This is a genomic window from Glutamicibacter sp. NPDC087661 (assembly GCF_044743275.1).
GTDB lineage: Bacteria > Actinomycetota > Actinomycetes > Actinomycetales > Micrococcaceae > Glutamicibacter.
This window is the reverse complement of record NZ_JBIUWE010000007.1, coordinates 167,424-224,678: the sequence shown is the minus strand read 5'-3', so window position 1 is coordinate 224,678 and position 57,255 is coordinate 167,424. Positions and strand designations below refer to the sequence as shown.

At 60.9% G+C, this 57,255-nt stretch carries 52 protein-coding genes and 1 tRNA gene (2 of these 53 running past the window's edge); 32 read left to right on the top strand and 21 right to left on the bottom strand.

The window, feature by feature from the left end:
- From recN to ACIOTN_RS17570, 5 genes are all read left to right on the top strand, one after another.
- Window positions 1–1,069 carry the 3' portion of a DNA repair protein RecN gene (gene recN / locus ACIOTN_RS17590; protein ID WP_105659027.1) on the top strand. Its footprint begins 686 nt before the window's first position, so the window shows 1,069 of its 1,755 coding nt (coding positions 687–1,755); the start codon falls outside the window, past its left edge; it ends in the stop codon at window positions 1,067–1,069.
- A 107-nt stretch (window positions 1,070–1,176) separates the two neighbouring features.
- The gene (locus ACIOTN_RS17585) at window positions 1,177–2,856 is read left to right on the top strand and encodes a CTP synthase (RefSeq protein WP_105659028.1); all 1,680 of its coding nucleotides are present in this window, start codon (window positions 1,177–1,179) and stop codon (window positions 2,854–2,856) included.
- A gap of 124 nt (window positions 2,857–2,980) precedes the next feature.
- On the top strand, window positions 2,981–3,625 hold the full coding sequence (locus ACIOTN_RS17580; protein ID WP_105659029.1) for an NUDIX hydrolase: 645 nt from the start codon (window positions 2,981–2,983) through the stop codon (window positions 3,623–3,625).
- Window positions 3,622–4,545: a site-specific tyrosine recombinase XerD gene (xerD, locus tag ACIOTN_RS17575; protein WP_105659030.1), complete on the top strand. Its 924-nt coding sequence runs from the start codon at window positions 3,622–3,624 to the stop codon at window positions 4,543–4,545. Before ACIOTN_RS17580 ends, xerD begins: the two co-directional genes overlap by 4 nt.
- Complete coding sequence (locus ACIOTN_RS17570; RefSeq protein WP_402735832.1) at window positions 4,545–5,051, top strand: 8-oxo-dGTP diphosphatase; 507 nt, start codon at window positions 4,545–4,547, stop codon at window positions 5,049–5,051. The genes xerD and ACIOTN_RS17570 overlap by 1 nt, the downstream gene beginning before the upstream one ends.
- 14 nt (window positions 5,052–5,065) lie before the next feature.
- Here ACIOTN_RS17570 and ACIOTN_RS17565 read toward each other — a convergent pair whose 3' ends face one another.
- The 6 genes from ACIOTN_RS17565 to ACIOTN_RS17540 all read right to left on the bottom strand — a co-directional run bounded on the left by ACIOTN_RS17565 (window position 5,066) and on the right by ACIOTN_RS17540 (window position 10,289).
- Window positions 5,066–5,278 carry a helix-turn-helix transcriptional regulator gene (locus tag ACIOTN_RS17565; protein ID WP_105659032.1) on the bottom strand — a complete coding sequence of 71 codons (213 nt, stop codon included), beginning with the start codon at window positions 5,276–5,278 and terminating at the stop codon, window positions 5,066–5,068.
- Window positions 5,278–5,775, bottom strand: coding sequence for a DUF2975 domain-containing protein (locus ACIOTN_RS17560; RefSeq protein ID WP_105662543.1), 498 nt, complete (start codon window positions 5,773–5,775; stop codon window positions 5,278–5,280). Before ACIOTN_RS17560 ends, ACIOTN_RS17565 begins: the two co-directional genes overlap by 1 nt.
- Window positions 5,776–5,955: 180 nt before the next feature.
- Window positions 5,956–7,095, bottom strand: coding sequence for a bifunctional 2-methylcitrate synthase/citrate synthase (locus tag ACIOTN_RS17555; RefSeq protein ID WP_105659034.1), 1,140 nt, complete (start codon window positions 7,093–7,095; stop codon window positions 5,956–5,958).
- Window positions 7,096–7,190: 95 nt separating this feature from the next.
- On the bottom strand, window positions 7,191–8,120 hold the full coding sequence (gene prpB / locus ACIOTN_RS17550) for a methylisocitrate lyase (protein ID WP_332487338.1): 930 nt from the start codon (window positions 8,118–8,120) through the stop codon (window positions 7,191–7,193).
- 1 nt (window position 8,121) lies between these two features.
- Complete coding sequence (locus ACIOTN_RS17545; RefSeq protein WP_105659036.1) at window positions 8,122–9,639, bottom strand: MmgE/PrpD family protein; 1,518 nt, start codon at window positions 9,637–9,639, stop codon at window positions 8,122–8,124.
- Window positions 9,636–10,289 carry a GntR family transcriptional regulator gene (locus ACIOTN_RS17540; protein WP_105659037.1) on the bottom strand — a complete coding sequence of 218 codons (654 nt, stop codon included), beginning with the start codon at window positions 10,287–10,289 and terminating at the stop codon, window positions 9,636–9,638. Before ACIOTN_RS17540 ends, ACIOTN_RS17545 begins: the two co-directional genes overlap by 4 nt.
- A 187-nt stretch (window positions 10,290–10,476) precedes the next feature.
- Between ACIOTN_RS17540 and ACIOTN_RS17535 the strand changes: the two genes are divergently transcribed.
- Window positions 10,477–12,393 (top strand): AMP-binding protein, encoded by a 1,917-nt coding sequence (locus tag ACIOTN_RS17535; protein ID WP_402735831.1) that lies wholly within the window; start codon window positions 10,477–10,479, stop codon window positions 12,391–12,393.
- 13 nt (window positions 12,394–12,406) lie between these two features.
- Here ACIOTN_RS17535 and ACIOTN_RS17530 read toward each other — a convergent pair whose 3' ends face one another.
- Window positions 12,407–13,156 (bottom strand): response regulator, encoded by a 750-nt coding sequence (locus ACIOTN_RS17530; RefSeq protein ID WP_105659039.1) that lies wholly within the window; start codon window positions 13,154–13,156, stop codon window positions 12,407–12,409.
- Window positions 13,157–13,170: 14 nt separating this feature from the next.
- Window positions 13,171–14,868: a sensor histidine kinase gene (locus ACIOTN_RS17525; protein WP_332498099.1), complete on the bottom strand. Its 1,698-nt coding sequence runs from the start codon at window positions 14,866–14,868 to the stop codon at window positions 13,171–13,173.
- Window positions 14,869–15,044: 176 nt separating this feature from the next.
- Between ACIOTN_RS17525 and ACIOTN_RS17520 the strand changes: the two genes are divergently transcribed.
- The 3 genes from ACIOTN_RS17520 (at window position 15,045) to ACIOTN_RS17510 (ending at window position 17,523) form a co-directional block, all read left to right on the top strand.
- The gene (locus tag ACIOTN_RS17520) at window positions 15,045–16,343 is read left to right on the top strand and encodes a cation:dicarboxylate symporter family transporter (RefSeq protein ID WP_105659041.1); all 1,299 of its coding nucleotides are present in this window, start codon (window positions 15,045–15,047) and stop codon (window positions 16,341–16,343) included.
- Window positions 16,344–16,458: 115 nt separating this feature from the next.
- Complete coding sequence (locus ACIOTN_RS17515) at window positions 16,459–17,070, top strand: GDSL-type esterase/lipase family protein (protein ID WP_105659042.1); 612 nt, start codon at window positions 16,459–16,461, stop codon at window positions 17,068–17,070.
- Between the two features lie 9 nt (window positions 17,071–17,079).
- Window positions 17,080–17,523: a cytidine deaminase gene (locus tag ACIOTN_RS17510; RefSeq protein WP_105659043.1), complete on the top strand. Its 444-nt coding sequence runs from the start codon at window positions 17,080–17,082 to the stop codon at window positions 17,521–17,523.
- 16 nt (window positions 17,524–17,539) lie between these two features.
- On the opposite strand, the gene ACIOTN_RS17505 is transcribed toward ACIOTN_RS17510, so the two are convergent.
- From ACIOTN_RS17505 to ACIOTN_RS17495, 3 genes are all read right to left on the bottom strand, one after another.
- On the bottom strand, window positions 17,540–17,890 hold the full coding sequence (locus tag ACIOTN_RS17505) for a VOC family protein (RefSeq protein ID WP_105659044.1): 351 nt from the start codon (window positions 17,888–17,890) through the stop codon (window positions 17,540–17,542).
- Window positions 17,891–17,959: 69 nt separating this feature from the next.
- Window positions 17,960–18,130 carry a maleylpyruvate isomerase N-terminal domain-containing protein gene (locus tag ACIOTN_RS17500; protein ID WP_133834507.1) on the bottom strand — a complete coding sequence of 57 codons (171 nt, stop codon included), beginning with the start codon at window positions 18,128–18,130 and terminating at the stop codon, window positions 17,960–17,962.
- A gap of 44 nt (window positions 18,131–18,174) precedes the next feature.
- Window positions 18,175–18,555: a hypothetical protein gene (locus ACIOTN_RS17495; RefSeq protein ID WP_105659045.1), complete on the bottom strand. Its 381-nt coding sequence runs from the start codon at window positions 18,553–18,555 to the stop codon at window positions 18,175–18,177.
- 186 nt (window positions 18,556–18,741) lie between these two features.
- On the opposite strand from ACIOTN_RS17495, the gene ACIOTN_RS17490 reads away from it, so the two are divergent.
- The 10 genes from ACIOTN_RS17490 (at window position 18,742) to abc-f (ending at window position 28,747) form a co-directional block, all read left to right on the top strand.
- Window positions 18,742–19,638: a ParA family protein gene (locus ACIOTN_RS17490; protein WP_013348536.1), complete on the top strand. Its 897-nt coding sequence runs from the start codon at window positions 18,742–18,744 to the stop codon at window positions 19,636–19,638.
- A complete protein-coding gene (locus ACIOTN_RS17485; RefSeq protein WP_105659046.1) occupies window positions 19,638–20,540 on the top strand; it encodes a ScpA family protein in 903 nt (300 codons plus the stop codon). Before ACIOTN_RS17490 ends, ACIOTN_RS17485 begins: the two co-directional genes overlap by 1 nt.
- A complete protein-coding gene (gene scpB / locus ACIOTN_RS17480; protein ID WP_105659047.1) occupies window positions 20,533–21,123 on the top strand; it encodes an SMC-Scp complex subunit ScpB in 591 nt (196 codons plus the stop codon). The genes ACIOTN_RS17485 and scpB overlap by 8 nt, the downstream gene beginning before the upstream one ends.
- A 101-nt stretch (window positions 21,124–21,224) precedes the next feature.
- Entirely contained in the window at window positions 21,225–22,334 is a 1,110-nt protein-coding gene (locus tag ACIOTN_RS17475) for a pseudouridine synthase (protein ID WP_105659048.1), read from the top strand.
- Window positions 22,335–22,337: 3 nt separating this feature from the next.
- Window positions 22,338–23,438 (top strand): prephenate dehydrogenase, encoded by a 1,101-nt coding sequence (locus tag ACIOTN_RS17470; protein WP_105659049.1) that lies wholly within the window; start codon window positions 22,338–22,340, stop codon window positions 23,436–23,438.
- Window positions 23,420–24,115, top strand: a complete 696-nt coding sequence (cmk, locus tag ACIOTN_RS17465) for a (d)CMP kinase (RefSeq protein WP_105659050.1) — start codon at window positions 23,420–23,422, stop codon at window positions 24,113–24,115. The genes ACIOTN_RS17470 and cmk overlap by 19 nt, the downstream gene beginning before the upstream one ends.
- Window positions 24,116–24,180: 65 nt before the next feature.
- Window positions 24,181–25,713, top strand: coding sequence for a ribosome biogenesis GTPase Der (gene der, locus ACIOTN_RS17460; RefSeq protein ID WP_105659051.1), 1,533 nt, complete (start codon window positions 24,181–24,183; stop codon window positions 25,711–25,713).
- A 101-nt stretch (window positions 25,714–25,814) separates the two neighbouring features.
- Window positions 25,815–25,888, top strand: a tRNA-Pro gene (locus tag ACIOTN_RS17455).
- Between the two features lie 100 nt (window positions 25,889–25,988).
- Complete coding sequence (locus tag ACIOTN_RS17450; protein WP_105659052.1) at window positions 25,989–26,831, top strand: PhzF family phenazine biosynthesis protein; 843 nt, start codon at window positions 25,989–25,991, stop codon at window positions 26,829–26,831.
- Between the two features lie 209 nt (window positions 26,832–27,040).
- Window positions 27,041–28,747, top strand: a complete 1,707-nt coding sequence (abc-f, locus tag ACIOTN_RS17445) for a ribosomal protection-like ABC-F family protein (RefSeq protein WP_402735830.1) — start codon at window positions 27,041–27,043, stop codon at window positions 28,745–28,747.
- Here the strand turns inward: abc-f and ACIOTN_RS17440 are convergent.
- On the bottom strand, window positions 28,740–29,261 hold the full coding sequence (locus ACIOTN_RS17440; RefSeq protein WP_105659054.1) for a hypothetical protein: 522 nt from the start codon (window positions 29,259–29,261) through the stop codon (window positions 28,740–28,742). The genes abc-f and ACIOTN_RS17440 overlap by 8 nt on opposite strands.
- On the opposite strand from ACIOTN_RS17440, the gene ACIOTN_RS17435 reads away from it, so the two are divergent.
- Both ACIOTN_RS17435 and ACIOTN_RS17430 read left to right on the top strand, forming a co-directional pair.
- Window positions 29,229–29,540 carry a hypothetical protein gene (locus ACIOTN_RS17435; RefSeq protein WP_105659055.1) on the top strand — a complete coding sequence of 104 codons (312 nt, stop codon included), beginning with the start codon at window positions 29,229–29,231 and terminating at the stop codon, window positions 29,538–29,540. The two genes, ACIOTN_RS17440 and ACIOTN_RS17435, sit on opposite strands and share 33 nt — an antisense overlap.
- 211 nt (window positions 29,541–29,751) lie before the next feature.
- Window positions 29,752–31,641: an FAD-binding monooxygenase gene (locus ACIOTN_RS17430; RefSeq protein WP_105659056.1), complete on the top strand. Its 1,890-nt coding sequence runs from the start codon at window positions 29,752–29,754 to the stop codon at window positions 31,639–31,641.
- Between the two features lie 236 nt (window positions 31,642–31,877).
- Here the strand turns inward: ACIOTN_RS17430 and ACIOTN_RS17425 are convergent, their stop codons facing one another.
- Window positions 31,878–32,240, bottom strand: a complete 363-nt coding sequence (locus ACIOTN_RS17425; protein ID WP_105659057.1) for a DUF488 domain-containing protein — start codon at window positions 32,238–32,240, stop codon at window positions 31,878–31,880.
- 267 nt (window positions 32,241–32,507) lie between these two features.
- On the opposite strand from ACIOTN_RS17425, the gene ACIOTN_RS17420 reads away from it, so the two are divergent.
- The 4 genes from ACIOTN_RS17420 (at window position 32,508) to ACIOTN_RS17405 (ending at window position 35,149) form a co-directional block, all read left to right on the top strand.
- Window positions 32,508–32,960 carry an FHA domain-containing protein gene (locus ACIOTN_RS17420; RefSeq protein WP_105659058.1) on the top strand — a complete coding sequence of 151 codons (453 nt, stop codon included), beginning with the start codon at window positions 32,508–32,510 and terminating at the stop codon, window positions 32,958–32,960.
- A 74-nt stretch (window positions 32,961–33,034) separates the two neighbouring features.
- Window positions 33,035–33,790, top strand: a complete 756-nt coding sequence (locus ACIOTN_RS17415; protein WP_286134412.1) for a MerR family transcriptional regulator — start codon at window positions 33,035–33,037, stop codon at window positions 33,788–33,790.
- A 40-nt stretch (window positions 33,791–33,830) separates the two neighbouring features.
- A complete protein-coding gene (locus ACIOTN_RS17410) occupies window positions 33,831–34,310 on the top strand; it encodes a bifunctional nuclease family protein (protein ID WP_105659059.1) in 480 nt (159 codons plus the stop codon).
- Window positions 34,311–34,555: 245 nt separating this feature from the next.
- Window positions 34,556–35,149, top strand: a complete 594-nt coding sequence (locus ACIOTN_RS17405) for a MerR family transcriptional regulator (RefSeq protein ID WP_105659060.1) — start codon at window positions 34,556–34,558, stop codon at window positions 35,147–35,149.
- A 93-nt stretch (window positions 35,150–35,242) separates the two neighbouring features.
- Here the strand turns inward: ACIOTN_RS17405 and ACIOTN_RS17400 are convergent, their stop codons facing one another.
- Window positions 35,243–36,058: a ParA family protein gene (locus ACIOTN_RS17400; RefSeq protein ID WP_105659072.1), complete on the bottom strand. Its 816-nt coding sequence runs from the start codon at window positions 36,056–36,058 to the stop codon at window positions 35,243–35,245.
- A gap of 351 nt (window positions 36,059–36,409) precedes the next feature.
- Here ACIOTN_RS17400 and ACIOTN_RS17395 point away from each other — a divergent pair, with 351 nt between their 5' ends.
- Together ACIOTN_RS17395 and ACIOTN_RS17390 are read left to right on the top strand one after the other, a co-directional pair.
- Window positions 36,410–39,862, top strand: coding sequence for a pyruvate carboxylase (locus ACIOTN_RS17395; RefSeq protein WP_105659061.1), 3,453 nt, complete (start codon window positions 36,410–36,412; stop codon window positions 39,860–39,862).
- 98 nt (window positions 39,863–39,960) lie between these two features.
- Window positions 39,961–40,503 (top strand): hypothetical protein, encoded by a 543-nt coding sequence (locus tag ACIOTN_RS17390; RefSeq protein ID WP_105662560.1) that lies wholly within the window; start codon window positions 39,961–39,963, stop codon window positions 40,501–40,503.
- Here the strand turns inward: ACIOTN_RS17390 and ACIOTN_RS17385 are convergent.
- The 3 genes from ACIOTN_RS17385 to ACIOTN_RS17375 form a co-directional block, all read right to left on the bottom strand.
- Window positions 40,476–42,287, bottom strand: coding sequence for an AMP-dependent synthetase/ligase (locus ACIOTN_RS17385; protein WP_402735829.1), 1,812 nt, complete (start codon window positions 42,285–42,287; stop codon window positions 40,476–40,478). The genes ACIOTN_RS17390 and ACIOTN_RS17385 overlap by 28 nt on opposite strands.
- A gap of 113 nt (window positions 42,288–42,400) precedes the next feature.
- On the bottom strand, window positions 42,401–42,835 hold the full coding sequence (locus ACIOTN_RS17380; protein WP_105659064.1) for a hypothetical protein: 435 nt from the start codon (window positions 42,833–42,835) through the stop codon (window positions 42,401–42,403).
- Entirely contained in the window at window positions 42,832–43,605 is a 774-nt protein-coding gene (locus ACIOTN_RS17375; RefSeq protein WP_105662561.1) for a carboxylesterase, read from the bottom strand. Before ACIOTN_RS17375 ends, ACIOTN_RS17380 begins: the two co-directional genes overlap by 4 nt.
- A 135-nt stretch (window positions 43,606–43,740) precedes the next feature.
- Between ACIOTN_RS17375 and ACIOTN_RS17370 the strand changes: the two genes are divergently transcribed.
- Together ACIOTN_RS17370 and ACIOTN_RS17365 are read left to right on the top strand one after the other, a co-directional pair.
- Complete coding sequence (locus ACIOTN_RS17370; RefSeq protein ID WP_105659066.1) at window positions 43,741–44,412, top strand: 1-acyl-sn-glycerol-3-phosphate acyltransferase; 672 nt, start codon at window positions 43,741–43,743, stop codon at window positions 44,410–44,412.
- 71 nt (window positions 44,413–44,483) lie between these two features.
- Window positions 44,484–45,887 (top strand): class II 3-deoxy-7-phosphoheptulonate synthase, encoded by a 1,404-nt coding sequence (locus ACIOTN_RS17365; RefSeq protein ID WP_105659067.1) that lies wholly within the window; start codon window positions 44,484–44,486, stop codon window positions 45,885–45,887.
- 71 nt (window positions 45,888–45,958) lie between these two features.
- Here the strand turns inward: ACIOTN_RS17365 and ACIOTN_RS17360 are convergent, their stop codons facing one another.
- From ACIOTN_RS17360 to ACIOTN_RS17350, 3 genes are all read right to left on the bottom strand, one after another.
- A complete protein-coding gene (locus ACIOTN_RS17360; RefSeq protein WP_105662562.1) occupies window positions 45,959–48,175 on the bottom strand; it encodes a Stk1 family PASTA domain-containing Ser/Thr kinase in 2,217 nt (738 codons plus the stop codon).
- 202 nt (window positions 48,176–48,377) lie between these two features.
- A complete protein-coding gene (locus tag ACIOTN_RS17355; RefSeq protein WP_013348560.1) occupies window positions 48,378–48,626 on the bottom strand; it encodes a WhiB family transcriptional regulator in 249 nt (82 codons plus the stop codon).
- A gap of 638 nt (window positions 48,627–49,264) precedes the next feature.
- On the bottom strand, window positions 49,265–53,074 hold the full coding sequence (locus ACIOTN_RS17350; RefSeq protein ID WP_181149084.1) for an FtsK/SpoIIIE domain-containing protein: 3,810 nt from the start codon (window positions 53,072–53,074) through the stop codon (window positions 49,265–49,267).
- 249 nt (window positions 53,075–53,323) lie between these two features.
- Here ACIOTN_RS17350 and ACIOTN_RS17345 point away from each other — a divergent pair, with 249 nt between their 5' ends.
- The 3 genes from ACIOTN_RS17345 to ACIOTN_RS17335 are packed head-to-tail and all read left to right on the top strand — an operon-like array spanning window position 53,324 to window position 56,336.
- Window positions 53,324–54,544 carry a CpaF family protein gene (locus ACIOTN_RS17345; protein ID WP_105662564.1) on the top strand — a complete coding sequence of 407 codons (1,221 nt, stop codon included), beginning with the start codon at window positions 53,324–53,326 and terminating at the stop codon, window positions 54,542–54,544.
- Between the two features lie 2 nt (window positions 54,545–54,546).
- Entirely contained in the window at window positions 54,547–55,398 is an 852-nt protein-coding gene (locus tag ACIOTN_RS17340) for a type II secretion system F family protein (protein ID WP_105662565.1), read from the top strand.
- Window positions 55,395–56,336, top strand: a complete 942-nt coding sequence (locus ACIOTN_RS17335) for a type II secretion system F family protein (RefSeq protein ID WP_105662566.1) — start codon at window positions 55,395–55,397, stop codon at window positions 56,334–56,336. Before ACIOTN_RS17340 ends, ACIOTN_RS17335 begins: the two co-directional genes overlap by 4 nt.
- A gap of 197 nt (window positions 56,337–56,533) precedes the next feature.
- Here the strand turns inward: ACIOTN_RS17335 and ACIOTN_RS17330 are convergent, their stop codons facing one another.
- On the bottom strand, window positions 56,534–57,255 hold the 3' portion of the coding sequence (locus ACIOTN_RS17330; protein WP_402735828.1) for a hypothetical protein. It continues 43 nt past the right edge of the window; 722 of the gene's 765 nt are visible here — the last part of the coding sequence; its start codon lies beyond the right edge, outside the window; its stop codon occupies window positions 56,534–56,536.

Sequence of the window (57,255 nt, the reverse complement as noted above, 5' to 3'; positions counted from 1 at the left end):
CCTGCGCACCGCCGGGCGGCAGGCGCAAGCCGTCATCGACTCCGAGGATTTCGAGAACCCGGGCGTTACCACCTTGGCGGAGACCGCCCGCGGCGTGCTGGCCCAGGCCAGTGACGATGATACTGCGCTGGCCGCCTTCGCGGAGCGGGCAGCGGAACTGGGCATTCTCGCCTCGGAACTCTCCAGTGATCTTGCCGCCTACGTTGCCGACCTCGATGAGGAAGGTCCGGAGCGCTTGGCGCAGATTGAAGCCCGCCGTGCCGATTTGAGCAAGCTCATGCGCAAGTACGCACCGAGCATTGATCAGGTGCTCGCCTGGGCTGCCGAATCCCGTACCCGTCTGGAAGAACTCGGTGGGGATGACTCGCGCATCGAGGAGCTGGAGACAGAAGTCGTTGAATTGGAGCACAAGGTGGCCTCGCTGGCCTCGGACCTCTCCGACGCGCGCCGCAAGGCTGCCAAGAAACTCTCCGCGCAGGTTTCAGCCGAGCTCAAGGCCCTGGCGATGCCGGATGCCAAGCTCGTCATCGAGGTGAAGGAACTGGAAGAACCAGGTGCCTTCGGCCAGGACGCGATTTCCATGCTGCTGGCCCCGCATGCCGGAGCCTCGCCGCGACCGCTGGGCAAGGGTGCCAGCGGCGGCGAGCTCTCCCGCGTCATGCTGGCCATTGAAGTCGTCCTAGCGGCGGTCGACCCGGTGCCGACCTTCGTCTTTGACGAGGTGGACCAGGGCGTGGGTGGCAAAGCGGCGGTGGCCATTGGAGAGCGCCTGGCGATGCTGGCAAAGCATGTGCAGGTCATCGTCGTGACCCACCTGCCCCAGGTGGCCGCCTATGCGGATCGGCACATTCGTGTGATCAAGAATTCAGATGCCAAGTCGAAGGCGGGAGCTGGCTACACTGCCAGCGATGTCATCAGCCTGGATCAGGAAGCCCGCGTCAAGGAACTTGCGCGCATGCTCGCCGGCCAAGAGGAATCCGGCACGGCGCAGGCGCATGCTGAGGAGTTGCTTGAAGAAGCGCAGAACCTAGTGTCATCGCTCACTTCCAAGAGAATGGCGAAAGCCTAAAAGTCTTGGTGAGCCCCTGAATTACGGCAATGCTAGGGCATTGGCCGGAGGTGCACTAGAGTCTTATGAGGATGCGAAATATTGGAATGGTGATAGGATGAAATCCCGTGGTGCAGCGTAATTCAACTCGTGATTCCCGGTCGTCTGAAACGACAAAGCATATCTTCGTCACCGGCGGTGTGGCCTCTTCCCTGGGTAAGGGATTGACGGCATCCAGCCTTGGACATCTACTTCGAGCTCGTGGTCTCTCAGTGACCATGCAGAAGCTCGACCCGTACCTGAACGTCGATCCAGGTACTATGAACCCCTTCCAGCACGGTGAAGTCTTCGTTACTGACGATGGCGCAGAAACCGATCTGGATATCGGACACTATGAGCGTTTCCTGGATGAGAACCTTCCGGGTACCGCCAACGTGACCACCGGACAGGTCTACTCGACCGTTCTGGAACGCGAACGTCGCGGTGAATACCTCGGCGATACCGTTCAGGTCATCCCTCACATCACCGATGAGATCAAGCGTCGTATGCGCTTGGCAGCAACCGAACCAGGGGCCGGCAAGTCGGCACCTGACGTGATCATCACGGAAATCGGTGGCACCGTCGGCGATATCGAATCCCAGCCATTCCTCGAAGCAGCACGCCAGGTCCGCCAGGACATCGGCCGCAAGAACGCATTCTTCGTACACGTTTCCCTGGTTCCATTCATCGGCCCAAGCCATGAACTGAAGACCAAGCCTACCCAGCACTCCGTTGCCGCTTTGCGTTCGATCGGTATCCAGCCAGATTCGCTGGTAATCCGCTCGGACCGTCCAATCCCGGCAGAAATGCGCGCCAAGCTCGGCCGTACCTGCGATGTGGACACCGAAGCAGTGATCAACTGCGCCGATGCTCCAAGCATCTACGACATCCCAAAGGTCATCCACTCCCAGGGCCTGGACGCTTACATCGTCCAGACCTTGGAGATGAAGTTCCGCGACGTCGACTGGGCTTCGTGGGATCGCTTGCTCGAAGTCGTGCACAACCCCGCAACCGAGTTGACCGTAGCTTTGGTGGGCAAGTACATCGATCTGCCCGACGCCTACCTGTCGGTCACCGAAGCTCTGCGTGCCGGCGGGTTCGCAAACAACGCCAAGGTCAACATCCGCTGGGTACCAGCAGATGACTGCGCTACCGAAGCAGGGGCCGCCAAGGCGCTTGAGGGTGCAGAGGCAATCTGCGTCCCCGGTGGCTTCGGCATCCGCGGTCTGGAAGGCAAGCTGGGCGCGCTGCGCTTCGCTCGCGAAAACAAGCTGCCAACCCTGGGCCTGTGCCTGGGACTGCAGTCGATGGTCATCGAATACGCCCGCAACATGGCTGGCCTCACCGATGCATCGTCCACCGAATTCGATCCTGAAACCTCGACCCCGGTCATCGCGACCATGGAAGAGCAGCTGGACATCGTTGAAGGCAAGGGCGACCTGGGCGGCACCATGCGTTTGGGCCTGTACGACGCAAAGCTGCTTGAGGGATCGGTTCTGGCTGAGACCTACGGCAAGACCGAGGTTGCGGAGCGCCATCGCCACCGCTACGAGGTCAACAACTCGTACCGCGCGCAGCTCGAAGAGGCTGGCCTGGTCTTCGCTGGCACCTCGCCAGATGGAAACCTGGTCGAGTTCGTTGAACTGCCAAGGGAAGTACACCCGTACTACGTTTCAACGCAGGCTCACCCTGAGCTCTCCAGCCGCCCGACTCGCCCGCACCCGCTGTTTGCAGGTCTGGTCGAGGCAGCTCTGGGGCTGCGCAAGTAAGTAAGTAATACAGCTTGCCGGAGGTAAAACTCTGAAGGCACTGCGCGCCGGTCGTTACTGACCGGCGCGTAGCTGTTTAAGCTGGAGAATACCGACCAGCTTTTTCTACCGAAGGACGATCCTCGTGCCGCTGCATCCGATAGCCGATGAATTCTCACCACGTGAATTGCTGAACCGTGAAACCGTGTACGAGGGACGGATCTGGGACGTCATCCATGACACGGTGAAGCTCTCCGAATCCGGGGCGACCATTGAACGCGATTACATCAACCACCCCGGTGCTGTATGCGTTCTGGTCATGGATGCTGAAGAACGCATCTTGATGGTCAACCAGTACCGCCACCCGGTAGGCATGCGGCTGTGGGAAATCCCTGCCGGGCTGCTCGATGTGGCTGGAGAACCACCTTTGGAAGCTGCCAAGCGCGAATTATGGGAAGAAGCGGATCGTACCGCCGAGCACTGGTCGATCCTCACCGATGTTTTCTTGAGCCCGGGCTCCTCGGCCGAGGCAGTGCGAGTCTACCTCGCGCGCGATGCGAAACTGGTTGCCGCCGATCAGCGCCATGAGCGTACCGAGGAGGAAGCTGAAATGATCAGCACCTGGGTGCCGCTGGAGGAAGCCGTCGCAGCCGTGCTGGCAGGCAAGATCCATAATCCCACCGCGACAATCGCGATCCTTGCCGCTCATGCAGCCCGTACCAGCAAGTACTTGGACCTGCGCGATGCGAACGAGCCATTCGATGTGCACCCATACCTGCGCGAAGGATGAGCGGCCACTTCGAGACCCCGCTCAAGCGCTACCTGCAGCATCTGGCGATCGAGCGCGGGCTGGCCGAGAATACACTGGCTTCCTACCGGAGGGATCTGCTTCGCTACGTTGAAGCGCTGCAGGCAGCCGGCGTAGCACAACCGCAGCAGATTACCGAGCTGGCCATCAGCGGCTACCTTCAGGATCTATCCCGCGGGGACCAAGAGCATAAGCCGTTGAGCGCCCGCTCCGTCGCTCGCCATTCGGTAGCCATCCGCCAACTGCACAAGTACTGGGAGCTCGAAGGGATTTGCGCGCCTAACCCAGCCCGCGAGATCCAGCCTCCGGCTATCGGGCAATCCCTGCCCAAAGCGATCTCCATCGACCTTGTTACCAGGATCCTCGAATCGGTGAGCATCGAAACACCTGCCGGGCTGAGGGATCGCGCGATTCTGGAATTCTTGTACTCCACCGGTGCGCGCATTTCCGAAGTCGTTGACCTGGACGTCGATGACCTGCACTTTGCCGACGATGCGGTGGTGCGCTTGTTCGGCAAGGGATCCAAGGAGCGGGTCGTTCCGGTGGGCGGTTATGCCCAGCGTGCGGTGAGCGATTATCTGGTGCGTTCCCGTCCCGGGCTAGCCGCCAAGGGCAAGGGAACTCCAGCGTTGTTCCTGAACCAGCGCGGGGGACGGCTTTCCCGCCAATCGGTGTGGCTGTTGCTTTCGAAGGCCGCTGAGCGCGCCGGGGTTTCCACCGAGGTTTCTCCGCATACGCTGCGCCATTCCTTCGCCACTCATTTGCTGGAGGGCGGCGCGGATGTGCGGGTGGTCCAGGAGCTGCTGGGACATGCATCGGTCACCACCACGCAGATCTACACCAAGGTCACCGTGGATTCGCTGCGTGAGGCCTACCAGTTGGCCCACCCGAGGGTGAACTAGTGGTCGCCGGCCACCAGGTGCGTTCTGCCAAGCAGGTAGCCCTCGTGGCGCTGCTGCAGGAGCGCGAAGGACGGCTGCACGTGTTGCTCGGACGCAAGCGTCGCGGATTCGGCAAGGGCAATATCGTGTTGCCCGGCGGCAAGATCGAGCAGGGAGAGAGCGCGCGGCAAGCGGCCGTCCGGGAATTCTCCGAGGAAACCGGACTGCTTCTCGCTCCGGAGGATCTGGAGCCTGCGGCGCAGGTCATTTTCCGGTTCCCCGCCCAGCCGGCAGCCGACATGGAATGCGCCACCTTCATTGCCTGGAAGGCATCGGGCCAGCTGCACATCACCGAGGAGCTCGAGCCGCTGTGGGCCGATCCGGCGGCCTTGCCCTTGGGGCAGATGTGGCAGGATTCCCCGTTGTGGCTGCCGCAACTCGTAGCCGGCGGGAAATTTACCGTCGAGATCGTGCTGGCGCAGGACAACACCTCGGTGCAGAGCATCAGCTTCGAGAACTGGGACTAGCCAGCGAGCTGCATCTAGTCCTGTTCGGTTTCGAAGATCAAGAGGTCGCCGGGCTGGCATTCCAATTCCCGGCAGAGGGCTTCAAGGGTGCTGAAACGTACGGCCTTGGCGCGCCCGTTCTTGAGCACCGCGAGGTTGGCCGGGGTAATGCCGATGCGTTCGGCCAACTCGCCGACGGCCATTTTGCGGCGGGCCAGCATCACGTCTATATCTACGCGGATTCCCATTAGATCACGCCGCCCAGTTCGGTACGGAGCGCATCGGCTTGGGCTTCGGTCATCGCCGCTTGTGCGAGCAACTGCCGCAGTACGAGCACGATGATGCTGATGCCGATCATCAGCACTCCGGCTCCACCAACAAGAAGCACGACTCCGGGTGCAATTTCCGTGCTGGCGGCGAAGATCGCTCCGAGGGCAAAAGTGGATAGGGCGCCGATCGTGAAGGCAATGATGATCGGCGTTACATAGCCCAGGGAAGCGGGATCGAAAACGGTGCCGCGTTTAACTCTCGTGGCTAGTTTCCACACGCTGTAGACGCAGGTTTCAATGATGAGCCCGGCGAGAAGCAAGTAGCCGAGGAAGGAGGCTTGAAAGAACTTGTCGGTGCCGTTGCTCGGCGACTCGTGGATCAAGATCATCGGGATCATGAACAGCTGCACAAAAAGAGTGCCGGCCAGGATCACGGCCAGAACTACCTTCAAACCGATAATGCTGAATTTTCCCATGGCAATAGACCTTATCGTTCTTCGGAATGTATCTATCGTTAAACGATAGGCCCATTGGCCTGGGACTGCAACTTCGGGCAACGACGGCAAGCCGATGCCGTTCCGCAGCTGGCACGGCAATGGCCACGGGCTGGCACGGCTGTGCCATACCCGCGGCCAATACCGGGAGTCGAAGTGTGTCTACAGCGAGCGCTGCTCCACGCCGTTATAAGCCGAAAGCGGGCGGATCAACGCATTGGCTGCGCGCTGCTCGAAGATGTGGCTGGTCCAGCCGGTGATGCGTGCCGCGATGAAGATCGGGGTGAACATCTCGGTGTCGAAGCCCATCAGATGATAGGTAGGGCCGGCCGGGTAGTCGAGGTTCGGCTTGATGGACTTGGCCTCGTCCATGGCTGCCTCCAGGCCGTCGTACAAGCCCAGCATCTCATGGCGGCCGTAGTGCTCGATCATGCGATCCAGCGCGGCCTTCATGGTTGGCACGCGGGAGTCGCCGTGCTTGTAGACGCGGTGGCCGAAGCCCATGACCTTCTTCTTGGCGGCCAGTGCCTCTTCCATCCACGACTTGGCGCGCTTGGCTGCATCCTCGCGGGATTCTTCCTTGTCGATGCCGATCTCGTTGAAGGTATGCATGACAGCTTCGTTGGCGCCGCCGTGCAGGGGGCCCTTCAGTGCGCCGATCGCCCCGGTGACGGCCGAGTGCAGGTCGGAGAGGGTCGAGGTGATCACGCGGGCGGTGAAGGTCGAAGCGTTGAAGGAGTGCTCGGCATAGAGCACCATCGATACGCGGAACGCGTCGACAACCTCGGGGGCTGCTTCTTCGCCGAAGGCCATCCACAGGAAGTTCGAGGAGTAATCCAGATCTCCGCGCGGAGCTACCGCGTCCTGGCCGCGGCGGCGGCGCTGGTCGTAGGCAACCACTGCGGGGAAGGCCGCGAACAGCTCTTTGGCCTTGAGCAGCTCTGCCTCGGGGGAGGAGTTCTCGGCCTCGGGGTGGTTGGCGCCGATTACCGAGACGGCGGTACGGCCCACATCCATGGGATGGCAGTCAGCTGGAAGCAGGTCGATAGCGGCCTTCACCCGCGGGTCCAGCGCGCGGTTGGCCCGCTCGAAAGCACTGAACTCGGTCAGTTCGCTTTGCGTTGGCAGCTCGCCGGTCCAGAGCAGCAAGGCGACCTCTTCGAAGGACTTGTTCGCGGCCAGGTCCTGGACCGGGTAGCCGCGGTAGAGCAGCGAGTTGGTGTCTGGATTGACCTTGGAGACGGCGGTGTAGTCAACGACGACGCCTGCTAGGCCCTTCTTGATTTCCTCGGTGGCAGTCATTCTTGCTCCTCTTCATTGCCGGAGAATAATAATGCTTTGGGTCGCGCCGGCCGGCGGGTGCCGGCCGGCGCAGGGGGTAGTAGGTGCTTGCGAGCCTAGAGGTTCGCGCTGTTGGAATCAATGTCCAGGGTTGGGACCTGGAAGTTGAAGATTCCGGTGTCGAAGCGGTTGTAGGCCTCGTAGTCCACGAGCTCGTACAAACGTGACCTGGTCAACATGCTATCCACTTCACGGGCCTGGGTGCCATCCTCGCTGATGGCATCCAGTACGCGTTCAGCCGCGCCCATGGCGCTACGCAGCAAGGTGACCGGATAGATGATCAGCGCGACGCCTGCATCGGCCAGTTCCTGGCGGTTGAACAGCTCGGACTTGCCGAACTCGGTCATGTTCGCCAGTACCGGCACGTCGACCGCATTGCATACTGCCTCGAATTCGGCGACGTTCTTCATCGCCTCCGGGAAGATCGCGTCGGCACCAGCATCGACCATCGCCTTGGCGCGGTCGATCGCCGCATCCAGGCCATCGACCGCACGGATATCGGTGCGGGCCATGATCAGGAAGTTCTCATCGATGCGTGCATCAGCGGCAGCGGCGATGCGCTTGAGCATGGTGTCGGTATCCACCACATTCTTGCCATCCAGGTGCCCGCAGCGCTTCGGGTTGAACTGGTCCTCGATGTGGCAGCCGGCCAGGCCGGCGTATTCGAGTTCCTGGATGGTGCGCGCCACGTTCATCGGCTCGCCGAATCCGGTGTCGGCATCCACGATCGCCGGCAGGTCCGACATGCGCGCGATCTGCCCGGCGCGGGTTGCTACCTCGGTCAGCGAAGTCAGGCCGATATCCGGCAGGCCCAGGTCGTTGGCCAGCACGGCACCGGAGATGTAGATTCCGTCGAACTGCTTCTCGCTGATCAGCTTGGCCGAGAGCGGGTTGAAGGCTCCGGGGAACTGGCGGGCAGCGCCCGGGGTGAGCATCTCGCGCAGCGCAAGGCGCTTTTCTGCGGGGGTCCTGGTCGAGTACAGCATGCTAGAACAGGCCCTTCGGTGCGGCCGCGGCGTCGATGACGCCCGCTGCGGCGGCGATGTTCAGCTGGTCCAGTTCGCCGGCGGCCAGGTTTTCCAGGTTTTCCGCGGCCGCGATGAAGCGGTCGATCTCGGCGTCGTCCACCAGGCCGGCGGCCAGAGTGCGGAACTTGTTGATGTACTGCTCGCGGGCGAAGGGACGGGCGCCCAGCGGGTGCGCGTCGGCAACGGCGATTTCGTCGGTGATCACGGTGCCATCGTTCAGGGTGATTTCCACCGAGCCGCCGAAAGCCTTCTCGGCAATATCCAGCGAGTGGTAGCGGCGGGTCCATTCGGCATCTTCTTCGGTGGCCACCTTGTTCCACAGCTCCACGGTGTCGGCGCGGCCGGCACGCTCTGGCGAGTAGGAATCCACGTGGTGCCATGCGCCATCCTGCAGGGCCACGGTGAAGATGTACGGAATCGAGTGATCCAAGGTCTCGCGCGATGCGGTTGGATCGTACTTCTGCGGGTCGTTGGCTCCGGAGCCGATGACGTAGTGCGTGTGGTGGCTGGTCTTGATCAGCACCGACTTGACGTTCTGCGGGTCGGTGGCCTCCGGGTGCTCGCCGTGCAGCTTGCGGGCCAGGTCGATCCAGGCCTGCGCCTGGTACTCGGCCGAGTGCTCCTTGGTGTAGGTGTCCAGGATGGCGCGCTTGGCTTCGCCAGCCTCCGGCAGTGGCACCTCGTAAGCGGCATCCTTGCCGTCAAGCATCCAGGCGATCACGCCGTCTTCGCCTTCGTAGATTGGCACTGGGGAGGTCTGGCCGCGCATCGCGCGGTCGGCAGCCTCGACGGCCATCTTGCCGGCGAAGGCCGGGGCGTGGGCCTTCCAGGTGGAGATTTCACCCTTGCGCGACTGGCGGGTGGCCGTGGTGGTGTGCAGGCCCTGGCCAACGGCCTGGAAGATGGTCTCGACATCCAGCCCCAGCAGGGTGCCGATGCCGGCAGCGGCCGATGGGCCCAGGTGCGCTACGTGGTCGATCTTGTGCTTGTGCAGGCAGATGGCCTTGACCAAGTCCACCTGGATCTCGTAACCCGTGGCGATGCCGCGGATCAGGTCCTTGCCCGAAGCTCCGGTGTGCTGGGCAACCGCCAGGATCGGCGGGATGTTATCGCCCGGGTGGGAGTACTCGGCAGCCAGGAAGGTGTCGTGGTAATCCAATTCGCGCACGGCCACCCCGTTGGCCCACGCGGCCCATTCCGGGGAAACCTTCTCGGAAATGCCGAAGACGCTGGCGCCCGCACCGCCGGTGGATGGCGCGTGCGACAGTGCCTGGGCGCGGGCGGCAACGATCGGGCCGCGGTTCAGCGAAGCGATCGCGACCGAAGCATTGTCGATGATGCGGTTAATGATCATGCCGGCCACTTCTGCGGTGACCTCTACCGGATCGGCAGCAACCGTGGCGATCTTATGTGCCAGCTGGTCTTCGCGAGCCAGGTTTTCCTCTGAGCGGTATACGCGTACGGGGTGGTTGATCATGGTAACTGCCTTTCTGATCCGGCCGCATGGGCCATGATGTGGGTGAAGGATTCGTGCAGGTGAACTGTGGTGGCCGCGGCCGCGACCTCTGGGTTTCCGCTGGCGATTGCCCTGGCGATGGCCGCGTGCTCGGAAGCGGAAGCCTTGAGCCTTTCGGGATTGTCCTTGGCCATGCGCCGCACCCGTTGCAGGTTCACCCGCAATGTGCGCAGGGCGTTGGACAGGTAATTATTGCCAGCTGCTTCGTCGATGGACTCGTCCAGCAGCTGCACCAGCTGGTAGTAGGACTCCCGCGATCCGGGAAGCTCCACTTCCGTGAGAGCTGCTTCGAAGCGGCTGGCCAGCTGCGTGAAGGCCGATCGCTGCGCGGACTTGGCAGCTTCGCGTGCGCTGGCGCATTCCAATGCCACGCGCAATACGAACAGGTCTTCTACATGGTCTTCGCTGACCTCGGAGACGACAGCGCCGCGTCCGCGATGCTGAACCGCCAAGCCGTCGGCGACCAGCCGGCCCAAGGCCTCGCGCACCGGAGTGCGGGAAACGCCCAGGCGTTCTGACTGTTCCACTTCGGCCAGGACGGTCCCTGGAGCCAGCCGCCATTCGACAATGTCGGCGCGGAGGCTCTCGTAAACCTTGTCGCTTGCTCTCATGGCTCCAGTGTATACATGAAACCCGAAAATGTGTGAGTTGCGCCAAATTCTTTTGGTATTTTTTCGAAATCTGTATACAAAGTGGTTGCGGTGATGTGATCGTACTCATACAGTTAACGCCAAGAGGACGACCTCAACCACCACACAGGTGCCGGATGATGATGCCCGGAGCCAGGAGGAGAGAACCATGGTGCAGGAATACCGCCAGGCCTATGACCAAGCCACCAATGACCCCGCCGCATTCTGGCTGCAAGCTGCCCGGGATATCCACTGGGACAAGGCGCCGCGGATTGCGCTGGATGATTCGCGCAAGCCGCTGTATGGCTGGTTCCCGGATGGCATGCTGAACCTTTCGGCCAATGCGCTGGACCGCCACGTCGAAGCCGGACGCGGCGAGAGCACCGCCTTGGTCTACGATTCGGCAATGCTGGGCACCGCCACCACCTACTCGTACTCCGAACTGCTGCGCGAAGTGGAAATCTTCGCCGGCGTGCTGGCTGGACGCGGCGTGAAGGCCGGTGACCGCGTGCTGGTCTACCTGCCGATGATCCCGCAGGCGGCCATCGCGATGCTTGCTTGCGCACGCCTGGGTGCAATCCACTCGGTGGTCTTCGGCGGCTTCGCGCCCAAGGAACTGGCGGCCCGCATCACCGACTGCGCCCCGGTCGCGATCATTACCGCCTCCGGCGGCATCGAGCCAAGCCGCCGCATCGAATACCTGCCGGCAGTGGCCGAAGCGCTGGGCCTGGCCGAGCCTGCGGTCAGGGACGTGATCGTTGCCCACCGCGATGGCTTCGAGCACGGCCTGGACGAATACCAGGCAAAGCCGGTCAACGGCCAGCAGATCAATTGGCTGGACTGGGAAGAGCAGGCGAAGACCGCCTCGCCGGCCGGGCCGGTCTCCGTGCCATCCACCCACCCGCTCTACGTGCTCTACACCTCGGGAACCACCGGTGCCCCCAAGGGCGTGGTGCGCGACACCGGCGGCTACGCCACGGCCCTGCAGTACTCCATGAACGCGGTCTACGACGTGCATCCGGGAGACACCATGTTTACCGCCTCCGACGTGGGCTGGGTGGTCGGACACTCCTACATCGTCTATGCGCCGCTGATCGCCGGGGCCACCACGGTGCTCTACGAGGGCAAGCCCATCGGCACTCCGGATGCCGGCGCGTTCGGCCGGATCATCGAGGACCACAAGGTCACCACGATGTTCACCGCGCCGACTGCGCTGCGCGCGGTGCGCAAGGCCGACCCGGAAGGCGCGATGATCGCCAGCCACGATCTGTCATCGCTGCGTGCGCTGTTCGTCGCCGGCGAGCGGCTGGATCCGGATACCTACCACTTCGCCTCGAAGCTGCTGGGCATCCCCGTGGTGGATAACTGGTGGCAGACCGAAACCGGCTGGCCGATCGCGTCCAACCCGCTGGGCCTGGAAGAGCTGTCTGCCAAGGCCGGTTCGCCCACCACCCCGGTACCGGGGTTCGACGTGCAGACCCGCGATGCGCTGGGCGAGCAGCTCGGCGCGAACCAGGAAGGCAACATCGTAGTCCGGCTGCCCTTGCCGCCCGGCGCCTTGACCACCCTGTGGGGCAACGACCAGCGCTTCATCGACACCTACCTTTCGCAGATCCAGGGGTGCTACCTCACCGGCGATTCCGGCTTCCTGGACGACGACGGCTACCTGTTCGTCATGGGGCGAACCGATGACGTGATCAACGTGTCCGGGCACCGCCTGTCCACCGGTGCCATGGAGCAGGTGCTGGCCAGCCATCCCGCCGTGGCCGAATGCGCGGTGATCGGCCTGGCCGACGCGCTCAAGGGCCAGCGGGCCAGCGGCTATGTGGTGCTCAAGTCCGGCGTGCAGATCCAGGAGGAAACGCTGAAGAAGGAAATCGTCGCGCTGGTGCGCCAGCACATCGGTGCGGTGGCCGACTTCCGCGAAGTCACCGTCGTGGCGGCGCTGCCCAAAACCCGTTCGGGCAAGATCCTGCGCAAGACCATGCGGCAGATTGCCGATGGCAAGGAATACTCGGTCCCGTCGACCATCGAGGACACCGCGGTGCTCGACGAGCTGGTGCCGCTGCTGCGTCCCGAAGCCTAGGGGAAACCAGAGCCTAGCTGCGCGAGGCTGCCCGGTATTCGTATTCCGGGCGGCCTCGTGTGCCATGCCGGGGCTGCTTGACCACGGCCTTGACCTCGGCAAGATGCTCCAGATAGCGCCGGGCGGTGACCCGGGAGATGCCCAGCTCTTCTCCGAGCTCGGTCGCTGACAGGCAGGTATCGGGCTTGCTGCGCAGATGGTCGGTGATCTGCGCCAGCGTTTCCGGAATCAGCCCCTTGGGCAGGGACGCGGAAGCGCTGGTGGTGCGCAGGGCCGAGAACGCATTATCCAGCGCGGCCTGGCTGGTATCCGGGCCGGTGGAGCTGATCTCGGAAATGAACCGCCGGTGGTTCTCCAATTTCTCGCTGAACGCCGCGAAGGTGAAGGGCTTGATCAGGTACTGGGTGATTCCGGTGGCTACCGCCGAACGCACCACAGCCAGGTCCCGCACCGCGGTAATGGCGATGATGTCGGTGGTCAGCCCGCGGCCGCGCATGCGCTTGGCGACGTCGATGCCGTGCAGGTCGGGCAGGGTCATATCCAGCAGGACCAGGTCAAAGGGGTCGTGGGCATCGCGGGCCGCGGCCAAGAGCCCGAGCGCCTGCTGGCCGTTGGCGGCAATGGCGCCGGTGGCGAATCCCGGAACGCGGTTGACGTACTTGGCGTGGGAGGCGGCAGTTTGCGGCTCGTCGTCGACCACGAGCACCTTGAAGCTGTGCGAGGCGGTGCCCGGCGGGGGCGTGGCTGCAGGGGATTCGTGCACGGTACCCTCCTGGGCTAGTCGCTGATTCTCAAGGGCAAGGTGACGGTGAAGATTGCGCCGGCATCGTTATCAACACCCATTGTGCCACCTAGCCGCAGCACCGCCTGCTGCACCAGTGCCAGCCCCAGGCCGCGCGGCTGGCCGCCGGCCTTGGTGCTGGCCCCGAAGCGCAGCAGCTGATCGAGGAACTCGGGTTCGATGCCCGGGCCGGAATCGGCCACCGCGATGATCAGCTCGTCATCGGCCGCGGCCACTTCCACCCACACCGTCGCGTCCTGGGTGCCCGCCGAAGCATCCAGCGCGTTATCCAGCAGGTTGCCGACGATGGTGACGATGTCGGTGGCGGCAAAGGCATTGCCCGGAATCATGCCCTGCGCGTTGATATCGAGCTTCACGCCGCGCTCATGGGCTTGGGCGGCCTTGGCCACCAGCAGGCTGGAAAGATAGACGTCGTCGATGGAATGCACGATCGCATCGGTGAGCTTCTGCGAATGCTGGCGGTCATCGACCGCGAAGGCCAGCGCCTTGTCGCTCTGGCCATTTTCGATCAGCGTGGCAATGGTGTGCAGGCGGTTGGCATGCTCATGGGTTTGCGCTCGCAGGGCGGTGGAGAAGGTCTTCAGCGATTGCACTTCGCCGGCCAGTTCCTGCACTTCGGTCAAATCGCGCAGCGTCATGACCTGGCCGGTCACCGGCTGGGAACCGAACCAGCGGGCCGGCAGCCCGCCGCGGCGGGGCAATCGCGCGTTGGTCAGGCGGGCCGGGCCCTGGGAAATGGACAGCACGGTGTGGGTGCCCAAATGGATTTCGTCCTTGCAGCTGCGTCCGGTCGCCATCAGGGTGCGCAGGGTTTCGGGGATCTGCACCTGGTCGAGGTCCAATCCGCCGGAAGGCACTTCCTCGGGGAAGCCGAGCAATCTGGAAGCTTCCTGGTTGTAGAGCACGATGCGGTGCCGCCGGTCCAGCAGGACCAGGCCCTCGCGAACCGAGTGCAGGGCCGAGAAGTAGAAGGCGTAGAGCCGGCGCAGCCCGTGCGGGCCGAAGCCGAGCGTGGCCTGGTTGACGTAGCGGGAGAAGGACCATGAGCTGAAACCCGCCAGCAGCAGGGCCAGCGCCGAAACGGTCATGATCTGCGGAAGTTCGCTGCGGTAGATCGACTCCAGGCTCTCCAGCGTGATGCCCGAAGAGACCATCCCCACCAGCTCGCCGTCGTGGTAGACCGGGGCGATGGTGCGCACCGAAAGGCCCAAGGTGCCCGCGGCCACCTCGTTGTGGGTCTGGCCGGCCAGCGCTTGGTTGATGCTGCCCGAATATCCCTTGCCCAGCTGCTCGGGGTCGGGGTGGGTGACGCGCAGGGCATCGGGGGTCATGATCGTAATGAAATCCACGCCTTGCCCGCGGTCCAGGATCTTGTCGGTGTAGGGCTGCAGCTGCTCGGTGGGGTGATCGCCGGCCAGGGCCTGGGACACGAAAGGATCGTTGGCCAGGGTGATGGAAATCGTGGCCACCGTGGCCTGCTTGTCATCCTGGATCACCTGCGCCTGGTGCTGGTAGGTGGCGACCGCCAGGCCCACGACGACGAAGATGACCACCAGCATCTGGGCGGCGAAGATGACTACCGCCAGGGACCAGCCGTCGCGGCTGAGCGGTGCGGGGGAGGCGGCCTCGCGGGTGGGGCGGGCCAGCGACAGGTCGGTGAAATGATCGGTCACTGCGCTCATCTCCTTGTGCTGCCTGGTCCTTGTACTGTTCACCGCGTGACCAATATGAACGCAATGGAGATGCGGATCACTTCGAACCGCACCATGGATACAGAACGATTCTACGTAATGCCGGCTGTGCAAGGGTGCACGGTTCGGTTCCATGCGCTCACAAGGGTAGGACTACCATGGCTGTCACAGACCAGATGCCGCCGGCAGGCAATTCGCCGCAGGCCGGAACGAAGAAGAAAGACAAGACCCACTGGCTGTACATCATGGTGATTGCCGCCGTGGTGCTCGGCGCAGCGGTCGGCCTGCTGGCCCCGGAGGTGGGCAAGGCCCTCAAGCCCCTGGGCACCGGATTCGTCGCACTGATCAAGATGCTGATCGGTCCAGTCATCTTCTGCACCATCGTCCTGGGCGTTGGTTCCATTGCCAAGGCGGCAACCGTCGGCAAGGTCGGCGGTCTGGCGCTGCTGTACTTCATCACCATGTCCACCTTTGCGCTGGCCATCGGCCTGGTCGTCGGCAACATCATCCACCCGGGTTCGGGGCTGAAGCTCGAGCCGTACGAGTCGGGATCCGGCGGCGGGGAGAACTCCACCGTGGCCTTCCTGCTGGAAATGATTCCGGGCGACATCCCCGTGCTGCCGACCCTGGTGCTGGCCCTGCTGGTCGGCTTCGCGCTGCAGTCCATGGGCAAGTCCGGCGAGCCTGTGCTCAACGCAGTCAAGCACATCCAGGCGGTGGTCTTCCGCCTGATGATGATGATCATGTGGGCTGCCCCGATCGGTGCCTTCGGTGCCATTGCCGCCGTGGTCGGCGCTACCGGCTGGGCCGCCATCGGCTCGATGGCGATCCTCATGGGTGCCTTCTACGTCACCTGCGCGCTCTTCATCGTCGTCGTCCTCGGTTCCCTGTTGCGCCTGGTCACCGGCCTGAACATCTTCCTGCTGCTGAAGTACCTGGCTCGCGAATACCTGCTGATCTTCTCCACCTCATCCTCCGAGTCGGCACTGCCGCGCCTGATCGCCAAGATGGAGCACGCAGGGGTGTCCAAGCCCGTCGTGGGCATCACCGTGCCTACCGGCTACTCCTTCAACCTCGATGGCACCGCCATCTACCTGACCATGGCGGCACTCTTCGTCTCAACGGCCATGGGCATGCCCATGAGCCTGAGCGAGCAGATCGGCCTGCTGGTCTTCATGATCATCGCTTCCAAGGGCGCAGCCGGCGTGACCGGCGCCGGCCTGGCCACCCTGGCAGCCGGCCTGCAGTCGCACCGCCCGGAACTGCTGGACGGCATGGGCGTGATCGTGGGCATCGACAAGTTCATGTCCGAGGCCCGCGCGCTGACCAACTTCACCGGCAACGCCGTGGCAACCTTGCTGATCGGCAAGTGGACCAGGGAGATCGACATGGACCAGGCCAAGGCTGTACTGGCGGGCAGCCTTCCATTCGACGAGAGCAGCGTCGAAGGCCACTAGGACCTTGCTGGAAATCCGTTATCCGACACGTTCGGGTAACGGATTTTCTGCGTCTGGGCGCCTTTGGCAAGATAGGGCCCAGCCGGGCGCAGCAGCCAGCAGGCGGAAAGGCATCATGGGTTCAGCGGTACGAGTGTGCTTTGTCGGCGATTCCTTCGTCGCAGGAGTCGGCGATGAAACCCATCGCGGATGGGCAGGGCGGCTGGTCGCCCGGGGAATCGAACGGGGCCATGGGCTCACCGGCTACAACCTCGGTGTTCGCGGCGATACCAGCGCCATGATCCGGCAGCGATTCGAAGCTGAATGCGCCGCACGCTTTCCGCCAGGGGATTACGCGCCAGGCGTGGTGCTCTGCTTCGGAGTCAACGACGTGATCCGCTGGGACGCGAAGCCGCGGGTGGCCGCCGGAGAACGGATCCAGAACCTCGAGGCCATCCTGGATGCGGCAAAGGAACGCAATTGGCCGGTTCTCATGATCGGTCCGCCGCCGATCGCCGATGATGCATTGAACGCGGAACTGCGCGAGCTGGATGCGCAAATGCGGGCACGGTGCGCATCGAGGAATGTGCCTTATCTAAGCGTGTTCGGGGATCTCGCGGAACATGAGCTGTGGCGCCGCCAAGTGGCCGCCGATGATGGAGCGCACCCGCGCGCAGCAGGCTACGACCTGCTGGCGGGGATGGCCAGCCAGGCTTGGGACCCGTGGCTTGCGGAACTGGGCAGCTAGGCTGGAGCAATGAACGGGACACCGCACCGGCAGCAGTATCGTGCACTGGCAGACGCCGAAGAAGAACTGGTCGAACTCGCCCGGCGGACCATTGAGGCAGCAACCGACGCGCCCGATGGCGGCGACGGAGTGCACACCATGGGTGCCGCGGTGCTGGCTGCCGACGGCGCCATGCACGCGGGCGTGCATTTCTACCACTTCACCGGAGGCCCGTGTGCAGAGCTGGTGGCCTTCGGTGCGGCCCGTGCGGCCGGGGCAAGGGATCCGCAGGTGGTGGTGGCAGTGGGCAACCAGGGGCGCGGCATCAAAAACCCGTGCGGGCGCTGCCGCCAGGTGATGGCTGATAGCTATCCGTGGCTGCGGGTCATCGTCGATACCCCGCACGGGGCGCGCAGCATCGGCATTCGCGAGCTGCTGCCGTTGTCTTTCGACTGGTTGGCCGAGCAAGCCTGAGAGCCTGATGCCCGGCTCAGCGCGAGAGGCCGGGCAAGGGCGAAGCGAGCACCACCCGGTTGCCGTCGGGATCCTGCAGCTGCACGATCCGTGCTCCGCCGCCGGGCTGCGGGCCGTGATGCCCGATGCCCGCATCCAGCAGGCGCGCGGCCTGCGCGTCGAGGTCGGCCACTTCCAGGACCAGCGTGCTGTATCCGGCACGGTCGGGCTCCGCGAAGACCTGGACTCCGAATCCCGGGGCCAGATGCCATTCGAGCAGCCCGTCCATGGGCCGCTGGTCCGGCGCCCGGTTGAAGAGCCGCGCGTACCAGTGCTCGGCTCGGGCCAAATTCGATACCGTGCAATTGCTGAGCATTCCCGTGAACATCTGCCTCGCCCCTTATGCCGCCGGATGCCGGCGCGTGTGGAACCATTCGACCACCGGAATGCGCCAGGATCAAGAACTTATCCGAATAGCCAGCGGATGATCGGGCTGGGCACCAGGGCGCTGCCCAGCCGGGGACTCCACGGCAGGATCACCCTCCAGTGCCTGGCCGGTGGCTTGGGCCAGATCGCAGGGGTGGTCGAGCAGGTCGCGTACCGTCCAAGCGGTGCATGGCGCGGGAATCCTGGCTCATGATGATTCCGGTTTTCGGCCCAGAAGCACACAGGTCAGTGGCCGGCCGCGGTGAGCAGGCGCTGCAGGCGCGGGCCGAACTGGACCTCATGATCCAGAGCCATCAGCTCGTCGATCGACGCGTGCAGCTGTTGCGCAGCGAGAATCGACTGGATGTACTCCCAATAAGCATGCAGCTCCTCGGCCCGTGTCCACCCCGGTGCCGGTTCATCCGGGCCCACCACAACCAACGCGGTTTCGCGGATTCCGGCCGGCGTCACCTGCGCCCATTCTTCGCTGCTGGACCATCCGCGGTCGTCGAGCACCACGATGAATAGCCCGTCGTCCAGTTGGGCCTGGAGGAGCACACGGACCCTTGCCTGCTTGCTGCCTGGCTCGGCTTCCGCCCAGCTGGCGAGCTTTTCAATGGTGCGCATCGCGCCCTTCCCGTAAATGCCAGATTGCGTTCAGCTCGCATACAACATTAGAGCTAAGGTTCAAGGTAAAGGCTCGCCGTGGAAGAACCCAAAAAACCAAGATCTTTTGCTTCGACCGATAACCTTGAAAAGAGCTTACAGCTCGAAGAATCAGGTTTATCGAACGGGAAGTGTGGTTTACCCATCGTGAGCGAGGAACAGGGAAACAAGCACCGCGGAGCGGGGATGCTCAAGGAGCCTCGCCCAGTGGGTCCTACTGGCAAGCCATTGACAGATTTCCCCGTGCCAGCACCGTTGCCATCGCACGGCCCGGCACGCGTGATCGCCATGGTGAACCAGAAGGGCGGCGTTGGCAAGACCACCTCCACCATCAATCTCGCCGCCGCGCTCGCCGAGTACGGCCGCAAGGTGCTGCTGGTGGACTTCGACCCGCAGGGCGCGCTGTCTGCCGGCTTCGGAACCAACCCGCATGAAATGGACATCACCGTCTACAACGTGCTGATGGACCGCAAGGTGAAGATCACCGACGCCATCGTGAAGACCGACGTCGAGAACATCGATCTGCTGCCAGCCAACATCGATTTGTCCGCAGCCGAGGTGCAGCTGGTCAACGAGGTCGCCCGCGAGCAGGTGCTGGAACGTGCGCTGCGCAATGTCATCGACGACTACGATGTGGTGCTCATCGACTGCCAGCCATCGCTGGGCCTGCTGACCATCAACGCGCTCACCGCCGCCCATGGCGTGATCATCCCGCTGACCGCAGAGTTCTTTGCGCTGCGTGCGGTGGCATTGCTGATGGAAACCATCGACAAGGTCAAGGACCGGCTGAACCAGGTGCTGGAGTTGGACGGCGTGGTGGCCACCATGTACGACGCCCGCACCCTGCACAGCCGCGAGGTCATCACCCGGCTGGATGAGGCCTTCGGCGACAAGCTCTTCGAGACCGTCATCAAGCGCACCATCAAGTTCGCCGACGCGAACGTGGCCGCCGAACCGATTACTTCCTACGCCGCCAACCACCCGGGCGCTGAGGCCTACCGCAACCTCGCCCGCGAACTGATTTGGCGTGGTGGTGCCCCGTAATGAGCGCCACGCTCAGCGAAGAAGCCGCCACCGATTCCACCACGCCAGCAGGAGCTGAGCAGGAATCGGCTGGCGGTTTTCGCCTTGCCCTGCAGAATTTCAACGGGCCCTTCGATGTGCTGCTGCACCTGATTACCAAACGCGAGCTGGATATTACCGAGGTCGCGTTGGCAGAGGTCACCGACGAATTCATCGCCTACCTGCGCGAGCTGCAAGCCACCAGTGCCGCCGAGGGGAGCGACGGGATGAAGGTGCTCGATGAAACCACCGAATTCCTCGTGGTCGCCTCCACGCTGCTGGATTTGAAGGCGGCCCGCTTGCTGCCGCGCGGCGAAATGGCCGATGAGGAGGACTTCGAGCTGCTCGAAGCCCGCGACCTGCTTTTCGCGCGGCTGCTGCAGTACAAGGCCTTCAAGCAGGCCGCCGAGTTCTTGGGCGAACGCTACGGAATCGAGGGAGCGCGCCATCCCCGCGAAGTCTCGCTGGAACCGCAGTTCGCTGCCCTGCTGCCGGAACTGGTGTTCAGCATCGGGCCCGACGCCTTGGCCGCGATGGCGGCCAAGGCGCTGGCGCCGAAGCCGGAACCGGAAACAGAGGTCGGCATCGGGCACCTGCACGGGGCGAACGTCACCATTGCCGAGGAAGCCGATGCGATCACCGCCCTGCTCGAAGCCCGCGGCACGCTGGCATTCACCGAACTGGTGGCAGACGCGGATGCGCAGCTGGTGGTGGTCGTGCGTTTTCTGGCATTGTTGGAGATGTTCAGGCAGAGAGCCATTAGCTTTGCGCAGGAAGATCCGCTCGGCCCGCTGCTGATCTCGCTGGTCCAGGAGTCCAGTTTCGATGCGCAGGCCGTGCAAGACGACTACGAGGGGAGTGGTGGTGAGGTGGATCATGAGTGAGATTGCACCCATTGACCAGCTGCCAGGAGGCCTGGAATCGGGCCTTGAAGCGGTGCTGATGGTCGCCGATATCCCCGTATCTTCGGCGCGTTTGGCCGAAATCTTCGAAGTCCCCACCGCCAGGGTTGCCGCCGCTTTGGAGACCCTTGCTACCGAGTATGATAGTAAGGATCGCCCGCGCGGATTTGAACTGCGTCGCGTCGCCTCCGGGTGGCGCTTCTATTCGCGGGCCGATTACGCCGATTTCGTCTCCAGTTATGTGCTCGACGGGCAGACAGCACGCCTGTCACAGGCCGCCCTAGAAACCCTGGCTGTCATCGCTTACCGACAGCCGGTCTCGCGTGGACGTATTTCGGCGATTCGAGGCGTCAACGTCGATTCAGTGGTGCGCACGCTGCTCACCCGCGGATTGATCACGGAGTATCCGGAAGTTGGGGATGGCGGAGCGACGCTGTACCAAACCACCGAATACTTCCTGGAACGACTGGGACTGGGCTCGCTTGATGAGTTGCCTGCGCTGTCCCCGTATCTTCCCGGGGTGGCCGACCTCGAATCGCTCGATTCGGCAACCTACGACGACTAGGTAGCTGCCAGCCGGCAGCTACAACGGACCAACCACGCGTGAAGCCCCAAGACTGGCGGGCTCGCGCAGCGAACACGTAACAGCAAGGGACACAGGCAAGCATGAGCAGGGGACCATCCTCAGGCCGCAACGATCGCGGCAACAATTCAAACTTCGGCGGCAAGCCAGCAGGCGGCCGCGGCACTACCGGCGGCAAGGCCTACGGCAAGCCAGGCGGTGCAGGCCGCACCGGTGGCAAGTCCTTCGGCGAGAAGCCATTCGGCGAGAAGCCGTATGGCAAGTCCGCCTCGGGCAAGCCAGGGGAAAAGTCGAATTCGGCCAAGCGCAACACCGCAGCACCGCGCAAGAACTCCGAGCGTGCTTTCGGCAAGGAACGCTTCGGCAACTCCGTGCCGACCAACTATGCGCGCCCGACCCAGCGCGCCCGCGCCCAGGCTCGTGCCGAAAGCCAGGCAGCTCGCGAGATCAACGGCGAGCAGCAGGACGGCATCCGCCTGCAGAAGGCCATGGCCAACGCCGGGGTGGCCTCGCGCCGCGTCTGCGAGGAGATGATCCTCGAAGGCCGCGTCGAGGTCAACGGCAACCTGGTCGTCGAGCTGGGTTCGCGCGTGGATCCAGCCAAGGACCGCATCCACGTCGATGGCATGCGCATCCAGATGAACCAGGCAAACCGCTACTTCGTCTTCAACAAGCCGAAGCACGTGATGTGCACCATGGATGACCCGGAGGGCCGCCGCACCATCGCCGACTACTTCAAGAACGAGCACCACTCGCTGCGCTTGTTCCACGTTGGCCGACTGGACTACAAGACCGAAGGCGTCTTGATCCTGACCAACGACGGCGAGCTGGCCAACCGCCTGCAGCACCCGAAGTACGAAGTCCCCAAGACCTACCTGGTGCAGATCCCCGGCCCGCTGCCGCGTGCGGTAAGCAACCAGCTGCGCGAGGGAATCAAGCTCGAAGATGGCTGGATCAAGGTCGATGACCTGAAGATCATCGCCACCACACCGAAGCACGTGATGGTCGAGGTGACCCTGCACTCGGGCCGCAACCGCATCGTGCGCCGCATGTTCGACGCCGTAGGCCACCCGGTCCAGCGCCTGGTGCGCGTTGCCGTGGGTCCGGTGCTGCTGGGCGACCAGAAGCAGGGCACCATCCGCTCCCTGGGCAACCAGGAAGTCGGGCACCTCATGGCCATGGTGGGGATGTAGCCCATGGCGTCTTCTCACCTTGCAGGCCCGGTGCTGGTCATCGGCACCGGCTTGCTGGGCACCTCGGTGGGATTGGGCCTGCGCGCCAAGGGCGTGCACGTCTACCTGTCGGATATTTCGCCGACCGCTGCCGGAGTAGCCCAGGACATTGGCGCCGGGGTGCTGCTGGAGCACCAGCAGATCGCCCCGGAACTGGTCGTGATCGGTGCTCCACCGGATGTCACCTCCGCCCTGGTGGGCGACGCGCTGCTGGCCTATCCGAACGCGGCCGTGGTGGACATCGCCAGTGTCAAGGGCTCGATCCTGGCCGGCGTGCTGGCGGACGAGCGGCTGGGCGAGGCTGAGACTTCCCGCTATGTGGGGACGCACCCGATGGCGGGCCGGGAGAAGTCCGGACCGGCCGCGGCCCGTGGCGAATTGTTCACCTCCATGCCGTGGGTCATCTGCGCCCATGAAGGCGCGCAGGCTTCGCGGGTTAAAGCCGCCGAATCCCTGGCCATCGACCTGGGTGCGACCATGTACCGGATGAGCGTGGCCGAGCACGATGAGTCCGTCGCGCTGATCAGCCACTTCCCGCAAGCGGCCAGCTCGATGATCGCCTCGCGCCTGCTGAACGCCGAAAGCCACCAGCTGGCCTTGGCGGGCAACGGGCTGCGCGACACCACGCGCATCGCGGCCAGCGACGAGAAGCTCTGGATCCAGATCTTCTCGCACAATGCCGCCGCACTGGTGCCGATCCTGACCGGGATGAAGGAAGATCTTGACCGGCTGATCAGCACGCTGCAGAACCCGCAGGGCCCCGGCGCGCTGCTGGACCTCTCGCAGCTGATGACCGAAGGCAACGCCGGCAAGGCCCGGATTCCGGGCAAGCACGGCGCACCGCCGCAGGCGTTCGCGTTGGTCACCGTCGTGATCGATGACCGGCCGGGGCAGATCGCCCAGTTGCTGGCCGAAATCGGCGACGCGCAGATCAACATCGAGGATTTGCGCATGGAGCACTCCGCGGGCCATCAGGTCGGCATGGTGGATGTTTCGGTCGTGCCCGGCCGGCGCGATGAATTGATAGATGTATTGACCAAGAACGGATGGAAGGTAGCCCAGTGAGCACCTTGAACAACGACAAGCTGGTTATTGCCATCGACGGCCCTAGCGGCTCCGGCAAGTCCTCGGTCTCCAAGGCCGTCGCCCGCAAGCTGGGCGCAGCCTACCTGGACACCGGCGCCATGTACCGTGCGATCACCTACTCGGTGCTCGCCGATGGCACCGATCTGTCCAACGCCGAGGCCATTGCCCAGGCCGTGCGCGATGCCAAGCTGTCCATCTCGGTCGATCCTGATGCTGAACTGGTTGAAATCGGCGGTGTGGACGTGACCGCGGCAATCCGCGAACCACGCATCTCCGAGCAGGTTTCCACCGTTGCCACCAACCTGGACGCGCGTGCCGAACTGGTCCGCCGCCAGCAGGAAATCATTGCGGCCAACACCCGCATCGTGGCCGAAGGCCGCGACATCACCACCGTGGTCGCCCCGGATGCCGATGCGCGCATCCTGCTGACCGCATCGGAAGAAGCCCGCCTGCGCCGCCGCGGCCTGCAGCTGGGCGGATCGCAGAACGAGTCGCAGCTGGCTACCCAGGTGCTGGCGCGCGATGCGAAGGACTCCACCGTGGTGAACTTCACCCAGGCTGCCGACGGAGTCATGACCGTAGACTCCTCGGACCTGGATTTCGAGCAGACCATCGACGCAGTGCTTGACGCAGTCGGCACTGCAACGAAAAACTAGCCTAAAGCTGGTGCCCATCCTCGGCGAGAGCCGATGAAGATTACGATCGCTGTGAAGGGAAAATCATGAGCGAGAACAACTCCACCCACGACGAGGAATACATCCCCGTTGGAGACGACGATATCGCCGAGCGCCTGGCCGAACTGAGCGAGGAAGAGGCCGCGGTTCGCGCCCAGGCCCTGCTCAGCGGACTGGAAGACTACGAACTGGACGAAGAGGACTCCGCCCTGCTTGCAGGCCTGGATAGCTTCGATGACGACGATGAAGACGTTGTCATTCCGCCGGTCTTGGCTGTTATCGGACGACCTAACGTCGGCAAGTCCACCTTGGTCAACCGCATCCTGGGCCGCCGCGAAGCGGTAGTCGAGGATACCCCGGGCGTCACCCGCGACCGCGTGTCCTATTCCGCCGAGTGGGTGGGACGCCCATTCACCATCGTCGATACCGGTGGCTGGGAGCACGATGCCAAGGGCATCCACGCCTCGGTTGCCGACCAGGCCGAAATTGCCGCCGACGTCGCTGACGCCATCCTCTTCGTGGTCGACTCCCACGTGGGCGCGACCGCAACCGACGAGGCTGTGGTGAAGATGCTGCGCAAGAAGGGCAAGCCGGTCTTCCTAGTGGCCAACAAGGTCGACGACTTCAACCAGGAAGCCGAAGCCGCCGCGCTGTGGGGACTGGGATTCGGCCAGCCATGGCCAGTCTCGGCCCTGCACGGCCGCGGCACCGCCGACCTGCTGGACGCTGTCATGGAGAAAATGCCGGCCCATTCGGCTTTCGGCGGCATGATCCCATCGGGCGGTCCGCGCCGCATTGCGCTGATCGGCCGTCCGAATGTGGGCAAGTCCTCGCTGCTGAACAAGGTGGCCGGCTCCGAGCGCGTAGTTGTCGACGATCTGGCCGGCACCACCCGCGATCCCGTGGACGAACTTGTCGAGCTGGGCGGCGAAGTCTGGCGCTTCGTGGATACCGCCGGTATCCGCCGCCGCCAGCACATGGCCGTCGGCTCGGACTACTACGCGTCGTTGCGTACCCAGACGGCGCTGGAGAAGGCCGAAGTCGCCGTCATCCTGCTGGCTGCCAATGAAACCATCTCCGAGCAGGACGTGCGCATCATCCAGCTGGCCATCGAAGCCGGCCGCGCGATGGTCATCGTCTACAACAAGTGGGATGAGGTGGATGAGGATCGCCGCTACTACCTGGACCAGGAGATCGAGCGCGACCTTGCCCATATCGAGTGGGCACCGCGCGTGAACATCTCGGCGAAGACCGGCTGGCACAAGGACAAGCTCGTTCCCGCACTGAATACCGCGCTGGAATCCTGGGACAAGCGCATTCCAACGGGCAAGCTGAACGCCTTCCTGGGCGAACTTGTCGCAGCCCACCCGCACCCGGTGCGCGGCGGCAAGCAGCCACGCATCCTGTTCGGCACCCAGGCTTCGGCCCGTCCGCCGCGCTTCGTGCTGTTCACCACCGGCTTCCTGGATCCAGGCTACCGCCGCTTCATCACCCGGCGGCTGCGCGAAACCTTCGGTTTCGAAGGAAGCCCCATCGAGGTTTCGATGCGAATCCGCGAGCGCCGCGGACGCAATCGCTAAATTTCGAATTTAGCCCTTCACTTGGTGTAGGCTAATAAAGGAGCTTTTCGCAGACGGCACCCTTGGTTCTCACGACTTGGGGATAACGGCTGCGAGGGCATCGGGCTATGGCGCAGCTTGGTAGCGCGCCTCACTGGGGGTGAGGAGGTCGCAAGTTCAAATCTTGTTAGCCCGACGATCCAATCGGAAAACCCCGTCGAGAGTTTCTCTCGGCGGGGTTTTGCCGTGCCTCCCCAGAATTCCACACCCACGGCGAAGATCCGGAAGATGGTCCAATGCAACGCAGATTCCAGCAGGTCGATGTCTTCGGCGCCACCCCGTACAAGGGCAACCCGCTAGGCGTGGTGCTCGACGGGCAGGGCCTGGATACCGAGTCGATGCAGGACTACTCGCTCTGGTCCAATCTCTCCGAGGTCACCTACGTACTGCCGGCCAGCGATGAGCGGGCCGACTACCGTTTCCGCATCTTTGCGCGCGAACGCGAATTCCCATTTGCCGGCCACCCTGCCTTGGGCACAGCGCGTGCCTGGCTGCATGCCGGGGGAGTGCCGCAGGATCCGAAGCAGCTGGTCGTCGAGTGCGAAGCTGGTTTGGTACCGATCAGGATCGAAGGTGAAACGCTTTCCTTTGCTTCGCCCCCGGCTGTTCGAACCGGTGCAATTGCGCCGCACGAACTGACGGAAATGATCCAGATCCTGGGCATTGAGCCCGAGCAGATTGTGGATTCGCAGTGGACGGATAACGGGCCGGGGTGGGCCGCGGTGCTGCTGGAAAACTCGCAGCAGGTTTTGGACATCGCACCGCGGATCCCCAATAGGCCGGGACGCTGGAAAATCGGGGTCTTCGGCGCACTGCCGCAGTCGTCGGCACCGGAAAAATTCGAAGTCCGAGCTCTGGCCATTGAAAACGGGGGCTTGCGCGAGGATCCGGTCACCGGAAGCCTGAATGGAGCGGCCACGCAATGGCTGATGGCCGCCGGGCACGCCACCGCGCCACTGGTCAACCGGCAGGGTGCGAAAGTCGGACGCGATGGGCATGTGCATCTGGACTTGGCCGACGGCCAGCTTTGGGTTGGCGGGGCCGCGAACGTCCTGATTGAGGGCATCATCGAGCTGTAGTGCGCAAAACCTTGCCTGTTGTGATGGCTTGGGCTTAGCCTTGAATGGTGGGAACGTTAATTCATGGAGTCCATTTCCTCTAGGCGGTAACCAGTGTCGAGCTTCGCTCCGCTGACGCCATCTTCATTGCACCTTTGTGGTGCCCGCCAACCACCAGCACCGCACCGGCCCTGATTACTCGGCGAACCGGTGCTAGGCAGGAAATTCCCATGACCCAGTCCCAAAATATCCACCAGTCTTCCCAGCATGAGCGCGAAACCGAACCGGACTACGTATGCTCATTGCAAGGCATCGCAGTCAGTTTCGGCGAACGGGATGTGCTGACCGGCATCGACCTTGCAATTTCCGGTACCGACCGCATCGCAGTACTTGGCGATAACGGTTCGGGAAAATCCACGCTGATGCGCGTGATTGCAGGGAATCTCGAACCCGACCACGGGCAGCGGAAGATGAACGCGCCCGGTGCCGTTGCCTACGCTGCGCAGAACCCGAGCTTCGCTGCGAACATGAGCGTGCAACAGGTGATCGATTCCTATCATCGGCGCTTCCGTGAACTGGAAGGCTTGATGCGCGTCGTCTCGGCCAAGCTCGAAGATGCTCCAGAACCTGTCGCCGAACGTTTGATGAAGCAGCTGCAGCAGGTTACCGACCTGTATGAGGCGGCCGACGGCTATTCGCTGGCTCCGCGCCTGGATAGCGCCTTGGCGCAGCTGGGCCTAGGAGATCTGGATCGCCAGCGCCTTGTGTCCCAACTTTCCGGTGGGCAGCGATCCCGGCTGTCGCTGGCCTGTGTCCTGTGTTCGGGTGCGCAATTGCTCCTGCTCGATGAACCAACGAACGACCTGGACGAGGCGGCCATGAACTGGCTGGAGCGCACCCTGGATAAGCATCGCGGTGCGCTGGTGCTGATCAGCCATGACCGGATGTTCCTCAAGCGTTTTGCCCGATCCATCGTGGAGGTTGCCGACGGGTCGGTCGCGCATTACGGCAATGGCTATGACGGTTATCTGCATGCCAAGGAGCAGGAGCGCATCGCGATCCGCGTCGCCTACGAAAATTGGGTGCAGGAGCTTGAGCGTTCACAGAACTTGGTTGATAAGTATGCTTCACGCGTCAGCGCCATTCCGCGCAAGCAGGAGAAATCCAGTTTCGGACATGGAAATTTCCGGGCCCGCGATTCCAGCCATGGGTCGACCTCCAAGATCCGCCAGGCAAAATCCCGAATCGAAGACCTCGAAACCCACCGGGCACCCGAGCCGGCTGCTGAGCTGTCCTTCTTGATGCCCGGCAGCACCCAGGACCAGGCTGGTGGCGAAACCTTGCTGCAGGTGATGAACGCCCGGCGCGGCTCGGATCCGAAACTGTCCACGCCACGCTTCGACATCAAGCTCGGCGAGCGCTGGCTAGTCACCGGCCCCAATGGTGCTGGCAAATCCACATTGCTCAAAATGCTCGCCGGAGAACTGGAATGCGCCGAGGGGAAGATCGAGCGCGCTGCCAACTTGCACTGCGGTTGGCTCCGCCAGGAAGTCGGAATTTTTCCTGGCAGCACCCTGGTTGAAGCCTTCGCCGCGGCCACCGGCCAGTATGTCCAGGACGCCGGTGCGTCCCTGGCCCAGCTGGGCCTGTTTTCGCCGCAGGATTTCCTGCGGCACCCCATGGCGCTTTCGGTAGGCCAGCGCCGCCGCCTGGAACTGGCTATTGCGGTCAGCACCAAAGCGCAGATGCTGTTCCTGGACGAGCCGACGAACCATCTCTCACCGGCCTTGGTGGAGCAGCTGGAGTCAGCGCTGGCGGAATATCCGGGCGCCGTGGTCACGGTCAGCCACGACCGGCGCTGGCAGCAGAAAATGCGCGAGCATTCGGTGGTGCATCGGCTCGGGGTGGAAGCAGGACGCGTCGAGCTGATCAGGTAGCGCTGGAGTTCTGGCTTCTCAAGTTCAGTCCGCCATCAAACAGGTGCTGCGGGTCAGTTCTCTCGGACAGGGCACGCAGCCGGGTTCCGGTCTGCCCAGGCCAGGCGAGCTCGGCAGCCGAACGGCGAACGTCCGAAGAGTAGGCGCCGTACGCGCCGGTGCCCAGAACCTGCAGGGCAGCGAACGACTGGTCCTGCTCGGCGATGCCCAACGGGTGGATCCAGGTAGCTGCCAGCACTTCTTGATGCCGCGACCCCCAGGCGGTGGCGTGGGCCGGAACCCGGGCTACGGCACCGCCCAAGGCCCGCAATTCGCCGACCAGGCTGGCCCGATGGGCCAATGACTGCGCCATGGCATCGCCCAACTGCTCATCCGCCTGATCGACCAGGACATCACGCATTTTGATGCGCTGCTGACCGGCATGCGGCGAATTCGGGGCTGGCACGATCAGCGGATAAGGTACTAGCTCGGTGCGCGAATCGTGAAGTTGGGCCAGGCCCAGGGCCTCGCGCAAGACCGGTGCTGCCTGGTCCTGGCCATCATTCGCGAGGGAGCGGATCGGGAACCACCGGCGATCCTGCCATTTGCCGCGGATTGCGCTGCCACGGCCAGCATCATCCGCCCCTATCTGTCGGCCACCAAATGGAAGCCGTGGCTGGTCGGAGATATCTCGTCCTCGCGCGACTTGGAGATTGGCGGGAAGTTCAACGCGGTGCACGGAGCCTATGGGCGTTCGCAACTTAATGAAGAGCAGATGCTGGAGTATGCCGGACCCGAGTGGGAGCATCGGTAGCAGCTGGCATCAGTGATGGGCCCCGGCGCGAGGTTATTGCGCCGGGGCTTCTGCCCATCTGCGGCTTAGGGTGGCCGGCGCAGCGTGCGTGAACTTGTGCCTGAGCTCACAGATTGTATATGATTAGTGTGCGATAAAAGATCATGCAGTTCTAATATCGAACATCATATTTATTGACTGAGGTCATCACAGGGAATTGGGGGATGAAACGGTGCAGTTTCACCACAACGGATACATTTCAGCCGATCCATGGGTGCAGCCAGCGGCTGGCGTGGGCATAAACCGTCCCATGGAGATGCCCGATGTCATGGATGTGCTGATCGTCGGTGCCGGTCCCGCAGGCATCATCACCGCCGCCCAGCTTTCCCAGTTCCCTGATGTGCACACCCGCATCATCGACCGACGGCCCGGCCGCCTGGAAATCGGCCAGGCCGACGGGATCCAGTCACGCACGGTGGAGACGTTCCAGGCTTTCGGTTTTGCCGAGCGCATCACCGCCGAGGCCTACATCATCAAGGAAACCACCTTCTGGAACCCTGATCCGCAGAACCCGGATCAGATCATCCGCACCGACCGCACCGCCGATGATCCAACCGGCGTCAGCGAATTCCCGCACCTCGTGGTCAACCAGGCGCGCGTTATCGACTATTTCGCTGATTTCGCGGCGAACTCCCCAGCTCGCACCGTCCCGGACTACGGGTGGGACTTCAAGGAACTGGTCGTTGAAGATGGCGAAGAGTACCCGGTGAAGGTCACCCTGATCGGCTGCGGCGAGAGCAATGACGGCATTGAGCGTGTAGTGCGTGCCAAGTACGTGGTCGGTTCCGATGGGGCCAGAAGCAATGTCCGCCGCTCGATCGGCGCGAAGCTCTCCGGTGACAAGGCCAATCACGCTTGGGGCGTCATGGACACCCTGGGCCTGACCAACTTCCCGGATGTGCGCACCAAGTGCGCCATCCATTCCAAGGCTGGTTCGATCCTGCTGATTCCGCGCGAAGGCGGGCAGCTCTTCCGCCTCTACGTCGACCTGGGTGAAGTTCCGGAAGGGGATAACGGCAAGGTCCGCGAGACTCCGCTGGAAGAAATCATCGAGCGGGCCAAGGCGATTTTGAATCCCTATACCCTCGAGGTCAAGGACGTCGCGTGGCACAGCGTCTACGAAGTAGGCCACCGGCTGGCTGACCGCTTCGATGATGTGCCGGTTGAAGAGATCGGTACCCGTGAGCCGCGCGTGTTCATTACCGGCGACGCCTGCCACACCCACTCGGCCAAGGCCGGCCAAGGCATGAACGTCTCCATGCAGGACGGGTTCAACCTGGCCTGGAAGATCGGCTATGTGCTCTCGGGCCAAGCTCCGGAAAGCCTGCTGCGCACCTACTCGGACGAGCGCAAGGTGATCGCCAAGGACCTGATCGACTTCGACAAGAAGTGGTCCTCCATCATGGCTGCTACTGCGAAGGAGCTTGAAGGCCAAGAAGGCGTTGCCGAGTTCTATGTACGCACGGCCGAATTCCCTGCCGGCTTCATGACCGAGTACGCGGCATCTGCGCTGGTCGCCGGCAAGGAGCACCAGGAGCTGGCCGCCGGATTCCCCGTGGGCAAGCGCTTCCGCTCTTCGGAAGTCATGCGCTTGGCCGATGCCAACCCAACGCACCTGGGCCACCACCATCGTGCCGACGGCCGCTACCGCATCTACGTCTTTGCTGATCAGCAGCCGGTGGGAGAGTCCCAGAAAATTGCCGCCTTGTCGAGTTGGCTGCTGGAGAATGAGCGCTCGCCACTGGTTCGCTTCACGCCGAAGGGTGCCGACGCCGACGCGCTGTTCGATGTCAAGGTGGTCTACCAGCAGGACTACACCACGATGAACGTGAATGACGCGCCTAAGGTGTTCCGTCCGGACACCGGCGTGTTCGGCCTGATGGATTACGAGAAGGTCTACACCGCATTGGACGGCTCGGACATCTTCGAGGAGCGCCAGATCTCCCGCGATGGCGCGATCGTGATCGTCCGTCCGGATATGTATGTTGCCAGCATCCTGCCATTGGATGCGGCCAACGAGCTGGCCCGTTTCTTCGAGCCGATCCTGCTGGAGCAGAACTAGTAGCGCCCTCGCTCCACACATCACCGATGGCGCCGCGAGTATCTCGCGGTGCCATCGGTTTCCCTGCGCAGGGCGTCGCGTGGAAGTGCGGAATATTCTTTGTCGCAACGTGGTTGAACCACCAAGGGACAGGACTTCGATGAAAGGTGCCACGGTGAGCCAGGAATTCAGCTTTGACCTTCAGCAGGTGGTCGATTCGGATATGGTGTGTGCCGACGGCGTGTGCTTCGTGCCGCCTACGGACCAGAGAGCTGATCGAGCAGATAGTCACGCAACACCACAGCATGATTAGCCTGCTCATTTTTTGCTCCGTAGACCAAAGTGACCACGGGATGCTGGTCCAGTACTTCCAGAAAGCCATCGACAGCGGGGTTCTGATATAGCTCGGCGCGATAGTGCTGCGCAAATTCGCCAAAGCGGTCGGCATCGTGATCCCAGCCTTTGCGAAGCCCGGTGCTCGGTGCCAAGGCCTTGGCCCAGTGATCCAGCTGAAGGGCAGCCTTGCTCTTCCCGCGCGGCCAGAGCCTGTCAACCAGGATCCTGTAGCCGTCCTCGACGCTGGGCGCGGTATACGCGCGTTTGAGAAGTATCTTCGTCATGATTCACCTGAAAGTTCCTGAATTCTCATTGCATCGCCTCCATCTGTGGGAAAGGATCGAAGTGCAGGGGCTGCCAAGGCATCATCGTCTCTCTTGGCATCTTGCCACACTGGCAATCCCTTGCAGCGGAAAATATGTACTTTTCTGTTATCAGTTGGGCAGTGAGTAGGCTAATCTGTAAATAGTTTGGTATTACTGACTGTGCCAACACAGAACTCAAGGTCGTCACGCACGAACTGTTAACAGAATTTTCTGGAGGACCCCATAATGTCGGAACATCGGCCGGTTGACCCGCACAACGAGTCTGCCTCTGAGACGACCAATATCGCTCTTCCTGCGGTGCACAAGGGTGCTGAACCTTCGGTCATCTACACCCTGAGTGAGGATGAGAAAAACGCAGTTAACGCCCTGCCAGCTGGTTCTGCGCTGCTGATTGCCCATTCCGGACCAAACAAGGGCGCACGCTTCTTGCTGGACACCGACGAGAGCATCGCAGGCCGCCATCCAAACGCGGATATCTTCCTGGACGATGTGACCGTTTCGCGTCGGCATGCCAAGTTCTCCCGAACGGACGCGAGGTTCACGCTCAGCGACATCGGATCGCTGAATGGTACCTACATCAACGGCGACCGTATCGACGAGATCCCGTTGAGCACTGGTGTTCAGGTTCAGATCGGCAAATTCCGCCTGAATTTCTACCAAAGCGTTCCGAACCTTTAAAATAGTAGAGTTCGAGGTTTTGTCCGCCGGCGTCTGGCACGCCGACATATCCATACATCCGAGGTGTAGACCCTTTGCCGATCTTTGACGCAGCCCGCAGCCCACGTCTCGAGGCTCAACGCCACGAGACCTTCCGGCAGGCCGCGCTGAATATCGGCGAGGTGCTCTCGGAACTCAAGGATGAGTTCCCACGTGTCACTGCGTCCAAGATCCGCTTCCTGGAAGACAAGGGACTGATCATCCCGCAACGTACCTCCGCTGGATATCGAAAGTACTCCGCGTCGGATGTGAGCCGCTTGCGTTTCATCCTTTCGGTTCAGCGCGACCAGTACCTGCCGTTGAAGGTCATCAAGGACCATCTCGACTCGGTGGATCGCGGTGAAGCGCCAGCAGCATTGCCTGGGGGAGCCCCGGTGGCGCCACAGGCGGTCAACGATGACATGGCTGAGGCCGTGGAGCGCAAAACCCGTTCGGTGTCCTTGGCTGAACTGCAGGGGCTGACCGGTGCCAGCGAGGAGCTCGTTGGCGAATTGATAAAGTTCGGCTTGATCGAACCGGTTGCTGGCCTGTTCGACGCCAACAGCATCAAGGTCACCAAATCGGCCGTTCAGCTGGCGGGCCATGGCGTTGAACCTCGCCACCTGCGGCAGTTCCGTACCGCAGCTGATCGCGAGTTCTCGCTGATTGAATCGATTGTCGGCAACGAACTGAAGAAGCCTGAAGTCTCCGCTCGTGCCCGCGCTGCGGAAGAGGCCCAGGAAATCTCGCGCCAGTGCCTGGAAATTCACGAGGCCCTGGTGCAACGTGCTATTTCCCAACTGGATCGCTAGGCTGAATTCGAACAGGCAACAACAACTCTAAGGGGCTAGCATGCTGGAACTGGAGTTTGCCGGAATCCGTATTCAATTGCCGGCGAATCAGCCGCTGTTGCTGCTCAAATACCCTGAGCGTAATCTCTACCTTCCGCTGTGGATAGGTGCGCCCGAAGCCTCGGCCATCGCAATGTCTGAACAAGGGCTCACTCCGCCTCGGCCGATGACCCATGATCTGCTGCTCAGCGTCATTGAAAGCATGGACGTGAAGCTTGAGCGGATCGAAATAGTCTCGGTAAACAATGCCGTGTTCGTCGCGGAGCTTGTCCTTTCCAACGGCAAACGCGTAGATTCCCGTTCCTCGGATGCCGTCGCCCTTGCCGTGCGCGCCCAGTGCCCGATCATGTGCGCCGAGCACGTCCTGGAAGAAGCTGGCGTGGCCATCGAGAATGAAACTGGCGGCGAAGAGGCACCCGAAGAGCAGTTGCGCGAATTCCGTGAATTCTTGGACAATATTGATCCAGAAGATTTTTCTTAGTAGATATCGCGCGTTTGGTTTCAGTGGAATATTGGCCTTGAATTGGGTAATTCCCCAAGCCTGCGCGACACGCCTTAAAGTTAAGCTTGAAGGTCTTTGACCATTAGTCGTTATCGCCGTACCGTCTTTGCATAGGGACATTTAAAAAGAGCTGTTTTTTGATGGTCATCACTCGCATCTGCGCGGTTCTCATTCGGTCCCTGGATACTCGTTTAGGAACGTGCTGACACGCAAGGAGCAATTGGATGGAGTCTCGCCAGACTGGGCCTCACTATGGGGTCGACGGTGGCAACAAGCAATCCAGCACCCAGGGACTGCTCTTCACCGATGACCTGCCTGAGCTGGATGAACATGCCGGCTACCGCGGTCCAATTGTGTGCAAGGCAGCCGGCATTACCTACCGCCAACTCGACTACTGGGCACGTACTGGCCTGGTAGAGCCGGCAGTGCGCGGAGCCAAGGGATCCGGCAGCCACCGCCTTTATTCATTCCGGGATATCCTCGTGCTCAAGGTTGTCAAGCGGCTGCTGGACACCGGAGTATCCCTGCAGCAGATCCGTTCGGCCGTTTTGCACCTGCGTGAACGCGGCGTTGAGGACCTTGCCCAGATCACGTTGATGAGCGATGGAGCTTCGGTCTACGAATGCACCAGCGCCGACGAGGTCATTGACCTTGTCCAGAAGGGCCAGGGCGTATTCGGCATCGCCGTAGGCCGTGTTTGGCGCGAGGTGGAAGGTTCCCTTGCCCAGCTGCCTTCAGAGAGCTCTGTGCAGCAGACCCTGCCAGAAGATGAATTGGCTGCCCGTCGGGCTGCCAAGGCGGCGCGCAACGTCGGCTAGGGCCGGCAGATAATTCAAGAGCTTAAGCAATTGACCGGATCTTCCTTGAAGGAAGATCCGGTCAATTGCTTAAGCTGCTATCCGTATCCGGGCCTAGGTGTTGTTCGGGCCTGCTGCGGACATGACTTCCTTGAGCAACGCGTCGAACTGCGCCAGCATCGGAGCAGTAGCCTTGGAAGGCCACTGGTGCACCGAGTACGCGGCACCTTGGATCTGCTGCCATTCCGGGTGTTCGGGAATCTCGGGCTTGACCATGGAGTCGCCGAACATCTGGCGCATTTCGCCCAAACGGAAGGTATGCTCCGCGGAGTCCTTGCGGACGCGGTTGGCGACAACACGTACCGGTCCCAGGGAAGGAGCGAATTCACGGCGGAAGAGTTCCAATGCGCGCTGGGTGCGCTCGGTGCCGGCCACGGAGAACAAGCTGGGTTCTGCCACTAGCACGAGCTGATCCGACGCGCTCCATGCCATGCGGGTCAAGCCGTTCAGCGATGGCGGGCAGTCGATGAGAACCAACTGGTAACCGCTGGTGCGGCTCAGAAGCTGGGAGAGGCGGCGCAGGTCGCGGGTCCGCAGATCTGGTCGATCGTAGATGCCGGTGAATGCGTCGCCAACGGCAACATCGAGCACTGGAATGCGGGTACGGGATTTCTTCTCTGCTGCCTTGGACTGCCAAGCGCTGGCGACAACCTGATCTTGCAGACGGGCGCGACGAGCGTTCTTGAGCATTTGCCCAATTGGCTGCTTCCCATTAGCCCGGACTCCAAGGCCAGTGCTGGCATCCGCATGGGGATCCAGGTCAATGACGAGAGTCGGAATGCCGGCGGCAAGTGCTGCTGAAGCCAATCCGAGTGTCACGGAGGTTTTTCCTACGCCACCCTTGAGGCTGCTGATGCTCACTACGTGCACGGACCAGACCACGCCTTTCACTGTTCGTTAGTTTAAACGTCCCACCGAATTTTTAGTCTCTCATCATCATAGTGTGCCGAGCCGTGTTTCTCCGACTTTGCAACGTCAGTTTTTGCCATTAGGCACCAGTTAGTGATTAAAACTTCAAAGATCCAATTATTTCATGTGGTCTGACCACAAGGCGAAATGTTTGGACGTTCTGGAGAATCCCCGTGTAGTGTGTTTCACAGAAGTGGCAAATGCTAGCTGCTTTTCGAGACCCGACACGCTGGGATGGCGGGCCTGCACCTGAGGGGAACAGTCCTGATTGTGCCGTTGAACCAGCGTGTACAGATTCGATGTAGGGACACTATGTTTGAAAAGATCTTGGTCGCCAACCGCGGTGAGATTGCGATTCGCGCTTTCCGCGCCGGCTACGAGCTGGGCGCAAAGACCGTTGCTGTCTACCCACATGAGGATCGCAATTCGATCCACCGTCAGAAGGCCGCAGAGGCCTACCAGATCGGCGAAGAGGGCCATCCAGTCCGCGCCTACCTGGATATCGACGAGATTATCCGCGTTGCCAAAGAAGCCGGCGCGGATGCAATCTACCCGGGCTACGGCTTCCTCTCGGAAAATCCTGACCTCGCACGAGCTGCCGAAGCAGCAGGCATCAAGTTCATCGGTCCAAAGGCGGACGTGCTTGAACTGGCCGGCAATAAGGTAGCGGCGCTGAAGGCTGCTCGCGAGGCAGGCATTCCGGTACTGGAATCCTCCGAGCCAAGCGATGATGTTAATTACCTGATTGCCGAGGCCGATCGCATCGGCTTCCCGATCTTCGTCAAGGCTGTAGCCGGCGGCGGCGGTCGCGGCATGCGCCGTGTCGACAAGCGCGAAGACCTGCCGGAGCTGATGGGCGCGGCAATGCGCGAAGCCGGCACCGCCTTCGGGGACCCCACCGTTTTCCTGGAACAAGCAGTGCTGCGTCCGCGCCACATCGAGGTGCAGATCCTCGCCGACGAGCAGGGCAACATTGTCCACCTGCATGAGCGCGACTGCTCGCTGCAGCGCCGCCACCAGAAGGTTGTCGAAATCGCTCCAGCACCGAATCTGGATGAATCGATTCGCCAGGCGCTGTTCCGGGACGCCGTGAAGTTCGCGCAGACTCTGGGCTACCAGAACGCAGGCACCGTCGAATTCCTCGTTGATACCGTGGGCGACCGCGCCGGGCAGCACGTATTCATTGAAATGAACCCGCGCATCCAGGTTGAGCACACGGTGACCGAAGAGGTTACCGACATCGACCTGGTGCAGGCGCAGATGCGCATCGCTGCTGGCGAGTCGCTGAAGGATCTGGAGATCAGCCAGGACACCATCCAGGTGCGTGGCTGGGCCTTGCAGTCCCGCATCACCACCGAAGATCCAGCCAATGGCTTCCGTCCGGATGTTGGAACCATTACCGTCTACCGCTCCGCCGGCGGCTCGGGTGTCCGTCTGGATGGCGGCACGATCTACACCGGCGCCGAGGTGTCCCCGCACTTCGACTCGATGCTGGTCAAGCTCACTTGCCGTGGCCGTGACTACCAGACGGCTGTGGCTCGCGCCCGCCGTGCGCTGGCCGAGTTCCGCGTGCGCGGTGTGGCCACCAACATCCCGTTCATCCAGAATGTGCTCAGTGATCCGCAGTTCCTGGCCGGTGATGTCGCTACCGACTTCATCGACTCCCGCCCGGATCTGCTCACCGGCAATGAATCCCAGGACCGCGGTACCAAGGCGCTGAACTTCCTGGCCCATGTCACGGTGAACCAGCCAAATGGCAGCCGTGTCGAGGGAATCGACCCGCGCAAGAAGCTTCCTGCTTTCCCGGGTGACAAGACCGACGAGCCAGAGCGTTCGCCATTCGATGGCCCCTCCAAGTCCGCCGTGCCGGCCGATGGCTGGCGCCAGAAGCTGCTGGATCTCGGTCCGGAAGGATTCGCCAAGGCCCTGCGCGAGTCGAAAGCGGTGGGCATCACCGATACCACCTTCCGCGATGCGCACCAGTCGCTGCTGGCCACCCGCGTCCGCACCCGCGACCTGCTCGCGGCAGCACCGGCCTACGCGCACAACGTCCCGCAGCTGTTCTCCATGGAAGTCTGGGGCGGTGCCACCTACGATGTGTCCCTGCGATTCCTGGGCGAAGATCCCTGGAAGCGCCTGGAGCTGCTGCGTGCGGAGCTGCCGAACATCCCGTTGCAGATGCTGCTGCGCGGCCGCAATACCGTGGGCTACACTCCATACCCAACCGAGGTCACCGACGCTTTCGTGAAGGAAGCCGCGTCCGCAGGCATCGACATCTTCCGCATCTTCGATGCGCTGAACGATGTTTCGCAGATGGCTCCGGCCATCAAGGCGGTACGCGACACCGGCACCGCAGTCGCCGAAGTGGCCCTGTGCTACACCGGCAACCTGCTGGATGCCAACGAGAAGCTGTACACCCTGGACTACTACCTGGAGCTGGCACAGCAGATCGTCGACGCTGGCGCGCATATCCTCGCAATCAAGGACATGGCCGGCCTGCTGCGCCCAGCGGCAGCAACCAAGCTGGTCACGGCCCTGCGCGAACGCTTCGATCTTCCGGTGCACCTGCACACCCACGACACCTCCGGCGGGCAGCTGGCGACGTTGATGGCTGCCATCGACGCCGGTGTGGACGCCGTCGACGTGGCCAGCGCGGCCATGGCGGGCACCACCTCGCAGCCATCGGCCTCTGCACTGGTCGCAGCGCTGGAGTTCACCGAGCGTGATCCCGGCCTGTCACTGGATGCCGTGGCGTCGCTGGAACCGTACTGGGAAGCAGTGCGCGCCATGTACAAGCCATTCGAATCCGGACTGCCAGCGCCAACCGGCCGTGTCTACCAGCACGAGATTCCGGGCGGCCAGCTTTCGAACCTGCGCCAGCAGGCCATTGCATTGGGCCTGGGCGAGCGTTTCGAAGCGATCGAGTCGATGTACGCCTCGGTCAATGACATGCTCGGCAATGTGGTCAAGGTGACTCCATCGTCCAAGGTCGTCGGCGACCTGGCCTTGCAGCTGGTGGGTTCCGGAGTCCCAGCCGCGGACTTCGAAGCGAACCCGCAGAACTACGACATCCCGGATTCGGTCATCCAGTTCCTCTCGGGAGAGCTGGGCAACCCTCCAGGCGGCTGGCCGGAACCGTTCCGCACCAAGGCGTTGCAGGGACGCAATGTCAAGGCCCATGTCGAGGACCTCTCGGCAGAGGACCTGGCAGCGCTGCAGGCGGATTCGGACACGATTCGCGGTACCCTGAACCGGTTGCTCTTCGCTGGCCCAACCCGTGACTTCGAGAAGTCGGTGGAGAACTACGGTGATTTGTCCGTCCTGCACACCCGCGACTACCTCTACGGCCTGGTTCCCGGCTTTGAGCACGTCATTTCGCTGGGTACCGGTGTTCGATTGCTGGTCAGGCTGGTATCGGTATCGGAAGCCGATGAGAAGGGCCTGCGCACCGTCGTGGTCAACCTCAACGGCCAGTCCCGCCAGCTCAAGGTCCGCGACGAATCGGTAGAATCCACCGTGAAGTCCGCGCCGAAGGCCGATCCGAACAACAACGGCCACGTCGCTGCACCCTTCGCGGGAGCGGTGACTGTGAACGTCAAGGTCGGCGACCTGATCGAGGCCGGCCAGTCCGTGGCCACCATCGAAGCAATGAAGATGGAAGCTGGCATCACCGCCAACGCGGGCGGCGTGGTCAGCCAGGTAACCCTGAATGGCACCAGCCAGGTACAGGGTGGCGATCTGCTGCTGGTGATCGAACCCAAGTAGCATCCGCAGTACCCAGAGCACGGGGGCTCGTGACCAAGGTTGCGGGCCCCTGCGCTCTGCCAACTAATCGTGCGAACCACAAAGCAGAAGGAGCTGTGATGCGCCCAAGCAAGATGACACCCGGGGCTGTGCCCGCCCGGCTGAGGCAGCAGGTTGCCGAGCTGGGATCCAAGGGCCAGCCGATCACGGTACTGGTCTTCACCCTCGACACGCATCTTCCGTTCTGCGAAATCGCAGAGCACCTGGCCGAACAATTCGGCGAATTGGATTGCAAGGCCCAGGTGGCCACGGCCGGACCGCAGCGCGTGCAATCGGTGATGGACGGTAAATTCACCGGCACCAACGTGTTGGTGGTTGTGGGCGATACCAGTGCCGACTCGGAAGACCGGCTCATGGAATTGGTCGAATGGCTGCTGGCCAATGGCCGCAAGGACCTGGCTGGGAACCTGATCTACGCGGTGCTTGGCCACGAGCACCAGAATCACGCCACCCAGGCATTCAGCCGCGTGGTATTGCCGCGCAGCTACTATGCCCGAACACAGCAAAGCGGCCTCAAGTTGCCTTGGGCCGCCTCAGCTCGCGAATCGTGGGAGCTGGCTAATGCAGTGCTGGACTATGCTGTCGGCTTGGGCGCCGAGTAGATGCCTTCGATCACGGCTTCGTAGTCCTTGAGCACTACTGCACGCTTGATCTTCATCGAGGGAGTCAAATGACCGGTTTCCTCGGTGAAGTCAGCAGGCACAACGCGGAAGGACTTGATCGCCTCGGCCTTGGATACCGAGGTGTTGGCCTTGTCGATGACCGCCTGCACGGTTTCGAGCACCTTTGGATGGGTCGATAGCTCGTCCAGCGACAGGTTCTGGTCCATCTGGTGACGGGCCAGCCAACCTGGCAGGGCTTCTGGATCCAAGGTCACCAGGGCCGCAATGAACGAGCGGCCCTCGCCGATGACCACGCACTGGGAAACCAGCGCGTCGGCGCGGATCTGGTCCTCAAGCAGCGCAGGAACCACGTTCTTGCCGCTGGCGGTGACGATGATTTCCTTCTTGCGCCCGGTGATTCTCAGGAATCCGTCGGCGTCGAGTTCGCCGATATCCCCGGTGCGGAACCAGCCATCGGTGAAGGTCTCATCCTGCAGCTCTGGACGGTTGCGGTAGCCGCGCATCACGCAAATGCCCTTGGTGAGGATCTCTCCGTCCGCGGCGATGCGCACGGCGTTGCCCGGCAGCGGCTTGCCTACGGTGCCGATCTTGATCCGGTTCAGGGTGTTCACCGTGATCGGTGCGGTGGTTTCAGTCAGGCCGTAGCCTTCCAGAATGGTGACCCCGATGCCGTTGAAGAAGTGGCCGAGGCGCTCGCCCAGCGGACCTCCGCCGGAGACCGCATGGCGGATGTTGCCACCCATCGCGGTGCGCAGTTTCTGGTAGAGCAGGGCGTCGAAGAGCTTGTGCTTCAGGTTCAGCACGAGCGGTACCTTGCCCTCCTGCTTGGCGCGGGAGTATGCCACTGCAACGTCAACGCCGGCGTGGAAGATCTTGCCCTTGCCGCTATCTTCAGCCTTGAGCATGGCCGAGTTGTAGACCTTCTCGAAGACGCGCGGCACAGCGAGGATGAAGTTCGGCTTGAAGGACTGGAGGTCCTCGAGCAGGTGCTTGACATCGGGGGTGTGCCCGGTGCGGCAACCAGCGGCAATGTTGACTACCGAGATGAAGCGGGCGAAAACGTGAGCCAGCGGCAGGAACATGATGGTCGATGCGCCCGGGTAAACGGCGCCGGGCAAGGTAGCCACAGCGTTCTCCGCCAGCTCCACGAAGTTGCCGTGGGTCAGCTCGCAGCCCTTGGGACGGCCGGTGGTGCCCGAGGTGTAGATGATCGTGGCGATGTCATCCAATGCTGCGCCCGAACGGCGGGCTTCGAGCAACTGGTCATCGACGTTCCGGCCATCTTCGGAGAGCTGTTCCAGCCCGCCATCGAACTGCCAGACGTGATCCAGTCCGTCGAGCTGTTCCTGATGGGCGGCGCGGCGCACCACGGCTTCCTGGGCGGCGGCCTCAACGACGACGGCCTTGGCACCGGAATCGGAAACGATCCAGGCAACCTGGCTAGGGGAGGAAGTTTCATAGACGGGGACAGTGACACAGCCGGCGAACCAGATGGCGAAGTCAACCAGTGTCCACTCGTAGCGGGTCTTGGCCATCAACGCGATGCGGTCGCCAGCTTCGATGCCATTGGCGATGAACCCCTTCGCAATGGCCCGGGCGTCGGCAGCGAACTGCGATGCCGTGACATCATTCCACGTTCCGTCGGTTCCCGGCTTTGAGAACAATGCCGGGTTGGCCGCTGAATTCGCGTGGCGTAATAGCAGATCTGTAATATTCGACTGCTGTGGCGAATGAATGCGAATTGGCGAGCTGTATTCGCGCATCTGGTCTTCAACTCCTGAAACTCTGTGGGACCCCATTAGCAATAGCGGGTAACCCGCATCACATCTTTATTACTATAGAGTAACCTACCGTGTGGTGTACTCAAAGCCGTTTTCTATACTTGAGCCCCATCATCTCCCGGATCGCGTTCAGTGGGAAGACGTTTGAGCAAGTAGGCGATTCCGAGCAGGGCGGCGAGTGCCAGTCCGAAATAGATGAACACCGGAGCTGATCGGAAAAACACCACGCACAGCAGCAACCCAAGCGGACCGCCAGCGGCGCCAACCCAGGCGAGGTTCAGCATCGGATCACCCGAACCCAGCGCGGCGGGTTCTTCTGGAACGAACTCTTCCGGGGTCTGCTCAGCAACATAGTCGCGCGGTCCGCGAACCGCGGCAGGCCCGGTGTTGAAGAGCTTCTCCAGTCTCGCCGCGCGCTCGTCGGCGCTGGGTTCGCGGGGTGCCGAGGCATCAAGCTGACGGAAATTCTCGACTAGCTCATCCCACTGCGGATCATTCTGGTTTGAAGGATGGGCATCTTCCGGATTCATGCGCGCTCCTCCTGGCGCTTCTGTTCCGTGGCGGCCAGCTGCGCGAAGAAGCGAGCGGATTCGTGGAAAATCTGCTCCGCATCGTAGTCCAGTGTGGCTACGTGCTTGGAGTGCAAGAGCATGTGGTGCTCGGCCAGGGTGCCTGAGTTCAGGCCCTCGACCAGCTCGCGCACCGACTGCTCTGAGACTACGTTGTCGACGGTGGAACGGAAGAGCTGCACCGGGGCGTTCACCAGTTCCAAGCGCCGGCGGGTCTGGGCAAAGAGCGAACGGAGTTCGGCTACGGCTGCTACCGGGGTGCGCGGGTAGGCCCCTTCATCGACACCGCGCTTGGCGATGTCATTGCTGATAGGGGCAACGCTGCGCACTACATGCTTGAGCCAAGGAGTATAGGGGGACAAGGGGGAGTCCACGACCAGGCCCGGATTGACCAGCGAAACACCGGCTACATTGCGGCGGGTCGCCAGATGCAGGGCCAGGGCGCCACCCATGGAAAGGCCAGCGGCGAATACCTGCTCGTGCGTGCGCGCGAGCCTGTCAAAAGCCGCTTCGGTAGCGTGGATCCACTGGCCATAACCTCGACCGACCATGTCCTGCCATTGCGTTCCGTGCCCGGGCAAAAGGGGAATGTCCGTGTCGAATCCGGCCTGCTCCAAGGAATCCGCCCATGGCTGCATGGAAACAGCGGAGCCGGTAAAACCGTGGATCATAAGTACTGCACATGGACGTTTGCGCTCGTCCAGCGGAGTATTGCCTGCATCAAGTTTCATCGTGAACCCTCCGGATTTCTGCCTTCACCTTCGAGCGTAGTGCACAATTGAAGGGTGCGGAGTGCGCTTCGACCAGTAAGGTCGCGGTTTCTCTTCCCGCGTAGCTGGTCAACTAGAAGAAGGAATTTTCCCGCTGTGCTGTACGACTTCCTCAAGCGTTTCGCTGTCCGGCCGCTAATACGAATTTTCTTCCGCGTCAAGATCCAGGGCATCGGCAATGTGCCTGAAACCGGTGCGGCGATCTTGGCTTCCAACCACCTGTCGGTGAGCGACTCGGTGTTCCTCCCAGCGGCGCTGGATCGTACCGTGATCTTCCTGGCCAAGGACGAGTACTTCAACGGCAAGGGCATCAAGGGCCGGATCACCGCGTGGTTCTTCCGCAATATCAACCAGCTGCCCATGGACCGTTCAGGCGGGCAGAAATCGGCTGCTTCGCTGGCCAGTGCCAAGAACGCACTGGCGCAGGGCCAGGTGCTGGGCATCTATCCGGAAGGCACCCGTTCACCGGATGGACGGTTGTACCGGGCCAAGCTCGGCGTCGCAAAGCTCGCCCTGGAAACCGGTGCCCCGGTGATACCAATTGCAATGATTGGCACCGACAAGGTCCAGCCCATCGGCCAAAGCCTGCCGCATCCGGGCCGGATCGGGATCAAGATCGGCAAGCCGCTGACCTTCGAGCACCTGAACGGCAGGTCCGCGAATCCTGAAACGCTTCGCGCTTGCGCCGACGAGATCCGCAAGGCAATCAATGTCCTGTCAGGTCAGAGCTACGTCGACATCTATGCTCCACGCAAACCAAAGAAGTAGCAGGCCGTTATGCGCAGTGTTACGGCGACTTGTTACATTCATCGCGGTCCTTTGAGCTGATGCCACGTAGAATGGGCAAGGTGAGCGAAGAAAACCGAACCCCATTGCCAGGCTCCTCCGTAGCCGGCCCCGCCACCGATCCGCAACTAGATTTGTGGCGTGAATTGCCAATTGCCCAGCAGCCGACTTGGCGTGAGCACAAGGACTATCAGTCCTCCATCAACGAATTGGGTTCGCGTCCGCCACTGGTATTTGCCGGCGAAGTCGACGTACTGCGCGAACGCTTGGCCGCAGCAGCCCAGGGCAAGGCCTTCTTGCTGCAGGGCGGCGACTGCGCCGAAACCTTTGCCGATGCAACCGCCGACAAGATCTCCTCGCGAGTTCGCACCATCTTGCAGATGGCTGTGGTGCTGACCTATGGCGCATCGATGCCGGTAATCAAGATGGGACGCATGGCTGGCCAGTTCGCCAAGCCGCGCTCCTCGAATGACGAAACCCGAGATGGTGTTACTTTGCCGGCATTCCGCGGCGACATCGTCAACGGCTTCGACTTCACACCCGATTCCCGTGCCCACGATCCGAAGCGCATGGTGCAGGCCTACAACACCTCATCGGCCACGCTGAACCTGATCCGCGCGTTCACCCAGGGCGGCTTCGCAGACCTGCGCAGCGTGCACTCGTGGAACAGCGGATTCATGGCCAACCCGGCGCACTCCGCCTACGAGCAGCTGGCCGGCGAGATCGACTCGGCCATCCGCTTCATGGATGCCTGCGGTGCAGACTTCGAGGCGCTCAAGCGCACCGAGTTCTTCGCCTCCCATGAAGCACTGCTGCTGGACTACGAGCGTGCGTTGACGCGTACCGATTCGCGGACCGGCCTGCCGTACGACACCTCCGGCCACTTCCTGTGGATCGGTGAACGAACCCGTCAGCTGGACCACGCACATGTGGACTTCCTCTCGCGCGTGCGCAACCCAATCGGCGTGAAGCTGGGCCCGAACTCGGATCCGGAAGATGTCCTCGCGCTGATCGAAAAGCTCGATCCGAACCGCGAACCAGGACGCCTGACCTTCATCACCCGCATGGGTGCGAAGAACATCCGCGAGAAGCTGCCAAACCTGATCGAAAAGGTCACGGCCTCCGGCGCCCAGGTGCTGTGGGTTACGGACCCAATGCACGGCAACACGGTCACCAGCCAGAACGGCTACAAGACCCGCAACTTCGAAGATGTCATGGACGAAGTCCGCGGCTTCTTCGAAGTGCACGACGCGCTGGGCACCTTCCCAGGCGGCCTGCATGTGGAGATGACCGGCGACGATGTGGCTGAGTGCCTCGGCGGAGCGGATCCGATCCGCGAGGAAGACTTCGACTCGCTGTACGAGTCGCTGTGCGACCCGCGCCTGAACCACCGCCAGTCCCTGGAGATGGCCTTCCTGGTCTCCTCGGCACTGCAGAGCCGCAGCCGAAACCGCTAGCAGCTAGAGAATAATCCGGTTCCCGACAGCGGGAACCGGATTATTTTTATGCCTGGGGAACGGCGCAGGCCTCAGAAGGCGTAGATGCTGATCTCGCTGCCGCGCACGGCTTGCTGGTGCAATGGAGACTGCATGCGAACGGTCTGGCTGAAACCGCCAAAGACATTGTGCGTCTTCACGGAAAAGCCGGCGGCTTCCAGTGCAGAGAGTGCTTCCTCGACGCCCATGCCGAGCACGGATGGGATCTGGACGTATTCTGGTCCTTCCGAGAGATTCACTGTCACGGTGCTGCCGTACGCAACGGTGCCCTGGGCCGGGTCCTGGACGGCGACTAGGCCTTTTTCGGTCGTCGTGGAATGGACGGATTCACCGGTTTCCAGCTTCAAGCCCATGGACTCAAGCTTTTCCTTGGCCGCATCCTTGCCAAGACCAATGACCGCAGGAACAGGAACCGGAGCATGTCCCTGGGAAACAGTGAGGGTGATGATGTTCTTCCGCGGCAATTTCTTGCCGGCGGCAGGGGAGGAACTGATAATCTCGCCCTTCGTCACCGATTCCGAGTAGGCCTCGGCTTCCTGGACATCTTCGAAACCGATTTCATCGAGCAACTTGGTGGCCTGATCCAGGGTTTTCCCGGTGAAATCCGGAACTGCAAAAAGCTGAGGGCCTTGCGAAACGATCAGATCGATTCCCTGGAACTTCATGATGTTCTCGCCGGTCCCCGGCTGCGAGTCGACCACCCTGCCGATGGCAATCTCATCGTTGTAGGTCGTGCCTACCCGAACTGGAACACCTTGGCCATCCATTTGCGCGACTGCCTGCGATTGAAGCATGCCGGTCAATGACGGGATGCGGATGACGGTTCCGGGGCCGCGGCCGAAGAACCATCCGGCACCTGCGACCAGAGCCACGATGAGGATCCACATCACGGTGATGACGAACTTCTGCGTACCCGAGCGAGGCTGACGCAACCGGTGGGTGGGTACCTGTGCTTCCTTGCGCCACTTTCTTGCAGCCTGCTTCTGCGCACGCTTTTGGCCACGTACCGACAGCGGTGCTTCGGAATCGGCGTCATTCTCGTGGGCCGGTTCCAGATCGCGGCCGCGGGTGTACACCGACGTTGCGGCTATGCCAGAATCAGCGGCAAGATCAGTGGGACGAGGCTGGGCCAGTGTGGCTTGCGCATCGCGAAGATCCAAGACTTCGGTGGCGTCAACCGCGGCAATGACGGTTGTCTGGTCAGGATCGGCGGGGGCATCATCGATAACGTAGCTGTCCTCGTGCTGAGCAGTATTCCGCTTCAGCCATAGCTGTTCACGCTCATCTTCGCGCTCGCGTTGCATCGCATCAAGACGCTGCTGCAGCGTAGTGGGCATCTGCGCCATAGTTTGCGGGGTGAGATCTTCAATCCCGCCGAGGTCCTCGGCGCCCAGGTCCAGTTGCGCATCGTTGAGCGTTGAGCGGATCTGGATGATCTCCTCCAGCAGCAGCGAAGCATCTTGCGGGCGCTTCTCTGGATCCTTCTCGGTGCACCATCGAACCAACTCATCGAGATCTTCGGCCAATCCCGGAACCAAGTCCGAGGGCATGGGCATGGGGGAGTCCAGATGATGCTTCATTAATGCAGCGGCATTGGTCTCGGTATACGGTGCTTGTCCAGTCAGCATCTGGTAGATCATGATGCCCAGTGCGTAGATGTCGCTGCGCGAATCGGCTGGTGCCCCTGAAACTAGTTCGGGGGAGACATGGGACAGCGTGGCGACGAGCGTGGCTGACTGGGTATGGGCGCTGGCAGCACGGGCCAAGCCGAAGTCGGTAACTTTCACTTCGCCGGTATCGGAGAGCAGCACATTTGCCGGTTTCATATCCCGGTGGATGATTCCCTCGCTGTGCGCGGCGCTGAGACCGTGGCAAATTTGTTCAAGGACGCTTAGCGCCTGACGCGGAGTAAAGCGGCCGCGTTCTTCAATGACCTGTTCGAGGTTCCGTCCTCGAACATACTCCATCACGAGGTACACCAGATTATCGCTCACGTTGTGATCGCGGATGGAGACCACATTCGGATGAGTGATATTCGCAGCGATGACAGCTTCGGATTCGAATCGCTCACGCACTGTATGCTCGCTGGAGAAGTTGTCGTTCAGGATCTTCACGACAACCGCTCGATGCAGGCGCTTGTCCATGCTGCGGTAGATGCGTGACATGCCACCCAGGGCAAGCAGATGGTCCAGTCGGTATCGACCATCCAGCGTCTTGCCCAGGTTGGGGTCGGTCAGGGCCGGGCTCATTTTGCGGTCGCACCTGCCTGAACGGTGCACGCGAAGCGGGCCAGAGTCACTAACGGATCCTTTCGAACATGAATACTACTTTTAATGTACCTAGCTGAGCTGACAATTTGTCGCTTAAACTCGAAATCCGCCAGTGGTGTTTACCTCTGGCGGATTTCGTATAGCGTCTCGGGTTGCGAGAATTACCTCGAGCGCAGCTTAATTAGGAAGCGCGGCGAGCTCGTGCTGCACGACGCTTCAAGGCACGACGCTCATCTTCGCTCATGCCACCCCAGACGCCTGCATCCTGGCCGGACTCAATAGCCCACTGCAGGCAGGTTTCGGTTACTTCACATCGACGGCAGACGCTCTTGGCCTCTTCGATCTGCAACAGGGCCGGACCGGTGTTTCCCACTGGGAAAAACAGTTCCGGGTCCTTTTCCAGACACGCCGCGCGGCTACGCCAATCCATGCTTATTGATGCTCCTTGAAATCTGAGAGGGTGTGAAACACCAACGACAATCAACACACAGGCAAAAAATAACTAGGAGTGAAACGAAATCCTGGTTGCCTAGCGGTTAACATCTGGCGTCTCGAAAGGTCGGAGAAGTCCATTCGGGCACTTCGTTTAACCGACCACATAAGGTTTTCATGTAACGCGGAAGTAAACAAGAGTCACGGTAGCGAAATGTTGCTGAATGCCTGAGTGCTTTCTCACATGGCATTTGGCACTAGGATCCGCTAGTTATCAGAGGTGTGGCGCGAGCAACAGCAAAAGTCAATTGTTGCGGTTTGAGTTCCTGCAGAAGGTCAACGAAAATTGTTGATGTGAGCAACGAAAATGCAATCTCGTCCCGCCCAACCAGTGTTTTCGTGGTTGCCGCGCTTGTCCTAATTGAGGCCCTGGCTGTTCTGGCGTACGCCATCAGCTACATGTTGAACCTCGACACCAACGGAACAGTCAATATGGGCGGGCAGTTATTCATGCTGACCCTGTGCTTGCTTCTTGCCGTTTGGCAAGGCTCGGTAGCTGTCAACTTCTTCAAGGGAAAAGCGTTCACTCGTGCTCCGATTGTCGTTTGGCAACTATTCCAGCTCATCCTCTCTGTTTCATTCCTGAGCTCCAATATCCCGATGGTGACGGCCGCGGCGGTACTTTCCATCGTGGTCGCCGGAACCACTGTGGTGATGCTCTTCGCGCCGAAGACCACCGCATTCCTCGGAGACCGGCCAAACCGCTGAATTGCCAGCAGATAATTCGTACGGAATATGAATCATCCGCGGTTTGCCTCGTTTGGAGATGACCGCGCACCAATAGTCTTTGGCTCCTTGATGAGGCACCTGATGGATTGGCTGCCAATTCATCGGTTGAAGATCTTGCGGATGATGGGCTTCGACAGCGACTACCTGGCGATCATCGAACCCGTTGGCGCTCAATCCCAGGTCGAAGGCCATCCTGCTGGACGGCGGAACGAATAGCGCGACACCGATTCCCCTCGAATTCAGAGCGTTCAAGAGCGGTGGCAACCGAGAGTCATTGGTGGTTTCGAGGAAGAGGCAAAGCAAGTCCTGCCGAACACGGTACGAGCCGTCCTCGAGAGAACGTACGAACCGTTCAAAGTCCGGTAGGCCGCAAATATGCGGGGAGTTCCAACGCACAGCGAGTACGGCAGTCAGCTGCCGGCGCTGTTGCGTATCGGGGCACAGCACAACAACCATCGGACCTGCTGGTCGAGGGACCGCCTCACCATCGAAGGGCGAGTATCCCAGAAAGTTTGCCGGTTGAAGGGCAGAACCTGAAGGCATCTGCCAAGCCGAAGGCACTTCGGGCCAGGTGCTTCCCGGGATTTCAGCTAATTGAACTTCGGTGAGTTGGAAGACCTGCGGAGGATGCCCCGAACTCAGCTTGACCCCTCGACCCGGCAAAAGCGAACAGGCCGGGATCTTGGGCCACATCATCTTTAATGACTCGGTAGCGTTGAATGGGAAGAACCATTGCTCTGTACAAAGACCGGTGGACTTCAACGCGTTTTGGTCGCGGTCAACTGAACAAATCACCATAGGCGATTGCGGGCCGCCGAAACGCAATAGCGTACCGAGTGCTTCGTCCAGGCGTTGGAAATGTTGCGGGTGGATATTGGACTGCAACTGGGCCAGTGAATGAACGAGAATGATCAATGCTGGATCACTGGGCATGGATTCCAGGAAGTCGACAGCATCGAAAAAGCCATAGGGATCCTCACCCGTGACAACCTTGACGTTTTCAGTGGCATCCGGGATCGGCGACGGACCGAAGCAAAGTATTTTTCTGGGCGAACGGGCGAGGGAAGCGAACAGGGTTCGGGCACCGGCTTCTGGCAAGCCGCAGATCAATGTTGATCGTGAACGGGCAGGGTCAAGAATCAAAGGTTCAAGCCGGGCCAAATGCAGATTATCTGCAACGCCGCAGTAAATCGTTCCTCGTTCCTTCCCATCCCACGTATCTGGCGAGTGCGTTGGTTCTGCTGGCCGAGGCAACGCTGGAGCAAAACCAGATACCGGGAGCTCCGAAGTGGACCACTGTGAGGAAAGTTCTGCTGCATGGTTTTGCAAGCGATCTCCAGCGACTGACGCGATGCTCTTTTCGAATCGGCACAACGGACGAAGGCTGAGATCTTGACGATTCCGCTCGAATAGTTCGCCGTGCAGTGGCGGCTCGATGGCCAGCTGGAATTGCATGTTCCTAGTGGGCTTGGAAGCGCCCTTGATGATCGCCTGTCCGGGGTGGAGGAGTTTGGACGCCTCGGTGGAGCCCACCAGTTCCACGGACTCACCCGGGTCGTTTACCCTCAATGCGATTGTCGTGTTTAAGTTCGCCTTGGTTTGTCCCGTCAAAGCGCCAGCCGGACGCTGCGTGCTGAGAATCAGATGGATTCCTAGAGCTCGACCCACCGCAGCTAAACGATCAATTCTGGCGCTGGCTTGAGGAAGCGTTTCGACGAAAACACGGAATTCGTCAATGACTACCAGCAAGCGAGGCAGAATCGGGCCTGATTCGTCGAGATCTTGATATTCCGCAATGTCGCTGCAGCCTTGTGCTGCCAGAAGCTCCTCGCGCCGCCGCACCTCATGTTCTAGTTGTTCCAACGTGCGCTGAGCCGCTGCCTCATCGAGGTCGCTTGCGAAGAGCTGGACATGGGGCAAACCTGCATAGACGCCTAGTCCAGCTCCACCCTTGAAATCAATAAGTGCGAAGGCAAGCTGAGTCGGCGGGTAGTTCCGGGCAAAATCAGCAATCAGGCGCCTGAGCGCTTCTGACTTGCCTGACCCTGTAGTGCCGCAAATCAGTACATGCGGACCATCCTCATGAAGATCAAGGAACACGTCCTCTTGCTGTTCATCGAGGCCCAGATGTGCCCGTACGGCTAGTGACGGGGATGCAATGGATTCTGCGTTCTTGGTTATTGCCTGCTTTTGCAGCTGCACATACTGCTGCACCATCCTGTCGAACCGCGAAAGGCTCAGCGTGCTTAGGTTCTGCAGCACTAAGCGTTCGTCGGGCAAACGCGAGGACACGGGGCTTGGAACAATCCAATTCTCCACGGATTCGGCCAGCACCGGTGAAACGCCCAGCACCAGGGCGCCGGAAATAGGTTGAGGTTCCTGGGCAGTGACGTACAACGTCGCCAGGTTGGTTTCCTCTTTCCTGGTGAAGCTCGATTCTTCGGGAATCGACAGGTGGGCCACGGAAACGTTGCTCACCAAAAGCAGCGACGCCGGAAGACACCTGACACTGGGATCGAGCACGAGCCGTATCTGGCCGGAATGTATGGCCGGGAGATAGCGTGCAAGTACTGCGGCCAGAATAGCCCCAGCGCTTTGCCCTTGTGCAGAATTCAGCTGCCAGACGCTCGGGGTACTCGGGAAAAATACTGGACCGAACCAGGGCGCGTCCGACTTCGTCTTCCTGAGGCTACGAAATACTTTGCGGATCCCCGTGGGATCAGAACGAGAGGTGTCCTGCGGAGACCACAGTCCCTCGCCCCAAACCAGTGGTGGTATCCGGGCATGCGACAGTCCCAAAGAAGCGGAATCCAGTCCGGCTACGAACGATTCTCCGAGAGCCGGAGAATATTTACTTCTCGCGATAATGGCGGAAGCTCGTTGCACTTCCATTTCCCTTTTCCATTCGCGACGCTCCACGAACAGTTGACCGGCAGGCACCATACCCATAAGGGCCGAAACGCCACTCAAGATCAGAAAGAGCATCGAACCGGTAACCAAGGCAAGCAAGACGCCGGAGATGATCGGAACGAATGCTGCGAGGACCAGAGCAATTAAGCGGGACAGCTCGGGCTTGGAAGGTACTTGGATTTCCAATTGTTCGGGGGTTACCAATTGACCGGATTGGGCGGTTAATGGATCGCCGACAGCGAATTCAGTGTTGCCCAGAAAGAAGCGCGATCCGTGTTCCAATTCCACGGACTCGCAGCGGCTGCCATCTGGCATGGCAAGTTGCTGCTCAGAGCAGGCTACCAGGCGCAAGCTCCGGGTTGTCACGAATAACTTCGCGTGAACCCGGGACACCAGCGGATCTTCTAACCATAATGGGGCGGTTCTGCCGATGACATGTTCTCCCTTTGTGAGCGGAATCCAGGCACCAGCGTCGGGGCCGCGAACTACATATAACTTGAGGCACGAAGCTGTGGTGCTTGTGGCGCGAACAGGTTGGGGCAATTCATTGAGCAGAAGACGTTCAGACGCATGCAGGATCCCCAACTCTTCTATCCGCGTTATTCCCGAATACCATCGTTGTCCCGGGAAATGCTGCTGCAGCAGTGCGGCGAGCTGCTCGCCCGATATTCGTCCGGACATGACAAGTTCGAATTGCCGCGGATGCTGGAATTTTCGGGAAATCAGAAGTAATTCATAGCGGACCATGAGGTCTCCTGAATGTAATGGAATGTTGTCGTTCCCATCTAAACCAGCATTGAGGGCGGCGCTGGAAGATAAGAATCTTGGTGTGGAGAAAGTACCAAGAACTATCCACAACTTCGGGAACCTCTTGAAAGCGGTCTCTGCTGCAGATAGCATCCCTTGTCATACGAATAGGTATGCTGCACCGACGACGCGCTCGCCGATAGTCCCCGAGATCGGGATCCTCCAGTAGGGAAGCCAAAGGAGTCAGTCGTGGACGCGCTGTCCATTGTCGAAGACGAAGTACGCGAGCTGGTTCGCCGGCGTGGATTGGACCCGGCAAAGCAGCCAGCGATGATCCGATCACTTATTGAAGAGGTCATTCGCGACTACGACGAACGCGCATTGCTTGGCGCCGTGCCTTCACTTGGATCGCTAGAGGCCGCCCAACGTTCAGTATTCGATAATGTGGCCGGGTTCGGAGCGCTGCAACCCTTATTGGATGATCCTTCTGTTGAAGAGATCTGGGTAAATTCTCCACATCAAGTATTTTGCGCCAGAGGTGGCCAAAGCGAACTGACCCACATACGCATGGAATCGGCAGAAATCGCGGCTCTAGTAGAACGCATGCTCAAAACGTCGGGCAGGCGTCTGGACCTTTCCCAGCCATTCGTCGACTGCCAATTGCCTGATGGGTCTCGTCTTCACGTCGTGATTCCAGACATCACCCATGAGCATTGGGCCATCAACATTCGTAAGTTCATTGCTCGCGCGGGAAAACTTGAAGATCTAGTTGAGCTGGGAGCCTTGAGCGAACAAGCAGCGAGGTTCCTTTCTACGGCGATCAGTGCCGGTCTGAATGTCATCGTTACTGGCCCTACACAAGCCGGCAAAACGACAATGCTCAACTGTCTGGCATCAGCGATCGGCCCCAGGGAACGCATTATCACCATCGAGGAAATCTTTGAGCTGAATCTTTCACTAAGAGATGTCGTTGCCATGCAAACTCGCCTCGCCAATCTTGAAGGCACCGGTGAAATCACGATGCGCCGGCTGGTCAAGGAGGCCTTGCGCATGCGCCCGGAACGGATCATTATCGGCGAGGTCCGCGAAGCAGAGTCCTTGGATATGCTCATTGCCCTGAACTCGGGAATCGCGGGGCTATGTACCTTGCATGCGAATTCTGCCCGCGACGCTATCACAAAAATTTGCACTTTGCCGTTGCTTGCAGGACCAAATATCACCAGCGACTTCACCATCAAGACCGTGGCTGCATGCATTGACCTTGTGGTTCATTGCGTGCGGAGTCCACAGGGCCATCGCTATGTCAACGAGATTCTCAGCGTGCGCAACCGCGTGGAGGAAGGGCAAATTGAGTCCTCGACGCTTTTCGAGCGGCAAGCCGATCGCCTGCTGCCGGCTCGGGGAGCCGATTGGTCCCATGAAAAGTTTGATGTCGCTGGAATCAATATTGCCGAATTGATGGCGGTGTAGCGGTGGTTGCTTTCTTTGCTCTCCTTGGCGGGCTAGGCATTGCCCTCATGGTTGACTGGTTGCTCTTCGCCCCGTGGGCAAAATCGCCCAAACGTAGCTCGGCCATCAAGAATGCTCTTTTGCATGCAGGAATGAGCAATCTGGCTCCGGCAAAATTCATCGTGATTTGCCTGGTCTGCGGGCTGACTTCCGCGTTGGTGACGTTGGGACTCACCGCTTCGTGGCTCTTCGCCTTGGTGTTTAGCATCTTCGGTTCATTCGCACCATGGGTCTACCTGCGCCATCAAGCCACCAAGCGCCGCACAGCATTGCAAGAACAATGGCCAGAGGTGGTTGATCACTTGCGAAGTGCCATCCGGGCGGGCCTATCTCTTCCCGAAGCATTGAGCCAATTGGCTGTCGTCGGCCCGCAGGTATTGCGTCCGCTATTTCGGGATTTCGCATTGGACTATCGAGCCACAGCGAACTTCTCCGTGGCGCTGGACCAGCTGGGCGAACGCTTGGCAGACCCGGTAGCCGACAAGATTCTCACGACATTGCGGATTACGCGTGAAGTCGGGGGCACCGACTTGGGGCATACGCTCACAACTTTGTCGGCATTCTTGCGCGATGACGTGAGAACACGAGGGGAACTCGCTGCCCGCCAATCATGGATTGTCTCGGCAGCGCGTTTGGCAGTCGCCGCGCCATGGATCTTGCTGTTGGTCTTGGGCACCCAGGAAGCTGCGAAGGATGCATATATGACGTTCGGGGGAGTGATAGTGCTATGCCTGGGCATGCTGGTTTCCCTCGTTTGCTATCGAATCATGCTCCGGCTGGGCACCTTGCCAGTAGAAGAACGAGTCCTGGCATGAACAGCTATACACCGTGGGCGGCGCTTTGCGGTTTGGGACTTGGCATAGGCCTTTGGCTGGTCTTTGTGAACCTGCCGGGCTGGCGAAGAATGGCCTTCGCTGATCGTATTGCGCCCCATGTTCGCGTTGGCGTTCGAAGCTCACGCATGCTGGAAGACTCATGGCACTCTGACTCCGGGCACTCGGCTTTAGGCCAACTCGCTGCCCCCATGTTGCTGCAAATCAAGAAGCTGGCTAGCCTACACAGTCCTTCGGCAAGTACTCTTCGGAAGCGTCTGAACGCTGCCGGATTGGACATGAGCGTAATTGACTACCGGTCTCAAGAAATTGTTTATGCTCTGGCAGGGCTAGTAGCAGGATCTGCGCTCATGGCCTTTGCCGCCGTTCAGTATCATGTCTCTTTGATCCTATCGGTGCTAGTCGTTATTGGTTTCGGGATTGTTGGCTATGCATTGCGTGGTTGGTGGCTTGGCGAACAGATCCATCGGCGGGCCAGGAAAATATTGACTCAGTTTCCAACCGTGGCCGAAGTGCTGGCGCTAACTGTCGGCGCAGGCGAATCAACCACCGGGGCCATCGAAAGAATTTCACGAATCTGCCACGGGGTGATCGGTGACGAATTCACCAAGACTTTGAACGACATTCACGCAGGCACACCGATGGTCCAAGCGATGCAGAATATGTCCGACCGGATGCAAGTTGGAGCCATGACGCGATTTGTCGATGCAATCGTTGTTGCAACAGAGCGAGGCACACCATTGGCTCAAGTGCTCAGAGACCAAGCACAAGATGTCCGCGATGCGTCCAAACGAGAACTTATGGAAGTTGCAGGAAAACGCGAGATTTCCATGCTGGTACCGGTCGTGTTCGGAATTCTTCCTCTCACGATCGTTTTCGCCGTATTCCCCGGTCTGGCGTTATTGGAGATGAGTTATTGATCGGAGCATAGAAAAGCTTGAATCTCCCACTTTGAAATCCTTTAGCAAGTTAGAAGGGCCGTCATGAATCACATACAAGAAATGATGCTCAAACTGGTATTGCAAATCACTGCAACCGGTGAACTACTCTTTCGTAAGGTTTCCCCGAAACTCAGGGATAGCAGAGGCGACGTGCCCGGATGGGCAAAGATTTCTAACTAAGCATGTTTTGACTTAACGGATTTCCTGCTTCGTTTGCGTTCGGTGACCCACAGTTTGGCATCGTAGTAGGTAAGACGCATGCGGACAGCTAGCCGATCGATTAGCGGGATGGTTCGGAGTTCAACCTTCGCAGCGAGAGCAATGTACGCCCAGAGGGTGGATTGCTCCTTCCTGTTCTTCTTGATTTCGGCAGTAAATTTTTCGCTATCAATTATATCTATTTTAGGAAAACGAATTCGAGTTGCGTGATGTAAGTAATTCATCATCCGCATCGAACCGACAATTGCGAGCGACCCCATTAGGTCATCTAGTTCGTTGTTATATCTTTCTATATCGTTCGACGATTCCTGAAATTTCTCATTGGTCGAATTAAAATCATCCTTATTCTTCTGCAGATCTTCCGAAATGGATTTTATTCGACTTTCAATAAGTTCTTTAGGGATCCTTCTGTTTCCCTCGGCCTTAGAAGTTTCTAATTCAACTAGTTCACCACCCAGCCGTTCTACCTTTTTTGAGAGATGGTATGAGTCGTGATGATTCTTAGTTATCTCCGAATAAGCGTAGGTTAGACCTGATTGTATGCGCGTAAGTTTAATATAGATTTTGTATTTTTCTTGCCTGATCCATTTTCCGTGATCATTAATGGAATTGATGATCCATCCAATCGAGGTAAGCAGTAGCGTGATTCCAACACCAATGAATAAGTAGAGAACTTCAT

Coding starts and splice junctions, on each gene's coding strand:
- xerD (WP_105659030.1), top strand. CDS start 3,622: ATGAGCGGCCACTTCGAGACCCCGCTCAAGCGCTACCTGCAGCATCTG.
- ACIOTN_RS17565 (WP_105659032.1), bottom strand. CDS start 5,278: ATGGGAATCCGCGTAGATATAGACGTGATGCTGGCCCGCCGCAAAATG.
- ACIOTN_RS17560 (WP_105662543.1), bottom strand. CDS start 5,775: ATGGGAAAATTCAGCATTATCGGTTTGAAGGTAGTTCTGGCCGTGATC.
- ACIOTN_RS17555 (WP_105659034.1), bottom strand. CDS start 7,095: ATGACTGCCACCGAGGAAATCAAGAAGGGCCTAGCAGGCGTCGTCGTT.
- prpB (WP_332487338.1), bottom strand. CDS start 8,120: ATGCTGTACTCGACCAGGACCCCCGCAGAAAAGCGCCTTGCGCTGCGC.
- ACIOTN_RS17545 (WP_105659036.1), bottom strand. CDS start 9,639: ATGATCAACCACCCCGTACGCGTATACCGCTCAGAGGAAAACCTGGCT.
- ACIOTN_RS17540 (WP_105659037.1), bottom strand. CDS start 10,289: ATGAGAGCAAGCGACAAGGTTTACGAGAGCCTCCGCGCCGACATTGTC.
- ACIOTN_RS17535 (WP_402735831.1), top strand. CDS start 10,477: ATGGTGCAGGAATACCGCCAGGCCTATGACCAAGCCACCAATGACCCC.
- ACIOTN_RS17520 (WP_105659041.1), top strand. CDS start 15,045: ATGGCTGTCACAGACCAGATGCCGCCGGCAGGCAATTCGCCGCAGGCC.
- ACIOTN_RS17515 (WP_105659042.1), top strand. CDS start 16,459: ATGGGTTCAGCGGTACGAGTGTGCTTTGTCGGCGATTCCTTCGTCGCA.
- ACIOTN_RS17510 (WP_105659043.1), top strand. CDS start 17,080: ATGAACGGGACACCGCACCGGCAGCAGTATCGTGCACTGGCAGACGCC.
- ACIOTN_RS17505 (WP_105659044.1), bottom strand. CDS start 17,890: ATGTTCACGGGAATGCTCAGCAATTGCACGGTATCGAATTTGGCCCGA.
- ACIOTN_RS17495 (WP_105659045.1), bottom strand. CDS start 18,555: ATGCGCACCATTGAAAAGCTCGCCAGCTGGGCGGAAGCCGAGCCAGGC.
- ACIOTN_RS17485 (WP_105659046.1), top strand. CDS start 19,638: ATGAGCGCCACGCTCAGCGAAGAAGCCGCCACCGATTCCACCACGCCA.
- scpB (WP_105659047.1), top strand. CDS start 20,533: ATGAGTGAGATTGCACCCATTGACCAGCTGCCAGGAGGCCTGGAATCG.
- ACIOTN_RS17475 (WP_105659048.1), top strand. CDS start 21,225: ATGAGCAGGGGACCATCCTCAGGCCGCAACGATCGCGGCAACAATTCA.
- ACIOTN_RS17470 (WP_105659049.1), top strand. CDS start 22,338: ATGGCGTCTTCTCACCTTGCAGGCCCGGTGCTGGTCATCGGCACCGGC.
- cmk (WP_105659050.1), top strand. CDS start 23,420: ATGGAAGGTAGCCCAGTGAGCACCTTGAACAACGACAAGCTGGTTATT.
- der (WP_105659051.1), top strand. CDS start 24,181: ATGAGCGAGAACAACTCCACCCACGACGAGGAATACATCCCCGTTGGA.
- ACIOTN_RS17450 (WP_105659052.1), top strand. CDS start 25,989: ATGCAACGCAGATTCCAGCAGGTCGATGTCTTCGGCGCCACCCCGTAC.
- abc-f (WP_402735830.1), top strand. CDS start 27,041: ATGACCCAGTCCCAAAATATCCACCAGTCTTCCCAGCATGAGCGCGAA.
- ACIOTN_RS17425 (WP_105659057.1), bottom strand. CDS start 32,240: ATGACGAAGATACTTCTCAAACGCGCGTATACCGCGCCCAGCGTCGAG.
- ACIOTN_RS17420 (WP_105659058.1), top strand. CDS start 32,508: ATGTCGGAACATCGGCCGGTTGACCCGCACAACGAGTCTGCCTCTGAG.
- ACIOTN_RS17410 (WP_105659059.1), top strand. CDS start 33,831: ATGCTGGAACTGGAGTTTGCCGGAATCCGTATTCAATTGCCGGCGAAT.
- ACIOTN_RS17405 (WP_105659060.1), top strand. CDS start 34,556: ATGGAGTCTCGCCAGACTGGGCCTCACTATGGGGTCGACGGTGGCAAC.
- ACIOTN_RS17395 (WP_105659061.1), top strand. CDS start 36,410: ATGTTTGAAAAGATCTTGGTCGCCAACCGCGGTGAGATTGCGATTCGC.
- ACIOTN_RS17390 (WP_105662560.1), top strand. CDS start 39,961: ATGCGCCCAAGCAAGATGACACCCGGGGCTGTGCCCGCCCGGCTGAGG.
- ACIOTN_RS17385 (WP_402735829.1), bottom strand. CDS start 42,287: ATGCGCGAATACAGCTCGCCAATTCGCATTCATTCGCCACAGCAGTCG.
- ACIOTN_RS17380 (WP_105659064.1), bottom strand. CDS start 42,835: ATGAATCCGGAAGATGCCCATCCTTCAAACCAGAATGATCCGCAGTGG.
- ACIOTN_RS17375 (WP_105662561.1), bottom strand. CDS start 43,605: ATGAAACTTGATGCAGGCAATACTCCGCTGGACGAGCGCAAACGTCCA.
- ACIOTN_RS17365 (WP_105659067.1), top strand. CDS start 44,484: ATGGGCAAGGTGAGCGAAGAAAACCGAACCCCATTGCCAGGCTCCTCC.
- ACIOTN_RS17360 (WP_105662562.1), bottom strand. CDS start 48,175: ATGAGCCCGGCCCTGACCGACCCCAACCTGGGCAAGACGCTGGATGGT.
- ACIOTN_RS17355 (WP_013348560.1), bottom strand. CDS start 48,626: ATGGATTGGCGTAGCCGCGCGGCGTGTCTGGAAAAGGACCCGGAACTG.
- ACIOTN_RS17350 (WP_181149084.1), bottom strand. CDS start 53,074: ATGGTCCGCTATGAATTACTTCTGATTTCCCGAAAATTCCAGCATCCG.
- ACIOTN_RS17335 (WP_105662566.1), top strand. CDS start 55,395: ATGAACAGCTATACACCGTGGGCGGCGCTTTGCGGTTTGGGACTTGGC.